General features: G+C 62.8%; 57 protein-coding genes (2 of these 57 cut by a window edge). 35 read left to right on the top strand and 22 right to left on the bottom strand.

Annotated elements, in window-relative coordinates; all coding sequences use genetic code 11:
• The 11 genes from HV823_RS16975 to HV823_RS16925 form a co-directional block, all read left to right on the top strand.
• A protein-coding gene (locus HV823_RS16975; RefSeq protein WP_176950913.1) for an acetyl-CoA acetyltransferase crosses the window boundary here: on the top strand, window positions 1-119 show its end. It extends 1048 nt beyond the left edge of the window; 119 of the gene's 1167 nt are visible here — the last part of the coding sequence; its start codon lies off the left edge, out of view; its stop codon occupies window positions 117-119.
• Window positions 120-902, top strand: a complete 783-nt coding sequence (locus HV823_RS16970; protein WP_176950912.1) for an HpcH/HpaI aldolase family protein — start codon at window positions 120-122, stop codon at window positions 900-902.
• A gap of 192 nt (window positions 903-1094) precedes the next feature.
• Window positions 1095-2138: a LacI family DNA-binding transcriptional regulator gene (locus HV823_RS16965; protein ID WP_176950911.1), complete on the top strand. Its 1044-nt coding sequence runs from the start codon at window positions 1095-1097 to the stop codon at window positions 2136-2138.
• Between the two features lie 166 nt (window positions 2139-2304).
• Window positions 2305-2787: a MaoC family dehydratase gene (locus HV823_RS16960; RefSeq protein ID WP_343051879.1), complete on the top strand. Its 483-nt coding sequence runs from the start codon at window positions 2305-2307 to the stop codon at window positions 2785-2787.
• A 44-nt stretch (window positions 2788-2831) separates the two neighbouring features.
• Complete coding sequence (locus tag HV823_RS16955; protein ID WP_246301507.1) at window positions 2832-3809, top strand: TRAP transporter substrate-binding protein; 978 nt, start codon at window positions 2832-2834, stop codon at window positions 3807-3809.
• A gap of 79 nt (window positions 3810-3888) precedes the next feature.
• The gene (locus tag HV823_RS16950; RefSeq protein ID WP_176950909.1) at window positions 3889-4452 is read left to right on the top strand and encodes a TRAP transporter small permease; all 564 of its coding nucleotides are present in this window, start codon (window positions 3889-3891) and stop codon (window positions 4450-4452) included.
• A 4-nt stretch (window positions 4453-4456) separates the two neighbouring features.
• Window positions 4457-5737, top strand: a complete 1281-nt coding sequence (locus HV823_RS16945) for a TRAP transporter large permease (protein ID WP_343051878.1) — start codon at window positions 4457-4459, stop codon at window positions 5735-5737.
• Between the two features lie 40 nt (window positions 5738-5777).
• Complete coding sequence (locus HV823_RS16940; RefSeq protein ID WP_176950908.1) at window positions 5778-6983, top strand: CaiB/BaiF CoA transferase family protein; 1206 nt, start codon at window positions 5778-5780, stop codon at window positions 6981-6983.
• Between the two features lie 3 nt (window positions 6984-6986).
• The gene (locus HV823_RS16935) at window positions 6987-7757 is read left to right on the top strand and encodes an enoyl-CoA hydratase/isomerase family protein (RefSeq protein ID WP_176950907.1); all 771 of its coding nucleotides are present in this window, start codon (window positions 6987-6989) and stop codon (window positions 7755-7757) included.
• Window positions 7758-7797: 40 nt separating this feature from the next.
• Entirely contained in the window at window positions 7798-8928 is a 1131-nt protein-coding gene (locus HV823_RS16930) for an ABC transporter substrate-binding protein (RefSeq protein WP_176950906.1), read from the top strand.
• 28 nt (window positions 8929-8956) lie between these two features.
• A complete protein-coding gene (locus HV823_RS16925; RefSeq protein WP_176950905.1) occupies window positions 8957-10141 on the top strand; it encodes a fumarylacetoacetate hydrolase family protein in 1185 nt (394 codons plus the stop codon).
• A 59-nt stretch (window positions 10142-10200) separates the two neighbouring features.
• Here HV823_RS16925 and HV823_RS16920 read toward each other — a convergent pair whose 3' ends face one another.
• From HV823_RS16920 to HV823_RS16900, 5 genes are read right to left on the bottom strand one after another with little or no spacing between them, the layout of a single operon-like run.
• Window positions 10201-11034 (bottom strand): sulfite exporter TauE/SafE family protein, encoded by an 834-nt coding sequence (locus HV823_RS16920; protein ID WP_176950904.1) that lies wholly within the window; start codon window positions 11032-11034, stop codon window positions 10201-10203.
• A 27-nt stretch (window positions 11035-11061) separates the two neighbouring features.
• Window positions 11062-11784, bottom strand: coding sequence for a GntR family transcriptional regulator (locus HV823_RS16915; RefSeq protein ID WP_176950903.1), 723 nt, complete (start codon window positions 11782-11784; stop codon window positions 11062-11064).
• Between the two features lie 48 nt (window positions 11785-11832).
• Window positions 11833-12732 carry an ABC transporter permease gene (locus HV823_RS16910; RefSeq protein WP_176950902.1) on the bottom strand — a complete coding sequence of 300 codons (900 nt, stop codon included), beginning with the start codon at window positions 12730-12732 and terminating at the stop codon, window positions 11833-11835.
• A complete protein-coding gene (locus HV823_RS16905) occupies window positions 12729-13550 on the bottom strand; it encodes an ABC transporter ATP-binding protein (protein ID WP_246301506.1) in 822 nt (273 codons plus the stop codon). Before HV823_RS16905 ends, HV823_RS16910 begins: the two co-directional genes overlap by 4 nt.
• 1 nt (window position 13551) lies before the next feature.
• The gene (locus HV823_RS16900; protein WP_176950901.1) at window positions 13552-14559 is read right to left on the bottom strand and encodes an ABC transporter substrate-binding protein; all 1008 of its coding nucleotides are present in this window, start codon (window positions 14557-14559) and stop codon (window positions 13552-13554) included.
• Between the two features lie 272 nt (window positions 14560-14831).
• On the opposite strand from HV823_RS16900, the gene HV823_RS16895 reads away from it, so the two are divergent.
• From HV823_RS16895 to HV823_RS16885, 3 genes are all read left to right on the top strand, one after another.
• On the top strand, window positions 14832-15518 hold the full coding sequence (locus tag HV823_RS16895) for a fumarylacetoacetate hydrolase family protein (RefSeq protein ID WP_176950900.1): 687 nt from the start codon (window positions 14832-14834) through the stop codon (window positions 15516-15518).
• A 25-nt stretch (window positions 15519-15543) separates the two neighbouring features.
• Window positions 15544-16170, top strand: coding sequence for a 4-carboxy-4-hydroxy-2-oxoadipate aldolase/oxaloacetate decarboxylase (locus HV823_RS16890; protein WP_210270832.1), 627 nt, complete (start codon window positions 15544-15546; stop codon window positions 16168-16170).
• A gap of 314 nt (window positions 16171-16484) precedes the next feature.
• Entirely contained in the window at window positions 16485-16910 is a 426-nt protein-coding gene (locus HV823_RS16885; protein ID WP_176950898.1) for a DUF1622 domain-containing protein, read from the top strand.
• A 96-nt stretch (window positions 16911-17006) separates the two neighbouring features.
• Here the strand turns inward: HV823_RS16885 and HV823_RS16880 are convergent, their stop codons facing one another.
• From HV823_RS16880 to lsrA, 6 genes are all read right to left on the bottom strand, one after another.
• Entirely contained in the window at window positions 17007-18455 is a 1449-nt protein-coding gene (locus HV823_RS16880; protein WP_176950897.1) for an aldehyde dehydrogenase family protein, read from the bottom strand.
• A 160-nt stretch (window positions 18456-18615) separates the two neighbouring features.
• Window positions 18616-19869 carry a class II aldolase gene (locus HV823_RS16875; protein ID WP_176950896.1) on the bottom strand — a complete coding sequence of 418 codons (1254 nt, stop codon included), beginning with the start codon at window positions 19867-19869 and terminating at the stop codon, window positions 18616-18618.
• A 65-nt stretch (window positions 19870-19934) separates the two neighbouring features.
• The gene (gene lsrB, locus HV823_RS16870; RefSeq protein ID WP_176950895.1) at window positions 19935-20966 is read right to left on the bottom strand and encodes an autoinducer 2 ABC transporter substrate-binding protein LsrB; all 1032 of its coding nucleotides are present in this window, start codon (window positions 20964-20966) and stop codon (window positions 19935-19937) included.
• A 2-nt stretch (window positions 20967-20968) separates the two neighbouring features.
• Complete coding sequence (locus tag HV823_RS16865) at window positions 20969-21982, bottom strand: ABC transporter permease subunit (RefSeq protein WP_176950894.1); 1014 nt, start codon at window positions 21980-21982, stop codon at window positions 20969-20971.
• Entirely contained in the window at window positions 21979-23010 is a 1032-nt protein-coding gene (locus HV823_RS16860; RefSeq protein WP_176950893.1) for an ABC transporter permease subunit, read from the bottom strand. The genes HV823_RS16865 and HV823_RS16860 overlap by 4 nt, the downstream gene beginning before the upstream one ends.
• Complete coding sequence (lsrA, locus tag HV823_RS16855) at window positions 23003-24505, bottom strand: autoinducer 2 ABC transporter ATP-binding protein LsrA (RefSeq protein WP_176950892.1); 1503 nt, start codon at window positions 24503-24505, stop codon at window positions 23003-23005. The genes HV823_RS16860 and lsrA overlap by 8 nt, the downstream gene beginning before the upstream one ends.
• 240 nt (window positions 24506-24745) lie before the next feature.
• Between lsrA and HV823_RS16850 the strand changes: the two genes are divergently transcribed.
• The 3 genes from HV823_RS16850 to HV823_RS16840 are packed head-to-tail and all read left to right on the top strand — an operon-like array spanning window position 24746 to window position 27616.
• Window positions 24746-25693 (top strand): sugar-binding transcriptional regulator, encoded by a 948-nt coding sequence (locus tag HV823_RS16850; RefSeq protein ID WP_176950891.1) that lies wholly within the window; start codon window positions 24746-24748, stop codon window positions 25691-25693.
• Window positions 25694-25696: 3 nt separating this feature from the next.
• Entirely contained in the window at window positions 25697-27259 is a 1563-nt protein-coding gene (gene lsrK, locus HV823_RS16845; protein WP_176950890.1) for an autoinducer-2 kinase, read from the top strand.
• A gap of 51 nt (window positions 27260-27310) precedes the next feature.
• A complete protein-coding gene (locus HV823_RS16840) occupies window positions 27311-27616 on the top strand; it encodes an antibiotic biosynthesis monooxygenase (RefSeq protein WP_176950889.1) in 306 nt (101 codons plus the stop codon).
• Between the two features lie 58 nt (window positions 27617-27674).
• Here HV823_RS16840 and HV823_RS16835 read toward each other — a convergent pair whose 3' ends face one another.
• Genes HV823_RS16835 through HV823_RS16825 form a run of 3 tightly spaced genes read right to left on the bottom strand, consistent with a single transcriptional unit; the run spans window position 27675 to window position 30234 of the window.
• Window positions 27675-28436 carry an ABC transporter permease gene (locus HV823_RS16835; protein ID WP_176950888.1) on the bottom strand — a complete coding sequence of 254 codons (762 nt, stop codon included), beginning with the start codon at window positions 28434-28436 and terminating at the stop codon, window positions 27675-27677.
• Complete coding sequence (locus HV823_RS16830) at window positions 28418-29167, bottom strand: ABC transporter permease (RefSeq protein ID WP_176950887.1); 750 nt, start codon at window positions 29165-29167, stop codon at window positions 28418-28420. Before HV823_RS16830 ends, HV823_RS16835 begins: the two co-directional genes overlap by 19 nt.
• Before the next feature lie 59 nt (window positions 29168-29226).
• Complete coding sequence (locus HV823_RS16825; protein WP_176950886.1) at window positions 29227-30234, bottom strand: ABC transporter substrate-binding protein; 1008 nt, start codon at window positions 30232-30234, stop codon at window positions 29227-29229.
• 228 nt (window positions 30235-30462) lie between these two features.
• Here HV823_RS16825 and HV823_RS16820 point away from each other — a divergent pair, with 228 nt between their 5' ends.
• Window positions 30463-31866 (top strand): amidase, encoded by a 1404-nt coding sequence (locus HV823_RS16820; RefSeq protein WP_176950885.1) that lies wholly within the window; start codon window positions 30463-30465, stop codon window positions 31864-31866.
• Between the two features lie 12 nt (window positions 31867-31878).
• Here HV823_RS16820 and HV823_RS16815 read toward each other — a convergent pair whose 3' ends face one another.
• From HV823_RS16815 to HV823_RS16785, 7 genes are all read right to left on the bottom strand, one after another.
• Window positions 31879-32832, bottom strand: coding sequence for an NAD(P)-dependent oxidoreductase (locus HV823_RS16815; RefSeq protein ID WP_176950884.1), 954 nt, complete (start codon window positions 32830-32832; stop codon window positions 31879-31881).
• A gap of 60 nt (window positions 32833-32892) precedes the next feature.
• A complete protein-coding gene (locus HV823_RS16810; RefSeq protein WP_343051875.1) occupies window positions 32893-33615 on the bottom strand; it encodes a GntR family transcriptional regulator in 723 nt (240 codons plus the stop codon).
• Window positions 33616-33697: 82 nt separating this feature from the next.
• Entirely contained in the window at window positions 33698-34522 is an 825-nt protein-coding gene (locus tag HV823_RS16805) for an alpha/beta fold hydrolase (protein ID WP_176950882.1), read from the bottom strand.
• A gap of 3 nt (window positions 34523-34525) precedes the next feature.
• The gene (locus HV823_RS16800; RefSeq protein ID WP_176950881.1) at window positions 34526-35371 is read right to left on the bottom strand and encodes a carbohydrate ABC transporter permease; all 846 of its coding nucleotides are present in this window, start codon (window positions 35369-35371) and stop codon (window positions 34526-34528) included.
• Window position 35372: 1 nt separating this feature from the next.
• Window positions 35373-36317, bottom strand: coding sequence for a carbohydrate ABC transporter permease (locus HV823_RS16795; RefSeq protein WP_176950880.1), 945 nt, complete (start codon window positions 36315-36317; stop codon window positions 35373-35375).
• 15 nt (window positions 36318-36332) lie between these two features.
• The gene (locus HV823_RS16790; protein ID WP_176950879.1) at window positions 36333-37640 is read right to left on the bottom strand and encodes an extracellular solute-binding protein; all 1308 of its coding nucleotides are present in this window, start codon (window positions 37638-37640) and stop codon (window positions 36333-36335) included.
• A 56-nt stretch (window positions 37641-37696) separates the two neighbouring features.
• Window positions 37697-38779 carry an ABC transporter ATP-binding protein gene (locus tag HV823_RS16785; RefSeq protein ID WP_176950878.1) on the bottom strand — a complete coding sequence of 361 codons (1083 nt, stop codon included), beginning with the start codon at window positions 38777-38779 and terminating at the stop codon, window positions 37697-37699.
• Window positions 38780-39085: 306 nt separating this feature from the next.
• On the opposite strand from HV823_RS16785, the gene HV823_RS16780 reads away from it, so the two are divergent.
• The 13 genes from HV823_RS16780 (at window position 39086) to HV823_RS16720 (ending at window position 51540) form a co-directional block, all read left to right on the top strand.
• Window positions 39086-39862 (top strand): short-chain dehydrogenase/reductase, encoded by a 777-nt coding sequence (locus tag HV823_RS16780; RefSeq protein WP_176950877.1) that lies wholly within the window; start codon window positions 39086-39088, stop codon window positions 39860-39862.
• Between the two features lie 5 nt (window positions 39863-39867).
• Window positions 39868-40998 carry a pyridoxal phosphate-dependent aminotransferase gene (locus HV823_RS16775; protein WP_176950876.1) on the top strand — a complete coding sequence of 377 codons (1131 nt, stop codon included), beginning with the start codon at window positions 39868-39870 and terminating at the stop codon, window positions 40996-40998.
• A 42-nt stretch (window positions 40999-41040) separates the two neighbouring features.
• The gene (locus HV823_RS16770) at window positions 41041-41919 is read left to right on the top strand and encodes an alpha/beta fold hydrolase (protein WP_176950875.1); all 879 of its coding nucleotides are present in this window, start codon (window positions 41041-41043) and stop codon (window positions 41917-41919) included.
• A 4-nt stretch (window positions 41920-41923) separates the two neighbouring features.
• Window positions 41924-43180 carry a Zn-dependent hydrolase gene (locus tag HV823_RS16765; protein WP_176950874.1) on the top strand — a complete coding sequence of 419 codons (1257 nt, stop codon included), beginning with the start codon at window positions 41924-41926 and terminating at the stop codon, window positions 43178-43180.
• On the top strand, window positions 43177-44106 hold the full coding sequence (locus HV823_RS16760) for a cupin domain-containing protein (protein WP_176950873.1): 930 nt from the start codon (window positions 43177-43179) through the stop codon (window positions 44104-44106). The genes HV823_RS16765 and HV823_RS16760 overlap by 4 nt, the downstream gene beginning before the upstream one ends.
• Window positions 44106-45044, top strand: coding sequence for a nucleoside hydrolase (locus tag HV823_RS16755; RefSeq protein WP_176950872.1), 939 nt, complete (start codon window positions 44106-44108; stop codon window positions 45042-45044). Before HV823_RS16760 ends, HV823_RS16755 begins: the two co-directional genes overlap by 1 nt.
• A 372-nt stretch (window positions 45045-45416) precedes the next feature.
• The gene (locus HV823_RS16750; RefSeq protein WP_176950871.1) at window positions 45417-46289 is read left to right on the top strand and encodes an ABC transporter ATP-binding protein; all 873 of its coding nucleotides are present in this window, start codon (window positions 45417-45419) and stop codon (window positions 46287-46289) included.
• Between the two features lie 18 nt (window positions 46290-46307).
• Window positions 46308-47087: a class II aldolase/adducin family protein gene (locus HV823_RS16745; RefSeq protein ID WP_176950870.1), complete on the top strand. Its 780-nt coding sequence runs from the start codon at window positions 46308-46310 to the stop codon at window positions 47085-47087.
• Between the two features lie 48 nt (window positions 47088-47135).
• Window positions 47136-48149 carry an ABC transporter substrate-binding protein gene (locus tag HV823_RS16740; RefSeq protein ID WP_176950869.1) on the top strand — a complete coding sequence of 338 codons (1014 nt, stop codon included), beginning with the start codon at window positions 47136-47138 and terminating at the stop codon, window positions 48147-48149.
• Window positions 48146-48943 (top strand): ABC transporter permease, encoded by a 798-nt coding sequence (locus HV823_RS16735; protein WP_176950868.1) that lies wholly within the window; start codon window positions 48146-48148, stop codon window positions 48941-48943. The genes HV823_RS16740 and HV823_RS16735 overlap by 4 nt, the downstream gene beginning before the upstream one ends.
• Window positions 48940-49701, top strand: a complete 762-nt coding sequence (locus HV823_RS16730) for an ABC transporter permease (RefSeq protein WP_176950867.1) — start codon at window positions 48940-48942, stop codon at window positions 49699-49701. Before HV823_RS16735 ends, HV823_RS16730 begins: the two co-directional genes overlap by 4 nt.
• Before the next feature lie 6 nt (window positions 49702-49707).
• Window positions 49708-51003 (top strand): LLM class flavin-dependent oxidoreductase, encoded by a 1296-nt coding sequence (locus HV823_RS16725; protein ID WP_176950866.1) that lies wholly within the window; start codon window positions 49708-49710, stop codon window positions 51001-51003.
• A gap of 18 nt (window positions 51004-51021) precedes the next feature.
• Entirely contained in the window at window positions 51022-51540 is a 519-nt protein-coding gene (locus tag HV823_RS16720) for a flavin reductase (protein ID WP_176951021.1), read from the top strand.
• Between the two features lie 158 nt (window positions 51541-51698).
• On the opposite strand, the gene HV823_RS16715 is transcribed toward HV823_RS16720, so the two are convergent.
• Window positions 51699-52589 (bottom strand): LysR family transcriptional regulator, encoded by an 891-nt coding sequence (locus HV823_RS16715; RefSeq protein WP_176950865.1) that lies wholly within the window; start codon window positions 52587-52589, stop codon window positions 51699-51701.
• Between the two features lie 182 nt (window positions 52590-52771).
• Here HV823_RS16715 and HV823_RS16710 point away from each other — a divergent pair, with 182 nt between their 5' ends.
• The 4 genes in view from HV823_RS16710 to HV823_RS16695 are tightly spaced (at most 41 nt apart) and all read left to right on the top strand, a layout consistent with a single transcriptional unit that may run on beyond the window.
• Window positions 52772-53776 (top strand): ABC transporter substrate-binding protein, encoded by a 1005-nt coding sequence (locus tag HV823_RS16710; RefSeq protein WP_176950864.1) that lies wholly within the window; start codon window positions 52772-52774, stop codon window positions 53774-53776.
• Window positions 53777-53815: 39 nt separating this feature from the next.
• Entirely contained in the window at window positions 53816-54640 is an 825-nt protein-coding gene (locus HV823_RS16705) for an ABC transporter ATP-binding protein (RefSeq protein WP_246301529.1), read from the top strand.
• Entirely contained in the window at window positions 54633-55517 is an 885-nt protein-coding gene (locus HV823_RS16700; protein WP_176950863.1) for an ABC transporter permease, read from the top strand. The genes HV823_RS16705 and HV823_RS16700 overlap by 8 nt, the downstream gene beginning before the upstream one ends.
• Before the next feature lie 41 nt (window positions 55518-55558).
• On the top strand, window positions 55559-56234 hold the 5' portion of the coding sequence (locus HV823_RS16695) for a hypothetical protein (protein WP_176950862.1). Its footprint extends 209 nt past the window's final position; 676 of the gene's 885 nt are visible here — the first part of the coding sequence; the start codon lies at window positions 55559-55561; its stop codon lies off the right edge, out of view.

Below are 56234 nucleotides of genomic sequence, written 5' to 3'. Positions count from 1 at the left end.
CAATGCAGCTCGTCGGAGAGGCGGGCGCGCTGCAGCTTCCGCGCGCCGGTCTTGCCGGCGTCTTCAACATGGGCGGCAGCGGCGTCGCCAACTACGTCTCCATTCTTGAGGCGGTATAGATGATGGACAGCGCTTTCGATCGCTATGCGCTGTTCCGGCAGCGCTGCCATGCCGGGGAGAAGGTCGCCGGAACTTTCCAGAAGACGCCATCCCGCCATGTCGGCGAAATACTGGCCCACAGCGGGCTCGACTTCGCCGTCCTCGATGCCGAGCATGCACCGTTCGGCATCGAAGCGATCGACGAGGTACTGGCGGCGACCCATCCACGCGGCTTTCCGGTGCTCGTCCGGGTGCCGGAGCTGCGGACCTCCCTTATCGGAGCCTGCCTTGATGCCGGTGCGAGCGGAATCGTCATCCCGCACGTAATGTCTGCGGAGAATGCGGCAGATGCTGTGGCAGCAGCACGGTTTTCCGCCGGGGGGCGTGGTCTGTCGCCCTCGGGCCGCGCCGGGGACTACGGCGCCCGGACGCTTGCCGACTTCATGGCGGCCAGCGACGAGGCGGTCAACGTCTGGTGCCAGATCGAGGATGTCGAAGGTGTGGCCAACATTGATTCCATCTGCCGCGTTCCAGGCGTGGACGCGCTGTTCGTCGGCCGTGCGGATCTGATGCGCTCGCTCGGCGCGTCGACGATCGACGATGCGGCCGTGGAGGATGCGGTCTCCGGGATCGCCGCGGCAGGAACGGCCGCAGGCATGCGGCTGGCGATCCATATCGGTAGGGTTGCCGAAGCCGAGCGCTTCGCCAAGCTCGGCTTCACCATTTTCATATGCGGATCCGATCAGAGCCTGCTCGGCAAGGGAGCCAGCGACATCCGACAGGGGATCGACCCGCTCAAATAGATGTCCTGCCGGCAGGCCGGTTGAAGGGTGACCGGCAAGGTGGAGGACTGTTGCAGACGGGTGGCCAAATGCCGATAGCCCCCCCCGGACGCGGGTCTTCGTCCATTCGTCGTCGCAGACGCCACCAAAGAACGTTTGCAGGGCAGTGATTTTGCGTTACTTCTCCCGCAGAATTCGGGTGAGGGGAGGCCTATGTCGGAGGCAACAGAAAAGCGCGTGCGCAGCCGCCGCTTGTCCGGCGGCGGGGTAAAGATGGTGGACGTCGCGCGACTGGCCGGCACCTCCACGCAGACGGTCTCGCGCGTCCTCAGCCGACCGGAACTCGTCGCGGACGATACCCGCAAGCTGGTTGAGCAGGCCATCCGCGAACTGAACTACATTCCGAACAGCGCGGCACGGCTGTTGGCTTCGAGTGTCAGCCATATCGTAGCCGTCATCATTCCGAGCCTTTCGGCTACAGTCTACGCGCAAGAAGTTCACCACATCGTCCGGGTGCTGGAAGAGCATTCCTTTTCGGTCGTGATCGGCCATAGCGACTACTCCGAGTTGCGCGAAGAACGCCTTGTCCAGTCCTTCCTCGAACGCCGGCCCGATGGCTTCATCCTGACAGGCACACAGCATACGGATCTCACCCGGCAGCTTCTCAGGAACAGTGGCGTGCCGGTCGTCGAAACATTTGACGGCGACAACGCTGCCATGGACATGTCCGTCGGATTCAGCAACCTGGAGGCGGGTCGGAAGGTTGCCGAGCTCTTTCTCAGCCGCGGCCTGACTCGCATAGCCTATGTCGGCGGCCGGAGCGACCAGGACTTTCGCTCCAATGCGCGCTTCGAAGGGCTGCAATCCCGCCTGGCCGAGGCAGGGCTCGCACCTGTCGCCCGTATCGAGCTTACACTGCCCATGCCCGCAGGCGACGGCGTTCGCGGCCTCGACCAGGTTCTTGCCATCGATCCGCTGACACAGGCGATCTTCTTCAGCGCCGACACCCTTGCGATTTCCGCCCTGCTCGAGTGCAATCGCCGCGGGATGCGTGTGCCTGAACAGCTAGCGATCTGCGGTTTCGGCAACTACGACTTCGCCGACGCAATCGTGCCGGCGCTGACTACGGTCGCCGTTCCTTTCGAGCAAATAGGCGTTCTTGCCGCCAATGCCATTCTCGCCAGATTGGACGGAAGCGTTCAGGGACCTTCCCAGACAGTCGTGCCGCTTCAGCTTCTCAGACGCGGAAGCGCCTAGGCCGACAAAGTGTCCGGACGGCAATTGACAACTCCTTTTGATAGCGCTAACACAAAAATAGGGAATTTTGGGGAGGAGACCTAGATTCCTGCCATTCGAAGCGACCGGCACATGGTCGCGCAGCGCGTGAGCCGAAGACTGGCCACCGTCGATTTCGAATGCTGTCATGGAGGGGAAGGAAATCATGCCGGTCGCAGTTTATTTCGAGCAGTTCACCATCGGCGCAACCCGCTCATCTTCGACGCGAACGATCACCGAAACAGATATCGTCGTTCATGCCGGACACACGGGCGACTTCTTTCCCCATCACGTTGATGCTGATTTTGCGGCAAAAACTCCATTTGGTAAGCGTATCGCGCACGGGACGATGGTGTTTTCCATCGGAATCGGGCTGGCAGCTGCCGAGGTCAATCCGGCCTCGTTCAGCTATGGCCATGACAGGCTTCGCTTCATCCGCCCCGTCTTCATCGGAGATACGATCCACACCCGCATCACGGTCGTCGAAAAGGCGGACGATCCGCGCAAGCCCCAATATGGGCGAGTGACCGAGCGGTGCGAGGTGGTTAATCAGCGCGGAGAAACGGTACTTGTTAGCGATCACATACGCATGGTCGAAAAGGCCCCGGAAGGCATTCGGCAGGTTGGGTAGGAACAGGGCGACGTGAGGGTCGTCCAGCTCAAAGGGAGGAGAGCATGAAAATTTTGGGAAGAGGCCTGGTCAGCGCGATTGCGCTGCTGGCAATGGTGGGCACGGCTTCAGCCGAGGTCGCCGCCGTATTCGGCGGGGCCGACCCGCTGGAGGGGGTATATGATCGCCAGAACCAGCATTTTGTCGACCTGGTCAACGAACGCGGCGCAGGCCAGATCAAGCTGGACTTCATTCGTGGCGAACAGCTTGGCAACGACGTGCAGGTCATCGAGCAGGTGATGAGCGGCGCCGTGCAGTTCTACGGCGACGACTTCAGTTTTTACTCCAACTGGGTGCCCGAACTGAACATCGTCAGCTGGGGGTTCCTGTTCCGCGACAATGCCCATGTCCAGGCCTTCATCGAAAGCAATACCTACAAGAACGCCATCGAGAAACTTCGCACGGAACAGGGGATCAGAGTCCTGGCGGCCGCGCCCGGACAGATCCGGGTGATGGTGTCGACCCGCCCGATCAAGGGTGTCGAAGACCTCGCCGGTCTGAAGATGCGTGTTCCCGAAATCCGCACCTACTTGGCGCTCTGGGAAACGTTGGGCACGGCGCCGGCGCGCGTCGCCTGGGGCGAGACGTTCCTGGGACTGTCGACGGGCGTCGTTGAAGGCGCCGAGGGCGGAATCTCGTCGATCTACGGCGCAAAGTTCCATGAGGCGGCGAAGAACGTCACGCGCACGGACCATGTGCGCATCATTGCGAACATCGCCGTCAACGACGCGTGGTTCCAGTCGCAGTCGCCCGAAATCCAGGAGCTGCTCACCGAGGCCGCGCAGGATGCGGTGAACTGGCAGATGGAAACGGTCACTGCAGAGCAGGCCGCGACGCTCGACAAGATGGCCGCCGACGGAGCGGTCGTGACGGAAATAGACGTCGCACCGCTTCGCGAGCGTTCGGAAGTTGCCGTTGAAAAGCTCGAAGCCGACGGCTTCTGGCCGAAGGGCCTTTGGGCCGAAATTCAGGCGCTGGACTGATTGGAGACGGGCGGCCGGCTTCGAGCCGGCCGCCTTCCTCAATCGTCGGACGCTCGAATATCGCCGAAAGGTAGAACCAATGCTTTCTAGAAGAATCGACGGGGTTTTCGCGGGGATCATCCGCAGCATCGCCCGCATAGAGATTTCCGCGCTGGTCGTCGCGATGGTTTTCATCATTGCCTCCATCGCGCTCCAGACGTTTACGCGCTACGCCTTCGGACGCCCCATCACCTGGGTGGAGGAGGGAGCCGTCTACGCCTTCATCTGGATCACGTTCGTCGGGGCCAGCTACGGCGCCAAGCAGGGCAAGCTGATCAAGGTCGAGCTCTTCAGCGCCAATTTTGGCGAGGATGGGCTTCGCAAGATTGCGATCCTGAGCCACATTTTCATCCTTCTCGGCTGTGCCTATCTCGCGTGGATCACGCCGAGCGTCATTGCGATCGAGAGCCGGAGCATGACGATGGCGCTGCCGATCGATGTGCCGCGCTCGTGGTTCTATTCCGTGCCCCTGTTCTACTTCGCCTTCGTGACGGCCTTTTCGAGCCTCGCACGCCTGTTCCGACTGATTGTGCTCAAGGACCGGACGCCGCTCATCGAGCCGTTCCCCGTCGAAGAGCAAGACATTCCCCTAACCGCGAGCTGATCCCGTGCCGATATTCATTCTATTTGCAGGCTTCCTGGTCCTCCTCGCGGCCGAGGTCCCCGTCGCCATCGCGCTCTTCCTGTCGTCTCTGGCCTATATCGACGTCTTCACGCCGATGCCGATCCAGATCGTCGTGCAACGCATGGCATCCGGTCTCGACAGTTTTCCGCTGATCGCGATCCCGCTGTTCGTGCTTGCCGGTAATATCCTGAACGGCGCCGGCATCGCAGCACGCATCTACGCCTTTGCCGTTGCACTCGTCGGTCACATCAAGGGGGGACTAGCGCAAGTCAACATCTTCGGCAGCATGGTGTTTGCCGGCATGTCCGGCGTGGCGCAGGCGGATGCGGCCGGTCTCGGCACCATCGAGATCAAGCACATGAAGGAGCACGGCTATAGCGCGCCGTTCGCGGCCGCCTGCACCGCCGCCTCTGCCATCATCGGCCCCATCATTCCGCCAAGCGTCATCATGGTCGTCTACGCGGTGACGGCGCAGGTGTCGCTGACAAAGCTTTTCCTTGCCGGCATCATTCCTGGCCTGACGATGGGCCTGGCCTTGATGATCCTGGTCTGGGTTTTGGCGGCGACCGGCCGGGTCAAGGCGCCGACAGAGCCGCGCGCCAGCATTCCACTGATCGCTGTCACCTTCTGGAAGGCTCTGCCGGCACTTGTCGCCCCCATCTTCCTGACGGCCGGCATGCTGCTCGGCTTCGCGACGCCGACGGAACTCGGAGCGCTTACGGTAATCTACGCCGTCGTCCTCGGCTTCATCACCAAGGACCTGACTTTCTCGTCTCTGCTGATGCACATCCGCCAGAGCGCCGTCACCTCCGGCATCCTGACCCTCATCATCGCCGCCGCCGTGCCGTTCGGCTGGATCATTTCCGTCGGCAACTATGCGTCCGGCCTGCTCGGCTTTTTCGAGTCCATCGGGGCGAACTGGATCATATTCCTCCTGATCGTTAACGTAGCACTACTGGCAATGGGTCTGTTCATCGAGACGACGGCCGTGCTGCTGATCGCGACGCCGGCGCTCCTGCCGCTTGCCGCCGCCTACGGGATCGATCCGATCCATCTCGGCGTCATCATGATCGTGAACCTTCTGATCGGTGCCATCACGCCACCGATGGGCGTCATCCTCTTCATCTGCCAGCACATCGCCGGAATCCGCTTCTCACAGATGATCAGGGCGATCCTGCCCTTCTACATCCCGCTCGCCCTCATGCTTCTCATCATCACCTACTGGTCGCCGATCGTGATGTGGCTGCCGAACTTCTTCCATTGAGCATAACCGACTGCAAAGTCAGTACCAAGGATCTACCGATATGACCAAAAGCTCCGGTATTCTTTCCGGTTACCGCGTCCTCGACTGCTCCATCGCCATGGCGGGCCCCTTCGCCGCGCAGCGGCTTGGCGATCTTGGCGCCGACGTCGTCAAGATCGAGCCGGTGACCGGCGAGTGGCAGCGCCATGTCTCGGCCGGTGGCGCGAAGGGTAACCGCATCAACGTGTCCTTCCTTTCGCTGAACCGCAACAAGCGTTCGCTGGCGATCGACCTGAAGTCGCCCGAGGGCAAGGCGGTGCTGCTCGATCTGGTCAAGGACGCCGACGTCTTCCTGCAGAACTACCGGCCGGGCGTCGCCGCACGGCTCGGCGTGGACTACGAGACGCTGTCGAAGCTCAATCCGCGTCTGGTCTATGTCTCGATGTCGGGCTACGGCGAGAGCGGCCCCTATCTTGACCGTCCCGGCCAGGACCTGATCCTGCAGGGCATGTCGGGTGCCATGCTGTCGGCAGGCAGGGAGGGCGAAGCACCGACAGCCGCCGGCCAGTATCTGGTCGACGCCGTCGCAGCCTATACCGCATTCGAAGGCGCGCTGGCGGCGTTGCTTCACCGAGAACGCACCGGCGAGGGACAGCTTGTCCAGGTGAACATGCTCGACGCCATCACCAACATCCAGATGCAGGAACTGTCGGTCTTCACCGTGGCCGGCAAGCCGCAGGCGCGCTCCGCCGAGCCGCACGCCCATGTCTACATCCGCGCGCCCTATGGTGCTTTCGCCACCAGCGACGGCTACATTATCGTGGCTTTCCCACCACTCAAGAAATTCGGCGAGATCATCGGTGAGCCGTCTTTCCTGACGATGGACGACGAGACGGACAGCTGGGCGCAGCGCGACCACATCTTCGCCCGCACGCGTGAACGGCTTCTGGCCAAAACATCCGCCGAATGGCTGTCGCTGTTGCGCGCTGCCGACATCTGGTGCGGTCCGGTGTACGGATATGAGGATCTTCTGCAAGACGAGCAGATCCGGCATAACGGCACCTTCGTCGAGTACGACCACCCGACGGAGGGTCGTATCAAGACTCCCGGCTTCCCGATCAACTTCTCCAAGACGCCCTCGCGTGTCGATCGCGGCGCGCCGGTGACCGGGCAGCATTCGCGCGAAGTGCTGAAGGAGGCGGGCTTCGCGCCCGAGCGGATAGAGACGCTTCTGGCAGCTGGTGTCGTCGCTCAGGGAGAACTCTGAGCGATGACGGACGATATTCTCTTTGTCGTCGACGGCCACGTGGCGACCATCACGCTGAACCGGCCACACAAGCTCAACGCCGTCACGCCCGAAATGTCGGACGCGATCGTCACGGCGGTGGAATCGGTCAATGCCAGCGATTCGATCCGCTGCGTCATCGTCACCGGCGCCGGCGAACGGGCCTTCTGCGCCGGCTCCGACATCAAGGAATTGGATACCTACGAAACGCCGTGGCAGTTTCGCAATCGTCCCGACTATTGCGATGCCATGCGGCGGCTACTGAAGCCGACGATTGCCGCCATCAACGGTTATGCCTTCGGCGGCGGGCTGGAAACGGCGATGAGCTGCGACATCCGCATCGCCTCCGAAAATGCCCAGTTCGCGGCACCGGAGATCAAGCTCGGCTGGATCGGCGGCGGCGGTATGGCCACCTTCCTTGCGCATTCGATCGGTGCGTCCAACGCGGCCCTGATGCTGATGACCGGCGACCCGGTATCGGCCGAGAAAGCGCTGAGCTGGGGACTCGTCAGCGAAGTTGTACCGCAGGCCGAATTGATGGCACGAGCTCGCGCGATTGCCGGGACGATTGCTTCGCGCGCCCCGATCGCGGCCGAGACCGCCAAGCTCAACCTGCGCGCCGCCCATACCATGCCGCAGGAAAAGGCCATCGAATACGAGCGCGATCTGCAGACGATCTGCTTTGCCACGGCGGACGCCCTTGAAGGCCGGGCTGCCTTCAAGGAAAAGCGCACTCCGGTGTTCCACCGGCGTTGACGACAATTCCGATCCGAATTTCAGCGAGAGCGTTGCGAACATGACCGTGACTTTGAAAGGCATGACCTGGAGCCATCCGCGCGGATACGATCCGATGGTGCACTGCTCCGAGGTTTACAAGGAGAAGACGGGCGTCGAGATATTCTGGGAGAAGCGTTCTCTTCAGGATTTCGAGAGCTACCCCGTCGACGAACTGGCCCGCGCCTACGACCTCATCGTCATCGATCATCCTCACGTGGGGCAGGTGACGCAGGAAGACTGCCTGCTTCCGCTCGACGTCGATGGCCGGGGCACGGAACGCGAAGCGCTCAGCGAGGCCACCGTCGGCCCGTCCTATCGCAGCTATTTCTGGCAAGGTCGCCAGTGGGCATTCCCCATCGATGCAGCGACGCAGGTCCAGGCCTTCCGACCGGATCTCGCGGCTCGTGCGCCGGCGCGTTGGGAGGAGGTCATGGAACTCGCCCATAAAGGACGTGTCCTCCTCCCGCTTCGCGCCCCCCATGCCCTCATGACGTTCTACACGCTGGCAGCCAATCTCGGCCGGCCGTGTTCGACCGTGCCGGGCGATCTCATCGATTCCGCTACCGGTGCCCGTGTCTACGATCTCCTGAAGGACCTTGTCGCACACCTCGATCCGGCCTGCTTCGACATGGATCCGATCCAGGCGTCGGAAGCGATGTCTGCGGCGGATAGCAGGATCGCCTGCATTCCCTACACCTACGGCTATGTCAGCTATGCCTGGGATGGCTTCCGCGAGAGGCGGGTGGACTTCGCCGATATTCCGACAGCAGGGACGAACGGCCCAGTAGGGGGGACACTTGGAGGAACCGGTATCGCGGTCTCCGCCTACACCAGACATCCCGAAGCCGCGGTGGATTTCGCCTACTGGATCTCCGGCGCGGATGCGCAGCGCGGTCCCTATGCGTCGGCAGGCGGACAGCCTGGCCATTCAGCAGCCTGGGAAGATGATGGCGTCAACGCGCCTGCCTGGGACTTCTACCGCAAGACGCGTGCGACGCTCGAAGGCTCATATCTCCGCCCGCGTCACGATGGCTACATGCCGTTCCAGGCAGCGGCATCCGAGCGCATCAGCGCCGGTCTGAAGGGCAGCGAGGCAGCGGGAACCGTGGTTGCCGATCTCAACGATCTCTTCCGCAAAAGCTTCGCTTGAGCGGCATGGACAACACAAGGGCAAAGACATGATCGACGCGATTACCAAGACCCTTCTGGACAACACCCAGGCCAATCTCGTCGGGCGTGTGTTTCGCCCCGACGTTGCCGGGCCATCGGTCGTCCGCATTCAGGCCGGGCGGGTCATCGACATCTCCGCCGCATATCCGACGGTTCGCGATCTGTGCGAGACCGCGCAACCCGTCGATGCGTTGCGGGCGGCCGACGGCGAGGTCATCGGCTCGGCGATCGACATTCTGTCCAATACTCCGGTGGAGGGCCGCGATCCATCACGCCCGCATTTTCTGGCCCCGGTCGATCTTCAGGCCTTGAAGGCGGCCGGCGTCACCTTCGTCGTCTCCATGCTGGAGCGCGTCATCGAGGAAAAGATCCGCGGCGACGCGGCGGCAGCGGGCGGCATGCGCGCCCGGATCGCTTCGTTGGTCGGCGACGACATCCGAAATCTCAAGCCCGGATCGCCTGAAGCTGCAAAGCTGAAGGAAGCGCTGATCGAGGCCGGTGCCTGGAGTCAGTATCTCGAGGTAGGGATTGGCCCGGATGCCGAGATCTTCACGAAGGGCCAGCCATTTTCGGCGGTCGGCACGGGGGTCGATATCGGCGTGCATCCCGCCTCTACCTGGAACAATCCCGAACCTGAAGTGGTGCTCGTCGTCTCCTCCCTCGGCCGTATCGTCGGCGCCACGCTCGGCAACGACGTGAACCTGCGCGACGTGGAGGGCCGTTCGGCGCTCTTGCTTGGCAAGGCGAAGGACAATAACGGCGCCTGCGCCATCGGCCCCTTCATCCGCCTCTTCGATGCGGATTTCAATATCGATGACGTCCGCCAGCTGGAGCTGTCACTGCGCGTTGACGGTCCCGAGGGTTTCGAGATGAAAGGTCGCTCCTCGATGAGCGAGATCAGCAGGGACCCCGAGGACCTGGTAGCCCAGGCGATCAACGCTCACCACCGTTATCCCGATGGCCTCGTTCTTTTCCTCGGTACGATGTTCGCACCTGTTCAGGATCGTGACGAACCGGGCCGCGGCTTCACCCACAGGACGGGCGATATCGTGACGATCAGCGCGCCGGAGCTCGGCGCGCTGGTGAACCACGTGCGGGCAACCGATCGTGCGGCGCCGTGGGTCTTTGGCGTTTCAGACCTTATGCGCAACCTCGCAGCTCGGAAGCTTCTCCCGACCACTCTTAAGCCATAGCGATAAAGGGCCGCGCCACCTGTCTGTCAAACGGGCGGGAATGCGGCGTGCAGCGTTCGTCAGGACGCTCCACCGATGAACATGTCGTAGATGAAACGCAGGCAGACCGTCATGAGGAAGAGGCCGAAGAGCACCTCAAGTTGGCGCTTCTTGAGCGCGTGGGCCGCCTGCACCCCGAAGCGGGTGGTGAGAAACGACGTCGGCAGGAGCAGCAGGAAGCCGAGAATCGAGACATAACCGAGCGCGTCCGGCGGCAATCCCGCCTTGCCCCAGCCGGCATAGATGTAACCGATGGCGCCGGGTATCGAGATGAGAACGCCCACCCCTGCAGAGGTGGCGACCGCGCGATGAATGGGTGTGCCGAACAGCGACAGGATCAGGTTGGAAATCGCCCCGCCGCCGATACCCATCAGCGAGGAAAGGAAACCGATGACCATACCGAATAAGCGCATCAGCCCCTTCCCGGGGAGGGTGTCTGCGGCGTTCCAGCCGGAGCCGCGCAGCATCCGCACCGAGACCAGCCCCGCGACCCCGATAAACACCAGTTTGAACACCCAGGGATCGGCATAGCGCGCCACGACGGAACCGATGCTGACGCCGATCAGAATCGGCACAGCCCATTGCCGAAGGACACGCAGATCCATCGCGCCGCGCAGATAGTGGCTGCGCGCCGATTGCAGGGAGGTCGGGACGATCAATGCAAGCGAGGTGCCAACAGCGAGCGGCATCCGAACCCCATCATCGATGCCCATGAAGCCAAAAGCCTCGTAGAGAACGGGAACGGAAACCGCCCCTCCGCCGACGCCGAAAAGACCAGCGAGAAAGCCGACGGCGGCACCCGCCACCAAAAGCAGGCCGCCGAGGGCCAGTAGTGTCTCAATATCGAAATTCATAGAAAAATCCGGACTGAAAGGGCAGACTCACTCGCCTGACATCGTTTCTTCATAGATCTTCAGCGTCAGTTGATACTGACCCTGAAGCGCTTCGACAGCTCTTTTCGTGTCGCCGGCCAGCGCGGCGTCAACGATCGCCTGATGTTCATCGACGCTGCGGCGACGGGGATAGCTGTTGGCCATCGAGATGAAGCGATATCGCTCCCCCAGCAGCATGAGTTCGTCTGCGAAACGCAAAAGGTGCCGAGAACCGCAATTGGCAATAAGGGCGCGATGAAAGGTGCGATGCCGCTCTTCCCACGGGCTGTTGTCCGGTGGCGGCATGCCGGGCTCGGTGTGTTCGTAATAATGGATCGGCGTATTCTGCAGACGGTGGTTGGCGAGGATGATGGCATCCTCCCAGGCTTCGGTTCGATTGCGGATCGATTCCTCGAGCGCCTTGCCCTCGACCCAGCAGCGTGTGCGCACGATGTCGCGGAAGTCGTCGAGCGAGATCGGCGGTACGAAGAAGCCGCGAAGATCCTCACGGTCCACCAACCGTTCGGAGGAGAGCCGGTTGAGGGCTTCCCGAACCGGGTTCGTGCCGGCGGAATAGCGCTCTGCGATCTGGTCGATCAGGAGCTTGTGCCCGGGTTCGAGCACGCCGTGGACGATGTCGCGCTTTAGGGCATGGTAGACCGTTGTCGCCGCGGTCTCTTTCTCGACCCGTCGCGGCGTTGCGCGACGGGGTGCAATCGTGCGGGTCGTCATCGGCTTTGACTTCCTCTCATTCATACCGCGAAACAGGACGCCACGGGGCTAGCGACGGTCATCGATACCTGCAACCGAGCTGCGATGCCAGAAGACCAGTCTCCGTTCGATCAGGATCACGGTCCAGAATAGCAGGAAACCGAGCACGCTGAGATAGAGGATCAGCGAGAACACGCGAGGGGTTTGCAACTGGCTCGCAGCCACCCGGATCAGTTCCCCGAACCCCTTGCCGCCACCGAGGAACTCGGCGGTGATGGCGCCGGCCATGACTCCGACCGCGCCGATCTTGAGGCCGGTGAAAATCTGCGGCAGCCCCGTGGGTATCTTCATGCGGACCAGGGTCTGCCAGCGGCTGGCGCCGAGCGTGCGAAAGAGCATGCGAGCGTTCTCGTCGGCGGCATGCAATCCCGCTGCCGTTCCGACCACGATGGGGAACGTGGCGATGAACGCCGCCAGCGCCACCTTTGACGCGATGCCGAAACCCAGCCAGGCGAGAAAGAGCGGGGCAAAGGCCACTTTGGGCATGGTGTCGATCGCGACCAGGTAAGGCAGGACCGCGCGTTCGCCGAAGGAGGTTTCGCCCACCAGGACGCCGAGCGAAAAGCCGATGGCGATCGCGAAGGCGAAGCCCCAGAGCACTTCCTTCGTGGTCATCCAGAGTGCGGCGAGCATATAGCCGCTGGAGAGGATGTTCTTGCCGACGACGACGATGTCCCTGGCGACTTCTGCCGGAGAAGGCAGGATGATGCGCGAGACAACCTCAAAATAATGAACCGCCCACCACAGAAAGAGGACGCTGAACAAAAGCGCCGCCATCGCCACGACGCGCGGAACGCGATCGATCCAGGCGACCTGTTCGTTCCAGATCGTTTCTGGGAACGTGCCCGGCTCAACGGTGATCGGTCGCCCCAGAGCTGGGGAGGTGGTCTTGGTGTCGATGGAATTCATGCGGTCACGGCCCCTTCGTCCAGGCGGCTGCGGATATAACGGACATACTCGCCGAATTCCGGCGCAGTCATCATTTCAAGCGTACGCGGACGCGGCAGTTCGATGGGCACCGCTTCGAGGAATTTTCCTGGCCGCGGTGACATGATGTAGACCACGTCGGAAAGCAGGACGGCCTCGGGGATCGAATGTGTGATCAGGAAGGCGGTGGCGTTGCGCGACAGGCAGATGCGCTGCAACTCGATGTTCATGAAGTCGCGCGCAAGTTCGTCGAGAGCCGAGAAGGGCTCGTCCAGCAGCAAGACCTGCGGTTCGGTGATCAGCATGCGGCAGATGGAGGTTCGCTGCGCCATGCCGCCGGAGAGCTGGCGTGGATAGACCTTGTCGAAGCCCTTCAGGCCGACCAGTTCGAGCAGCGCCTGCGCCTCCTTGCGTCGGGCGTTTGCCGCCGCCTTGCCGTCGCGGATGCTGATCGGCAGCAGCACGTTGTCGAGTGCGGTCAGCCATGGAAACAGCGTCGCCTGCTGATACATCATGCCGATCTCTCGCCGCGCACCGAGAACGGGCTTTCCGTCCAGGATGACGCTGCCCGTGGTGGGCGGCGTCACGCCGGCCATGATCTTCAGGAGCGTGGACTTGCCGCAGCCCGAAGGACCGATGACGGACGAAAAAGAGCCCTGCCGAAGATCGAGGTCTACGGGATCAAGCGCGCGGATTTTGCCGAAACCGTAGGATTTGGAGACATTGCGGAGTTGGTAGACCGGTCGGGCGAGGGATCGTCCGACCGGCTGCTCCGCCACGGGAATGGCGCTCTGCATCATCCTACTTTGCCGCGTTCCAGGTTTCGACGAACTGGTTCGTGTAGGCTTCCTCGATATTGTCCAGCGGCTTTTCGAGACCGCCGCTCGCCACGAGGCTCTCCTGCCACTTCACCCAAGCCGCCGGCGGCATGTAGCCGAAAGGATCCTTGGAATCGACCGGCAGCGTTCTGCCCTGGATAGCGGTCAGCAATGCCGCCGCGAAGACCGGATCCTCGCTTTCCTGCGGGTTTCCGGCGGCAACATGCTTCAGCGTCGCATCGCGATTTGCCGGGTCGAGGCCGAACTTCGTCCCCCTGACGAGCGCACGACCGAACCCTTCGACGGTCTCCTTGTTCTCGTCCAGGAACTTTCGCGTCACTGCCCAACCATTGCCGAAGTAATCGAGATAGGGCTCGGGCGTAATCTCCCGCAACGGAATGCCGCGCGACGAAATGATGGCCGAATCCGCCACGGCCGCGGCATACGCACCGACTTCCTTGTTGAGGAAGGCTGCTACCGCCGTACCCCCGTCGCCGATGGCGAGGAACTCATAGTCGGCGCCATCCTTCAGACCCAGATCGTTCATGATGCCGCGGGTGAAGCCCACTTCAGCGCCGTCGGCCGTGCCGACGCCGATCGTTACACCCTTGAGATCGGCGGGAGTCTTGGCGGGCGAATCCTCCGGTACCACGAGGCCGAAGACGGAGCGGCTGAAATGATTGTAGATAAAGACGACGTCCTCACCGCGTGCACGCGCTGCCAGGAGCGGTGCTGGACCCGGTTGGCCGATATCGCCCTGGCCGGAGGCAAGCAGTTGCAACACCGAGGCGGAGCCATTCACGGCTTCGACCTTAACGCTGAGGCCTTCTTCCGCAAAATAGCCCTCTCCCACGGCGACATGCAGCGGATACACGTTGATGGCCGAGGGATTGGGTACCACGATGGTCAGTTCCTTGACCTCCGCCGAGGCGGGCGAGAGCATGCTCATCGCAAACAGAAGTGCTGCGCCCATGCGCTTCATTCCAGTCATTATCTTCCTCCCTGAAGGCTTCGCGCCTGTAACGATCTCCGGACCCGGCGAAGCTTCACCAGCCCCACGCCCGGTGTCAGGCCGGCTCCTCTTCCGGCTGACGAAACCGAACCTGCGGCATATCTTATTTTGTGTCAATGCGTAAATAATGTATGATATTGTTTGATTGCAAAATCATACATGCTAAATAGTGAGAGCTGCTCGGGACCTCATTCACCGTGTGCTGATCGAGGCCGGGCATTGATTATTCATCGAGGAGGAGAAGATACCGCATGAGCAGTCACGTGATCGACGCGCCGCAGACCGCCACGATACCGGTTGTGGGCAGCGACAAGACCTTCCCTGTCCGCCGCATCTACTGCATCGGCCGCAACTACGTCGCCCATGTGGAGGAGATGGGGGGAGACGCGGACCGCGACCCGCCCCTGTTCTTTCAGAAGCCTACGGACGCTGTCGTCAACAGCGGTGCGACTATCCCCTATCCCAGCAAGACCTCGAACTATCACCATGAGGTCGAATTGGTGCTGGCGATCGGCAAGGGCGGGAGAAACATTCCCGAGGCCGAGGCGGAATCACACATCTGGGGCTATGCCGTCGGTCTCGACATGACCCGCCGCGACATCCAGGGCGGCGGGCTGCCGTGGGAAATCGCGAAATCCTTCGACAACTCCTTCCCTGTCGGTGCCATTGCGCCGATCGCGCAGACCGGCAGGATCGACAAGGGGAGGATCGAGCTGAAGGTCAACGGAAAAGTCGTGCAGCACTCCGACGTCTCGCTGCTCATCTGGCGCATTCCGGAGATCATCTCCCGCCTGTCGGAGTTCTTCGAACTGCAGCCCGGCGACGTCATCCTGACCGGCACGCCGCACGGCGTCGGGCCCGTGACGCCGGGAGACAGGCTGGTCGCCACGTTCGAAGGGCTGGCACCGCTCGAAATTGCGATCGGCGCGGCGGCCTGACGCCATGGGCGGGACCGCGGAACGCGTGCGGATTCCCCCCGAGCTTCTGGAGGAGGTGGCCGGCTTCGGCACGGCCACGCTCCACGAAGCGGCAGGCCGGATCGGCGCCCTGCCAGGAGGCATCGCCCCTCTCAGCCGGGAAATGAGGCTATGGGGAACGGCGCTGCCGGTCTCCGCTCCTGCTGGCGACAATCTGGCGCTGCACCGCGCCATTGCGCTTGCGCGACCGGGCGATGTGCTGGTGGTCGATCACGGCGGCACGCTGTCATACGGGCCGTTCGGGGATGTGCTGGCGCTGGCTGCGCAGGTGCGCGGCATTGCCGGGCTCGTCATCAACGGCGCTGTACGCGACAGCGACAGCCTGATCGCGATGGGCTTCCCGGTGTTCGCCCGCGGATGCTCGATAAAGGGCACGGTCAAGCGTGATCCGGGCAGCGTGGGCGAGCCGGTGACGATCGACGACATCACGATCCACGCCGGCGACGCCGTGATCGGGGACGCCGACGGTGTCGTCGTCCTCCCGGCAGCGCAACTTGCCGCCATCCGCGACGCAGCAGCAGCACGCATCGCCTCCGAGGCAGAGATGCGAGCGCGGATTGCAGGCGGCGAACTGACGCTCGACTTGCTGGGGTTGCGTCACCTCGTCCCGTGAAGCAACCAGCCTTGCGCCGACAACGGCGACGACAGGGTGCCGGCCCAGCGTATTCCGATCGCCGGCGTTTTCAGTCCGAGGAGATGCTTGCCGATGATCGCCTTGGACGGAGCATTGATGACAATCGGTGGTCACGACGCCATACTGAAGCATACGCATCCGATGCGCTTCCGCGTGAAACGGCATGACGATGGTCCAAGGCGTCGGCAATTTATTGCGGAAATCGCAATAAATTCATAAATATTGATGCCATTGCCGCTTGTCATTTTCTCGACCAGTATCGCTCCATCAAGCAGATACAAGGAGCCGCTACCATGGACGTCGGCAGTGATCCCACAGAACTGATCAGTCTGATTGCGCCCGTGCTGCGGCCGGTCGCGACTGGGCTTGAGTTTTTCGGTGTAAGCGTCATTCTCGTCGGCGTTGTCGTCGCCACAATCGGTTACATTCGCGATCTGCTGTCCAGCCGCAGGGGCGCAGCCTATGAAAACTACCGTGCCAATCTGGGGCGCGGCATTCTGCTGGGGCTCGAAATACTGATCGGCGCCGACATCATCGCAACGATCATTTCGCCCTTGACCTGGGAGAGCGTCGGATTGCTCGGGTTGATTGTCCTGATCCGCACCTTCCTCAGCTTTTCGCTGGAGGCGGAAATCGACGGCCATTGGCCATGGGCGCGTAACGCGAACCCGGGAAATCGGCAAGCGAGAGGACAGGGCTTTGAGCGCGAAGCCTCTTGATGACATCCTGAGGGTGCGGAGGGAACGTATTCGTCAAGGTGCGCGCGGTAGGAATGCCGTGCCGGGCACAAATGCCCGGCACGGTGAATCTGAAAATCAGCCGCTGACCAGCTTTACCTCGAGAAAATCCTCAAGGCCCCATTTGCCGCCTTCACGGCCGATACCGGACTGCTTGTAGCCGCCGAAGGGGGTGCCGGGAGCACGGGAGGTGCCGTTGATCTGCACCATGCCGGCGCGCAGGCGCCGGGCCACACGCTGGGCACGATCCGGCGACCCCGTCTGGATATAGGCCGAAAGGCCGTAGACCGTATCGTTGGCAATCCGCACGGCATCCTCCTCGTCCTCGAACGGGATCATCGCCAGAACCGGGCCGAAGACCTCTTCGCGGGCGATTGTCATGTCGTTGTTGACATCGGCGAAGATGGTGGGACGGACAAAGTAGCCGCGATCAAAACCTTCCGGCCGGCCGGCACCGCCGAGCACGACCCTGGCCCCTTCCGCAGCGCCTTTCTCGACCATCGACTGGACCTTCTCGAACTGCGTGGCCGAGGAAAGCGGCCCGATGTGGTCGCCCTCCTTTGCGGGGTCGTCGACGGCGACCTCCGCCCCCACCGCGGCTGCGATCCTCACCGCCTCGTCATAGACCGAGCGTTCGACAAGCATGCGCGTCGGCGCGTTGCAGGACTGCCCGGTGTTCTCGAAGCAGTGCAGCACGCCACGCCTGATGGCGGCGGGCAGGTCGGCGTCGGCAAAGACGATGTTCGGCGACTTTCCGCCGAGTTCGAGCGAGACGCGCTTGACCGTCGCGGCGGCGGCGCGCGAGACCGCGGTGCCGGCGCGGGTCGATCCGGTGAACGACATCATGTCGACGTCCGGATGGCTGGAGAGGGCTTCGCCGACGACTACGCCTTCCCCGTTGACGAGATTGAACACGCCCGCCGGCAGGCCTGCCTCGTGAACGAATTCGGCAAACAGCATGGCCGAGAGCGGCGCGATCTCGGACGGCTTCAAGACGACGGTACAGCCCACGGCGATCGCCGGAATGACCTTCAGGGCGATCTGGTTCATCGGCCAGTTCCAGGGCGTGATGAGACCGCATACACCGATCGGCTCGTGCACGATACGCTGCTCCGGACGCTCCGGATCGGGGACATGCTCGAACTCGTAACTCCGGAAGGCGCGGATGAACGCTTTCAGATGTGACAGGCCGACGAATGCCTGCGATTCGCGCGAAAGTTTGATGGGGGCGCCCATTTCCAGGCTGATGGCCTGCGCCATCTCGTCCATGCGGCGGCCGTAGATCGTGGCGATCTTCTCCAGATAGCCGATGCGCTCCTCCCGGGACGTCCTGCTCCAGCCATCGAAGGCGCGTCGCGCGGCGGCGACGGCGCGGTCAATGTCGGCCGCGCTGCCGGCGGTAATCACGGCGATGGCTTTTTCCGTGGCGGGATTGATGACCGCGATCGTGTTGCCACCTTCGGGCTGCACCCATTGGCCGTCGATATAGAAACTGCGTTTGTCGATCATGGCATTCGTCTGGAGCAAGGTGCCCTCCCGTGTTGCTGTACGGTCTTTGGATCCGCCCTCTCAGATGGAGTGATTAAGCCGCAAGAGCAAGACCCGGTCCGCAAGGAGATCGAGCTGAGAGACGCCGGCAATCTGCCGGCGACCGAACCAACCACTTCCACCGCGGCAGCCCGTTGGACTATGCAGTGGCCACGCTCAGCTTGGCCTGTTCGAGGGACCAGTATTCCATATCGAACAGATCGGATTCTCCGATGGGGGTAAATCGGCCATAGGCCTCGGCGGCGTTGATCGCACGTGTGGCCTGCTCACAGAGATCCCCGCCGATTTTGGCCGCCTTTGCGTTGGCACCCAGGGCGTAGATGCCTTGTCCCCGCACAAGAACCAGCCGCGGATAGACATCCAGAATATGCTTCGGTTCGTTCGAGCGAGCCGCGTTACGTGCGAAATATGCCCTGTAGCGATCGGCATAATCCGCCAGCGCACCATTGATTGCTCCCTCGTCCGCGTTCGCCTCGATGACGAGAGGCCAGGGCTTGATGCGGATTACGTGATCCGGTGTGACAGTGCCGCGAAGGCCGATCGCTTCGACGTCTTCCTTGGCGGCGTGCTCGCGGATCGCAACGGTGGAGCGATAGTCGAGGAAAACACCCTTGGCGAAGGGCGAGTCGTCCCCGGCCAGCGCCTTTTTCAGTCGCGCGGTCAGTGCGGAATCCTCTTCGCCATCGCTTGGCTGCGGACCGCCAAGCCTCACCCCGGCGCGCGCAAGCTCCTCTTCCGCCATGGTGACGAACTCGATCATCAGTTCGTACGAAGCGCGGGCATCCTTGGCGAAGGTGAAGAGGCCGTGGTTTTCCAACCATAGTCCCTGACAGTCAGGATGCTCCCGGTAGATGCGGTCGGCGACGATGGAAAGGTCGAAGCCGGGCATCACGTAAGGAACATAGGCAAGGCGGTTGCCGTAGATGCGCTTGATCGTGTCGCGCATATCCGGCTGGTCGGCGAGAGCCAGGATCGCGGTCGCGTGCGTGTGATCGACGTAGGCGAAGGGCAGGAAGGCGTGCAGCAATGCCTCGACGGACGGGTTCGGAGCATCCGCCTCGATCAGGCTGGCGCGCAGCAGCGAAACCATGTCGGGATCGGAGAGCTTCGGACCGTTGCGCGTTTCCAGAAGCGGAGCAAGGCGCACGGCCGGCAGACCCGGCGCTTCGATCGTATCGAGATCCCAGCCGCTGCCCTTGATGTGCATCAGGTCTTCGCCCTCGGCGGACTTCACCTTGACGGAGGTGTTGCCACCGCCATGCAGTACGAGGTCCGGATCGCCGCCGACAATGCGGGAGGTATAGATGCGAAGGCCGAGCGCCTCGCTATGCCCGGCGGCGCGCGCAACCTCCACGTAGCGGGCTGCGTCCTCGTCTTTCCAGCGGCTGTCCATGCGAATTTTCCTGTCCTTGAAGAAAGTTGGGCGGGCAGCCGGAGCCGCCCGCCGTCTAGGCGTGATCAGAAGTCGAACTTTCCGATGTTGTCCTTGGTGAAGACGGTGCGCTCCGGCAGCAGGATGATGCCGTTGCCATCGGCTTCGTACTCGTAGCCCTGCACCTTGTTGGCCGAGACCTCGACGGTACCGATGCCGGGGATCTCCAGCTTGTCGCCGACCTTCATCGGGCCGTTTTTCAGGACGTGATCGGCAACGAAGACCGAGATCTTGCCCTGCTGCGTGACGTCCCACAGGCCGAAGCGCTGGATCGTGCCGCGCTCGATATAGGGGCGCATGACGTTCGGCGTGGAGAAGCCGACGATGGTGACGCCCTCGGCGCGTTTCAGGTTTTCCGCAGCCTGCGCGGCGGCCGGCAGGGCATTGGCGTCGGGCGCGATGATTGCGTCGAGGTCCGGATAGGTCTGCAGGATGCTTTCGGCCGTCTGCAGTGACTTCTGCGCATCGTTGTAGCCGTACTGGGTGGTGACGATCTCCCAGCCCGGATGCTCCTTGGCGATCTTCGCCTTGGCGGCCTCCGCCCAGGCGTTCTGGTCGGTCACGGTCGGGCTGGAATAGAAGAAGGCGACCTTGGCCTTTTCCTTCGTCACGCCTTCGGCCGCCATGTCGACCAGGAGGCCGCCGAGCTGCTCGGGCGTGCCCTGGTTGATGTAGTAGCTGCGGCAATCCGGGTTGACGTCGCTGTCCCAGGTCATGACGAGTACGCCGCGATCCATGGCGCGCTTCAGTGCCGGGCACAGGCCGTCGGGCGAGACGGAGGAGACGATGAGGGCGTTGTAGCCCTGGTTGACGTAGTTGTTGATGAACTGCACCTGCCCCGAAACGCTGGGCTCCGTCGGGCCATCATAGGTGACTTTCGCACCGACTTCCTCGCCAGCCTTCACCGCACCGGCGCCGCCGGACGTGAAGAAGCCGACACCCACCAGTTTGGGGATGAAGGCGATCTGGTTTTCGGCGCGGGCGGCACCCGCAGCGAGCATTGTGCCGGCAAGAAGCGCCGCGGCAACGGCGCCGGATCTCAGAACAGTCTTGATCATTCTCATTCTCCTCCTGAAGTGACCGCCACCCGGTTCTTTTTCTGTTGCCGGGCGACGGCGATGAAATCGGCCAGCAAAACGCTTCCGTGGCGCAATGCGACCGCGACAACCAGCAACCCTCCCGAAAGTGCGCTGGAAATCTGGCTGGGCACGCCGGCCGCCTGCAGGCCCTGCTGCAGGTAGCCGATGACGAAGGTGGCGATCAGGGTGCCGAGGATGGACCCCTGGCCGCCATAGATGGAGGCGCCGCCAAGCACGGCGGCCGTGACGGCCGGCAGCAGCGTCGCAGAACCGAGGTCGACGCGGGCGGAGCCGAAGTAGGCCGACATGACGAGACCTGCGACTGCAGCCGAAAGACCGGTGATGACATAGGTGATCGTCTGCACGCGGCCGACCGGGATGCCGGCGAAGCGCGCAGCACTCTCCGACTGGCCGGAAAGGAAGACGGCGCGGCCGAAGCGCGTGAAATGCAGCAGGACGATCAGCACGAGCGAAAGCACGAGGAAGAGGGCGAGCGGCGCCGGCAGGCCGAGAAATTCGGCATAGCCGAAGGCGTTGAAAGCTTCAGGGAAATCGCCGATGCCCTCATAGCCGCCCGCGCCGACAAGGCCGGATGCCACAGTCGCCGTGCCCTGGAAAAGATAGAGGCTGCCGAGCGTCACGACGAGCGGCTGGATCTTTGAAAGATGGATGACCGTCGCGTTGAAGAGCCCACATAGGGCACCGGAAGCGAGTGCAAGCGCGATGGAAACCGGCAGCGGTACGCCATAGAACGTGGCTACCCCGAAGACGATGGCGGCAAGGCCGATCACCGAGGCGAACGAGACATCGATGCCACCGGCAATGATGACGAGCGTCAGCGGCAGGGCGACGATGCCGATCTGCACGAAGTCGGACGTGCCATAGATCAGGTTCGCGACGTTGAGAAAGCGCGGATTGAGCAGGCCGAAGATGAGGAGTTCGGCGACAAGCATGGCAAGGAGCGCGGTCTCCCAGCGGAAGATCAGCTTTTTCATCGACCTGCCTCCAGGGTGCGCGCCATTGTCGCCTCTGCGGATTGGGTGGGGCCGCGATCGTGTACGGCATAGCGGCGGGCGCGGATGCGGCGATCGATGATCTGGCGGATGCGGCCGTCGAGCAGCAGCACGGAAAGCAGGATCGCGCCGGCGATGAAGTCGTTCCAGTAGGCGGGGATCTTAAGGAAGACGAGGGCGCTGTCGATCGAGGTGATAAAGATGACGGCGGCGAAGACCCCCGCGACGGAGCCGGTGCCGCCGAGGAGGCTGACCCCGCCGAGCACATTGACGGCGATGGCTTTCAACTCGATGCCGCTGCCGGCCTGGTTGGGGATGAAGCCGATCTGGGCGGAGAAAACGACGCCGGCAAGCGCGGCGCAGACGCCGGTCGCGACGAAGGCCGTGAACTGCACGCGTTTGACCGGCACGCCGAGATGGTGGGCGGCGGCGCGGTTGTCGCCGACCGCGTAGAAATAGCGGCCGAAGCGCGTCTTGCGCAGCACGATCCAGGCAAGAATGACGAGCGCCAGCACCACGATGGTGAGGGCCGAGAAGCCAAAGCCGAGATTGGCGGCCAGCGCCTTCAAGCCTTGCGGCAGGTCCTCTATCCACCGTCCGCCGGTAAGAACCAGCATGATACCGCGGTAGAGGCCGAGCGTGCCGAGTGTCGCGACGATGGAGGGAATGCCGAGATAGGCGACCATCAGCCCATTAAAGGCCCCGGCGAGCCCTCCGGTCGCAAGGCAGAAGACGATGGCGAGCGGCAGGCTGACGCCGGCATTGAGCGAGAGGCCGAGCACAGCGGCGCTAAGACCGAGCACCGATCCGCTCGACACGTCGATGTTGCGCGTCAGGATGACGATCATCGTGCCGAGCGAGATGAGCATCAGAACGAGGCTGCTTGAGACGACCACAGAGGCGGTGGTGCCGGAGAGATAGCCCGGCGCGGCTGCACCGATGGCGGCATAGGCGACGGCGAGAACAACGATGAGCGTTGCGACGCGGTTGCGTGCGAAAAGGTCAAGCATGGCGGGCCTCCGAGGCGCCGAAGGCGAGGCGGGCGATGGCATCCACCGAGATATTCTCCGTGATTTCGCCACCGGACTGGCCGAAGGCCATGACTTCGACCCGGTCGGCGAGCTGTTCGATCTCGTCGAAATCCGAGGAGATGAGGATGATGGCAACGCCGTCGGCCGCAAGCTTGCGGATAAGTTCGTAGATGTCGTTGCGGGCCGCGACGTCGACGCCGCGTGTCGGCTCGTCGAGGATCAGTACCTTCGGTCGCGCCGACAGGCACTTCGCCAGCAGTACCTTCTGCTGGTTGCCGCCGGAAAGCCCGCGTGCCTCCTGGCCGGGGCCAGTGCACTTGATGCCCATGCTCGCGCGGAATTCGTCGAAAACCTTTCGCTCCGAGCCGGGGCGTAAAAAGAAGGGCAGGCGATGCACGAGATAGGACGAGACGTTCCAAAACAGGGGCGCCTCGAGGAACAGGCCGTGCTGCTGACGATCCTCGGGCAGGTAGACAAGGCCGCGATCGATGCAGAGACGTGGCGAGCGCTTCGTCAGTTCCGCGCCATCGAAGATCACGCTGCCCGCCGTCTGGGGGCGCAGACCGAAAAGTGTTTCCGCAAATTCCGTGCGCCCGGCACCGACGACGCCGGCAAGACCGAGGATTTCGCCGGCCCGCACATCGAGGCTGATGTTGCGGAAGCCTTCACCGCTGAGACCGCGAACACTGAGGCGCGGCTTACCAATTTGCGAGACTTTGCGACCGCCACGTTCCTTGCCCGAACCTTCGGCTATCTGCACGCGGCTCATCGCGTCGATGATCTCGGCATCACTATAGTTGTCGAGTGAGCCGGAAAGCACAATCACCCCGTCGCGCAACACGCTGATCGTGCCGCAGATCTCGCGGATCTCGCGCAGCTTGTGCGAGATGAAGAAGATGCCGACGCCCTGCGCCTGCAACATGCGCACACGCTGGAAGAGGGCATTCGTCTCGAATGGGGTGAGCGCGGATGTGGGCTCGTCCAGGATCAGCACGCGGGCATCGCGTACGAGGCCACGCAGGATCTCGACGATCTGCCGTTCGGCGATTTCGAGGGCGGCGGCCTGCGCGTCAAGATCGAGCGAGACCGAGAGCTCGGCGACCAGCTGCTCGACGCGCGAACGCAGCACCCGGGGCGATGCGGCAAGACCGAGGCAGATGTTTTCCAGAACGCTCTGATTGGGCAGGATATGCGCCTCCTGCGGCACCAGATAGAGACCGAGGTCCTGGGCATGGGCCGGCGATGCGTGGGCGAGCGCCCGACCGTTGATTTCGATCGCGCCGGAATTGGCCTGGATGACGCCTGACATGATCTTCATGAGGCTCGACTTACCGGCGCCATTGCCGCCGAGAAGTGCATGCACCTCTCCAGCCTGCAAGGCGAGCGAAACACCCTTCAGCACCGGAACGGCACCGTAGGACTTCCAGATGTCCGTCAGCTTCGCGACCCTCCCGGCCGCCGGGCTCCCAGTCATTCCGCACCTGTTCATATGTAATCAATGTCAATCATGTGATCATAGTGGCCGACGACCGTCAATATGCTCATATCGCCATATTCGACCACAGCCTCTCCATATTGCGCTGCAAAATATGATTTTTTGTCGAAAATCAACGCGTTGCGGCTGAAAAGAATTTTCTCCCCTCACGTCCGTTGACGGAACAAAAGTTTTCTTGATATTCAAATGATCATAAATCGACCGAAGGAGCCCGGATGCATGGCGTCGGATAACGGGGAATGGAGCTACGCCGATACGGACGAGGAGATCCTCACCCGCATCGCCTGGTACTACTACAACGACGGACTGACGCAGAACGACATCGGCGAAAAGCTGAACATGTCGCGCATCAAGGTATCGCGCCTGCTCGAAAGCGGCCGCCGCTCGGGCATCATCCAGGTCCGCATCAATTCGCGTTATCAGGGATGCCTCACGCTGGAGCGGCAGATCAAGGAACGCTACGGGCTGCTCGAGGCCTATGTGGTGCCGCAGCTTCCCGACCAGGATCCGAGCGACCGCCTCGGCCAGGCGGCCGCGCAATTCCTCATGCAGCGGCTGCAGACCGACGATCTTTTGGCAGTCGGCTGGGGCGCCACCGTTTCGAACACGATCCAGCGGCTTGGCCATCTCGCCAATGAGCGCAATATCGGCCTCGTCAGTCTGACTGGTGGCGTCGGCACCTATGTCGACGGCATGCGTACGGCCAATTGGGGCAGCGGCGTTCATCTCGTACCTGCGCCGCTCGTCGTGCGCGATCCGGATGTGGCGCGCAATCTTTCCTCCGAGCCCGCCGTTGCCAACCTGCTCGACATGGCGCTCAACGCCACCTACCAGCTCGTCGGTATCGGTGAGCTTTCGGCCGCCTCGACGGTGGTCCGCTCCGGCTATGTCGGACCTGACGAGGTAGAGCCGCTACGCCGCAAGGGAGCGGTCGGCGACATTCTCTGCCAGTTCTACAACGAGCGCGGCGAGCCGCTCGACCTGCCACTGCACGATCGGGTGATCGGCGTGAAGCTTGCCGCACTTTCGCGGGCGGAAAAGGTCGTGGCGGCTGCGGGCGGCATCCACAAGGTACAGGCTATCCACGCAGCGCTTCGCGGCAAGTTTGTCGGCATTCTCATCACCGACGAGACGACGGCCGCCGGGCTTATCGAGATCAAGGACTGAACCATGACGACTTCCTATCTGCTGGCAGTCGACGCCGGCACCGGCAGCGGCCGCGCAGTGATCTTCGACGAGAACGGCCACCAGATCGCCAGCGCGCAGTACGAATGGCGGCACAAGGCCGATCCGCGCTTTCCCGGCTCGATGGACTTCGACGTGGAGGGAAACTGGTCGCTGTTGTCGCGTGCCATCCGGCAGGCGATTGTCGCGGCAGGCATCGCGGCCGCGGATATTCGCGCCGTCAGCGCCACCAGCATGCGCGAGGCAATCGTCGTCTATGACCGCAACGGCCGGGAAATTTGGGCCTGCGCCAACGTCGACAGTCGCGCCGTCAGCGAGGTGCGTGACCTGAAACGTGATTTCGCCGACCTGGAACGCCAACTCTACGACGAGACGGGGCAGACATTTGCGCTTGGCGCACTGCCGCGCCTCCTGTGGCTGAAGCGCAACCTGCCGGACGTCTATGCGCGCATCGACAAGATCAGCATGCTGTCCGATTGGATTCTGGCGCGTCTTTCCGGCGTCATCGCCAGCGAGCCCTCCAATGCCGGCACGACGGGGCTCTACAGCCTGACGAAACGCGACTGGCTGCCGGAGGCGATGGCAAAGGCCGGCATGCGCGACGACATTTTTCCGGAAAGCGTCGAATCCGGCACTGTCATCGGCCGCGTTACCGCGAAGGCAGCCGAGGAAACCGGCCTTGCCGCCGGAACACCCGTCGTCATGGGTGGCGGCGACTGCCAGAGCGGGGCGGCGGCCATCGGCGTCGTCAACGAAGGAGACTGCGCCGTTCTGGGAGGCACCTTCTGGCAGCAGGTGGTCAATGTCAGCCCGTCGGTCTCGGACCCCTCGATGGACCTGCGCATCAATCCGCACGTCGTCGCCGGCCTCAACCAGGCCGAGGCGATCAGCTTCTTTGTCGGCATGGTCATGCGCTGGTTCCGCGACAGCTTTGGCGCAGAGGAGGTCGCGGCCGCGGGCCCCGGGGGCGATGCATACAGGCTGCTGGAAGAGAAGGCGGCAGGCGTACCCGTCGGTGCCTACGGCATCATCCCGGTCTTCTCCGATGTCATGCGCTACGGCAACTGGTATCATGCCGCGCCGTCGCTGCTGAACCTTTCCATCGACCCGGAGAAATCCGGCAAGGCGGCGATTTTCCGCGCGCTGCAGGAGAACGCGGCAATTGTCGCAGCCCGCAACCTCTCGGCCATCTTCAAGCTTTCCGGCAAGACGCCGGACAAGATCGTCTTTGCTGCCGGCGCGTCCAAATCCGCTCACTGGTCCCAGATCCTGTCCAGCGCGACAGGGCTCCCGGTCGTAACTCCCGTTGTCAAGGAGGCAACCGCGCTCGGTTGCGCGGCGGCGGCGGCGATCGGCCTCGGCCTGCGCCGCGACTTCGTCGAGGCCGCTGAAGGCTGGGTGCGTTACGACAAGCGTTTCGAACCGAACCTCCAACACAAGGCCATCTACGACGAGATGGGGGAACGCTGGGCGCGGGCCTATGCGCTGCAGCGCCAGCTCGTCGACGAGGGCGTCACCACGGCCATGTGGAAGGCGCCGGGCCTCTAGTTCTTCATCCTCAGCGCATCAGCGCACCGTCAACACAGTAGGGAATACGACATGCTCATCCAGATGGTCAGCATCAACGTCAAACCGGGCAACGCCGCCGAGTTCCTTGAGGCGTTTCGCATCAACTACGAGGGAACCCGTCGGGAACCGGGCAATTTGCGCTTTGACGTACTGCGCAATCCAGACGACGAGCACAGCTTCCTGATCTACGAGGTCTTCAAGTCGCCGGAGGCGTTGGATGAGCATCGCAAGACGGCGCACTACCAGGAGTGCGTGCGTCGCATCGACCCGATCCTCGCCGGCCCGCGGACGAAGACGTTCTACAAGGTAGAAATGGCCGACTTCACCGACACCTGAGCTCGTCTTGTTCGTTTGTGGCTGCCTTCCGGAGCGGCGGAATACATGCGCGCCGCCCTTACTGCCACCAGACCAATCTTCGATCGATCAGTACCAGTAGACCGTAGAGCGCCAGGCTGGTTGCCGATGATACGAGGATGGCTGACCAGACGGTGAGGGAGTCCATCTCGGCAGTCGCACGGTAGACGATCTGGCCGATGCCTTTATAAGCACCCAGCATTTCGGCCACGATCACGGCGATCGTGCTTCTGGCAAGGCCGATCCGCAAACCGGTAATGATGGAGGGCATGGCAGCCGGCAGGCGCAGGCGCCAGAGGATCGCAAGCCGGTTCGCGCCGAAGCTGCGCAGCAGGTTTACCTGTCCGTCCTCGGTTCGTGAAAATCCCTCCAGCGCAGCCAGCAGGACGGCGAAGCTGACAGCCAGCGCCGCGATGGCGATTTTCGAGGCGGGCCCCATGCCGAACCACAATAGCGCCAGCGGCACGAAGGCGATGGAGGGAACATTGTTTAGCGCCACGACCAGCGGGAGCAGAAGTGCTCTCGTCGGCGGCACCAGCAGAAAAAGACATGCGAGCGCCAGGCCGATCACCGACCCGACAGCGAACCCTGCCAGGGCCTCGAATGTGGTGATCCAGAGGCCGTCCGCGATCTGCGGAAAACGTTGAACCGCGGCCGCAATGATGCCGCTCGGGCTCGGCAGCACATATTGCGGCACCTCGCCGAAGGCAACGGCGACCTCCCAGACGAAACCCATGACGAAGATGGCAAAGACAACGGGCAGGCATGCGTTGAGCAGCGCATTCAGGCGGGACGCCACCATACATATTTCCTTTCGATGAAGGCGAGCAGCCCATAGAGCAAGGTACCAAGCAGGCCGCAGACGACGATCAGCACCCAGATGCGCTCGACCTGCTCAAAATAGAGCGCCTGCAGCAGCATCACGCCGAGACCGACTGTATCGCCGAACCATTCGCCGACGATCGCACCTATAAGGCTAAGCGACACGGCGAGTTTCAGGCCGGTGAAGATCGAGGGCAGGGCGGTCGGCAGCGCGAGCCGCCAGAAGACTTGCATGCGATTGGCGCCGAAGCTGAGGAAGAGCGCGACGCGCTTCTCATCGATCGCCTGCAGACCGCGAAGTGTCGAGACCGCAACGGGAAAGAAGGAGAGGTACAGTGCGATCATCACCTTGGACAAGAGGCTGTTGCCGAACCAGATGACGACGACTGCGCCGAAGGCGATGACCGGGACGCTCTGCAGCGCGATGAAGAGCGGCAAGACCGAGCGCTCCAGCACGCGGCTGCGGGCGAAAGCCACGCCAAAGGCGATGCCGAGTGCTGCGCCAGCGAGAAAGCCGAGCACGGCTTCGGAAAGCGTACGCAGGAAGCTGTTCAGGAGTTCCGGCCAGACTGAAATTGCGTCCGCAACGACGCGTCCGAGTGAGGGAAGATAGCGCGGTGGAACACCAAGCAGCGGGACGAGGACGAGCCAGGCGCACGTCGCCATAACCAGGGCGGTGGCGGGATGCGCCAGCGGGAGATGTCGTTTCATGCAAACTCCGTGGTAAAATATGCCCGGCGATATCGGACCGCCGGGCATATGCGCATGCCTCACATGGACTTTGCGTCTGCCGGAACCTTGGCCCAGAAGCTCTGGTCGAAGGCGGATTCCAGATCGATTTCGGTATTCAAGGCCTTGTACTCTATCAGGCTGTCGTGCACGGCCTTGATCGAGGCCATGTCGATGGCGCCGAGGCCCTCGCTGCCGCCGAGCTTGGCACGCATCAGCTTCTCGATCTCTTCAAGCATCAATTCCTGGTGCTTGCGCTCGAGCCCCGAGCCGGCGGCCATGACGATATCAACCGCCTCGCTCTTGTTCTCGAAGGCGTACTTCCAGCCCTTCAGCGTGGCGTTGAGGAAAGCCTGCACGACTTCCGGCTTTTCCGCGATCATCTTTTCGGAAGTGACGATCGAATCCTGCTGGGTCGTGACACCGGAATCGTCGGGGAGGAAGATCTTGATGTTGTTGATGCCCTGTTCCTTCAGCGTGTTCAGCTCGTTGTAGAGCGTGACCGTCGCGACATCGTACTGCTTGTCGATGAAGGGCTGCATGGAGAAAGGCTGGGAGACGATGTTGGCATCGCTCTGCGCCAGACCTTCATGCGCCAGAACCGAATAGAGCGTGAACTGCGGGCCGGTCATCCAGGTCGCGACCGTCTTGCCCTTGAAGTCCTTCACCGAGTTGATGCCGGAATCGTCATAGGCGACATAGGCAAAGGGGGTCATCTGCTGCGACATGCCAATGCAGGTCAGCGGCAACCCCTTTTCGCGAGCATAGAGCACACCTTCCGTGCCGCTGGCGATGCCGAACGTGTCGGCACCCGAGGCGACGAGCGTCTCGACATTGATGTTGGGTCCGCCGGGATTGATGGTCGCATCGAGGCCGGCTTCCTCGTAGAAGCCCTTGGCCTTGGCAACGTAAACTCCCGCGAACTGGGCTTGCGCGACCCATTTCAGCCGGACGGAAACGGCTTCCGCCGCCTTTGCGGGCAGTGAGCCGCCGACCAAGGCGGCGGCGAATGCGATGGCAGCGATGCTGCACTTGAGCGGGAGGTTCATTCTGTTCCCCTTAGTTGGTGTATGCATAAAATCATCTGCAATATACGTGCCAACCATGTTTCGCATCCAGATACGCGTTGTCGCTGACTTTCAGCGCTAAATATTCACCAAATCAAAATTGAGGATGCACACTTTGCTTATTATGTATGCAATTTTGACAAATATGATTTTTTAGGCTCAATAGCGGTGAGCTAGCCGGCCATGCGCCGTATCACGAGAGGATAGAGAATGACCGACCAGCCCCTTTGGGCCGCCGAGTTTACCCGGCTTTCCGACGCCATCCGCTCTGGTGCGGTGACCTCTTGCGAACTGACAGAGCTGATGCTCGAACGCATCGCCGCTCATGATGCAAGGCTCAATTCCTACGCGGCAGTGGCGCCGGACGTGGCACGCGCGGCCGCCAGGGCGGCCGATGCCGAGATTGCCGCGGGCAACTGGCGTGGACCGCTGCACGGCATTCCGCTGGCCGTAAAGGATGCATTCGCCACCGTCGACATTCCAACCGGCTTCGGCAGTCCCGTCTTCGCTGGACAGCCGATTACCGAAGAATCGACTGCCACGGCGCGGTTGAGGGCGGCAGGTGCTGTGATGCTCGGCAAGCTTACGTTGACCGAAGGCGTCTATGCGGATCACCACCCGTCGATCACCCCGCCCGTGAACCCGTTCGGACCCGCACACTGGACGGGCACCTCGTCGTCGGGCTCCGGCGTTGCCGTGACATCGGGGCTCGCCTATGCGACGCTCGGCACGGATACAGGCGGTTCGATCCGCCTGCCGTCCTCCTGCTGCGGCGTGGTCGGCATCAAGCCGACCTGGGGCCGCGTCAGCCGCCACGGCGTCTTTCCGCTCGCCGAATCCCTGGATCACGTGGGACCGATGGCACGAAGCACCGCAGACGCTGCCGCCCTGCTTGGCGTGATCGCAGGTACCGATGCCGCCGATCCGACGTCCGCGCCGGCGCCGCTCGACGACTATCTCGAGGCAGCACTGTCGGCCGACGTCGCCGGACTGACCATCGGCATAGATCGCACCTTCATCGCCTCGCGCGCCACAGACGAGGTCCAGGCCTCCATCGAGGCAGCCGTCGAGGTGATGAGTGCCTTGGGTGCGCGCTTCGTCGCCGTCGACTTTCCAGATCCGGATGCGATCCTGCGCGGCTGGGCCGTACAATGCGCCGTCGAATGTGCGCTTGCACACGAAGGTGCCTATCCCTCGCGCAGCGCCGAATACGGCGAACGGCTTTCAGCCCTTATCGAGCGGGGCCGCAGGCACACGGCCCGCGACATGGCTGTGGCACTGCAGGATCGTCGCGATTTCAACGGTCGGATGGCACGGCTTTTTTCCGGCATCGACCTGCTTATGGTCCCGGGCCTGCCGGTCGCCGGCCCATCGATGGATTTCATGGCATCGCTGGGCGAGGATCCGGCAGCCATTCTCGCCATCGGGCCTTTCACGGCGCCGTTCGACGTCTGCGGCTATCCGACGATCACACTGCCCTGCGGCCAGAGCAGCGAGGGGATTCCGATGGGGTTGCAGTTCGTCGGCGGGCCGTTTGCCGAGGCGCTGCTCTGCCGCGCCGGCGGGGCCTATCAGAGCGTCACCGCTTTCCACCGTCGCCGGCCAGATCTCTGAAAGCCCCTAGCCTCAGTAGCCGCGGGAGGGATCGACGACTTCCCGCAGCGGCTCGCCTGAAAGATAGGCGTCGAGATTGGCAAGGAACCGCGTGCGGAAATCCGCATCACCGGTTCCTCCGCACCAGGAAATGTGCGGACTGATGAAGACATTCTGCTGGCGGTAAAGCGCATGCCCGTCCGGTAGCGGTTCCGGCGTGGTGACGTCCAGCGTCGCGTGGCCGATGCGGCCGCTTTCGAGCGCGTCGAGCAGTGCATTCTGGTCGACGAGGCCGCCACGGGAAATATTGATCAGGTGCAGGCCGGGTTTCGCAGCACTCAGCAGTTCGGCGCCGACCATGCCTTGTGTCTCCGGCGTGAACGGCGCGGCGATGACGACATGATCGGAGCCCGCAAAAACCTCCGCCGGGTCCGCACAGGCGGTCAGGCCGTCGCCGCCTGACCATGGGGTGCGGCGGTTGACAAGCACGCGCATGTCGAAGGCGAGCGCGCGCCGCGCGATCGCCTGGCCGATCGAACCGTATCCGACAAGGCCGAGCGTCCTTCCGTGCAGGTGGCCGATCGTGTGCTGGGCGCGCCAGTCCGCCTCGGTGCGTGCCCGCGTTTCCTCGAGTTTCCGCTCGACGCGCAGCATCGCCGCGAACACGAATTCGGCGATTGGCAATGCATTGAGCCCGCGTCCGCAGGTGACGAGCCGCCCCCGCATCAGCGCCGGCGGATACGTCTCGACGCCGGTAGACACGACCTGCACCCATTTCAGCGTGTCGGGAAATGGGTGGTCGAGCGGTGTTCTGCTCCAGTCGGGGAGGGCTTTCGTCACAAGAATTTCCGCGTCCGGGCAGATACGCCACGGTTCGGCGGCTGCGAAATCGTCGATCACCAGCGGCTGCGAGGGATGTGCGGCTGCAAGGCGGCCGAACTCCGCACCGAGATGGTTGACGATCACGGGTCTCTTGCGCGTGGGCATGTCTCTCCTTATCCGACGCGGGCGTCGCGGCTGCTCTGGGGACGGTGCGACCGTCGCGATCTATTGCGCACGACTGAGACTGGCCGGGAGCGAGGATATGAAGTCGGTGAGCTGGTCGCCGAGTAGCTGCACATGCTCGCTCGCCGCCTGGCGGGCGGTTTCCGGGTCGCCAGCGTCGATCGCGTCCATGATACGCACATGCTCGCTGAGCGTGCTCAGCATCCGCCCCGGTTGATAGGTGGCGCGCATGCGGTAGGCGCCGATGCGGCGGCGCAGCTGTATCGCCTGGTCTGCGATGAAATGCGTATGCGCGGCCTCATAGAGCAGGTCATGGAACTTCTGGTTCACCTTGTAGAAGGCGACCGGATCACCCGCTTCGTAGGCCTGGATGAGCTCTTCATGCACCTTGCGCATGGCGGCGCGTTCGGCAGGCGTGGCGCGTCGCGCCGCCAACCGGGCACAGAGGCCTTCGAGCGCGGACATGACATCGAACATTTCGAGGAGGGCGGGAATGGAGAGCAGCGCCACATGGGTGCCCTGCCGGCCGCGCGTCTCGACGAGACCGACCGCCAGCAGCGCTTTGATCGCTTCGCGCACCGGAGTGCGCGACAGGCCGAAGCGGCGGGCGAGTTCCATCTCGTCCAGCCGTTCGCCGGGGGCGAGGCGGCCGTCGAGGATCATCTGTTCGAGCTGCTCGCGCAGTTCGCCCGATCGGGTCGGCGCGCGCGTCGTTCCCTGTGCCGCAGCCGAAGCATTTGGCGAGCGGATTTCATCCTGATCCACGACGGGCACTCCTCTCGCACTGCTTGCGAAGGTTAAACGGGATTTCTGAAGTGCCATTTATACTTTTCTTTCGGGTGTGCATTCAATCTCGCGCATGCCGGTATACCAGTCCGGCGAGGCAGGTTTTCAGCTTTTCCACAATCATCGCTGGCGCCTCGATCATCGGGAAATGGCCGGAGTCGTAAGGGATGACCTCCGTGGCCGCGAAACAGCCCATCGGTTCGGGATGGGCAAGGCGCGCAACCCAGGTGGAATTGAGCATCACGGCCGGGCAGGCGACAAGCGGCCAGCGCTCCTCGGCGTCCCAGGCAAAGAGCGTGTCCTTGACGTCGAGCGCGAACTCCATCGGTGCCGCCGACACCATGTCGTCGGTGATCGACTGCCGTAGCGTTTCGGGCGTGTCCGGATGGACGATGTTGTCGATCATGCCGCGCATCCGCCCCGTATAGTCGGTGGCAAAGTCGGCATGCCGTCTGGTGATTTCAGCATCGGGCACCCGGCCGTAATAGTCGCGGTCCGTCAGCGTATCGAGACCCACAAGGGCGCGGATCCGCGCCGGCGCGCAGATCGCCGCCTCCGTCATGACCGGCCCGCCCATGGAATGGCCAACGAGCACGGCACCGTCGATACCAAGATGGGCGAGCACATGCGAGACGGCGGCACCCATGGCGTTGATCGTCTGCCCTTCCTTCGGAGGCGGCGCCATGCCGCCGAACCCCGGAAGCGTCAGTGCCAGGATGCGATAGTCCCGGGCGAGGGCCGGCACGATCGGATTCCAGATATCGGCATTGCCGCACCAGCCATGGACGAGCACGAGCCAGTCGCCGACTCCCATCGTACGGTAGCCGACGCTGCCGCCCATGGGGGCGTTCAACATTTCGAGTGCGGGGAGGGGTTCAACAGTCATCGCTCACCCCTTGATGCCGCTCGTGGTCATACCCTGCGTGAAGTATTTCTGCAGCAGCAGGAAAAGCAGGATGAGCGGCAAAGTGGCGACAGTCGCGCCGGCGAAGGTTTCGCCCCAGTTCGGCAACTGGGTCGGCGATCCCTGCTGGGCGATCGCCACCTGGATCACCTGGTGAGCGGGATCCTGAACGATGACGAGCGGCCAGAGGAAGCTGTTCCAGGAAAAGAGGAAGGTGATGAGGCCAAGCGTGAGCATCGGCACTTTCACATTCGGCAGGACGATGGAGAAGAAGATGCGCACATGCCCGGCGCCATCGATGCGAGCGGCGTCTTCCAGTTCCACCGGCAGCTCTTCGAACGCCTGCTTCAGCAGAAACAGGCCAAACGGGCTGGCGATCCAGGGAATCATGATGCCGAGCAACGTATTGGAGAGCCCGAGCCCCGAGACGACCTGATAGAGCGGCACCATCAGCGCCTCGATCGGCAGCAGGAAGGTTAGCAGGATCATCACGAAAACGATCTTTGCACCGGGAAAGCGGATGCGCGTCAGCGAGTAGGCGGCCATCGCGCAGAGCAGCAGCGTCAGCGCCACCTGTCCGCCCGCGACGATCGCGGTGTTGAGGAGCGCCCTGAGCACATTGGTGCGCTCAAAGAGCGTGCGGTAGTTCTCCAATGTACCTTCGACGGGAAAAAAGGCCTTCCAGGAAAGCGGCGTCACGTCGTTGAAGAGCGTGAGCTGGTTCTTGAAGGATGACGACACGATCCAGGCGTAGGGCGCGAGGAAGCAGCACAGTATGAGGGCGATGACGAGGGCGACGAAAAGGGCGCGCTGGAGGGGATGCGTCTTCATTTCAGTAGTTCCAGCGCGAGCGCAGCAGCGCCATCTGAAGCGTCGAGATGGCAAGCACGACGAGGAGCAGCACGACGGAGAGCGCCGAGGCATAGCCCGCCTGCTGCATGATGAAGGCGGTGTTGTAGATGTGGTAGACGATGAGGTTGGTGGCTTCCTGCGGGCCGCCCTGCGTCATCAGGAAGGCAGGCGCGAACGCCTGAAGCGAGAAAACCGTCATGATGACGACCACGAAGAGCGTTGTGCGTGACAGAAGCGGGATCGTCACGTTCCACAGGACCTGACGCTTCGTCGCCCCGTCGATGCGGGCGGCTTCCGTCAATTCCGGGGGCAGACCCTGAAGCCCGGCGAGAAACAGGATCGCACCGAAACCCACCTGCTGCCAGAGCGTCATGACGATCAGTGCCGGCAACGCCTGTCCCGTGGAGGTGAGGAATGGCTGATTGCCGACACCGATGAGGTTGAGCACGCCGTTGATCAGGCCGTTCGACGGATCAAGCAGGAACGACCACATGGTCGCCACCACCACCGCGGAGGTAACGACCGGCAGCATGATCATCGTTCGCACGAGGCCGCGCGCAGGCAGCTTCGAGTTGAGGAACAGCGCCAGCAGGAAGGCGATCGGGATCACCGTGACGACGACGCCGAGCGCGAAGAGGAAGGTGACGCCGAAGCTGACGGCGGCATCCTCGTATTCGATCATGTCGGTGAAGTTGCGCAGCCCGACGAACTTCGCCACAGCCGGATTGAGCAGGCTGTAATCCAGCACGCTGTTCTTTGCCATCACGACCAGCGGCACATACTGGAAGACCAGCAGCAGGATCATGAAGGGCGCAAGGAAGCCGGCCGCGAAGACCCAGTCCCGCTTCTGTCGGCGGGTAACCGGCTTGCGAGCCCTGGCTTTCGTTCCGGCCGAAGCCGCAGTTAGGATGTTCGGGACCGACATTCCTGCATCCGTTCGTTAGCGGTCGAGAACCCGCTGGACCTTCTTTTCCGCGTCGCCCATCAGCTCGGCCGGATCGCCGCCAAAGGCGACAGCGCGCAACGCATCCGTGACCAGCTTGTCGTACTGGGCGAATTTCGCTCCCGGCGGACGCGGCTGGCCCCATTCCTGAAGCTGGTCGACGAAGACTTTCATCGGATAGCCGTTGTAGACCTCGAAGCGGGGGAACAGGCTCTTCAGGGTCGGCAGGTTGCCGCGCTGGCTGACGTTCATGTAGGCGTATTCACCCCACGACATGTCGACCACGAATTTCGCGGCGACATCGGGGTTGCGCGAGCGCGCGGCCACACCGATCGTCGTCGATCCCGTATGGACGATGGGTGTCTTGAAATGAGGAATCGGCGTGATCCCCCAGTCGAACTTGGGATCCTTGAGCAGGGCGTTCCCGGCAGCCGGCGTATCGATGTAGAAGCAGGCCTTGCCGTCGAAGAACGCATTGGGAATGCCGACCTTGGGTGCAACGCCCTCGGAGTTGAAGAGCGACCGGTAGAAGGTAAGGGCCCCAACGGCTTCGGGCGTGTTGAGGTAGCCTGTGACCGATTTTCCATCGGGCGATAACGCCCAGAAGGTCTTGTAGGCGCTACTCGATGGGTCGGCGTTCGGATCGCCGGCCGAGCGCTGGTAGATCAGGTCCTGATAGACCAGGCCGGGCTGGCCGTTGCCGAAGCGCGTCGGGCCAAGCCCCCAGACGGTGGGCGAGCTGGCCGGGCCCTGTTGACAGGCCTTGAAGGCTTCCAGCGCCTCGGCCCAGGTCCAGGCCTTCTCCAGGGTCTGCGGCGGCTTTATGCCTGCGGCCTCCAAGAGCGTCTTGTTGTAGTACATTGCGACGGTGGTCTGTTCGATGCCCGGCGAGTAGACCTCGCCCTCGTAGCTGTGTTCGGTCTTCGTCGCCGGCAGGATGTCCTCGTCCCAGCCTTCCGGCAGGTACTTTGTCAGCGGCAAGAGGATCCCGGATGCGGCATAGGATTGCGTGTTCGGCCCATCGTAGACCAGGATATCCGGCGGGTTGGAGCTTGCCGCCTGGACGGAGATCGTGTCGGCGAGCTGGGCAAACGGAACCTCGTTGATCTCGAACTGGACGCACGGGTTCTCCTTCTGCCAGCCCTCCATGGGCGCCGGATAGGGATAGTTTCCGGGTGTGCGAAGGATCCGGAGCGTTACCGTCTCGCCGGTGCAGGCGACCGCGTCCTGAGCGTGGGCCACGCTCGAGCTGCCGAGCGCCGTCGCAGCCAGCAGGCCGGCCAGGAGCAGATTGCGGGTCTTCATCAGCTGTTCTCCTTGTTCTTGTTGATCGTCGCAGGTTTGTCCGGCTGCAGGCTCTTCTAGAGGGCGCGCCCGGTTGCCGGGTCGAAGATCGAGATGCGGTCGAAGGCGATGCGGAGCTTCTGTTGTTCGCCTTCACCGGATGCGTGCTCGGGCGGCAACATGGCCGAACAGGCGACGCCCGCGAACGTGAAATGGACGAGAGTGGTCGGGCCGAGCAGTTCCGCCATATCGACCGTGACCGTAAGCGCGGGCGCCGCGTCGACAACGAAGTGTTCCGGCCGAACGCCGATTTCCACCGGCTGCCCGAGGCGCTTTGCCAGCCCCTCGGCCTTCGCCGCGGGAGCGGGGAGGATCGCTTCGTCGAGTTTCAGCGCCACGCCGTCGTCCGACATGACAACTTCGGCGGGCAGGAAATTCATGGTCGGGCTGCCGATGAAGCCGGCGACGAACCGCGTTGCTGGCCGCTCGTAGAGTTCCTGCGGCGTACCCTGCTGCTCGATCTTGCCGCGATGCAGCACGACGACGCGATCGGCCAGCGTCATCGCCTCGACCTGATCGTGCGTGACATAGATCGTCGTGGCCTTCAGCCGCTTGTGGAGGCGGCGGATTTCCGCCCGCATCTGGCCACGCAGCTTGGCATCAAGGTTCGAGAGTGGCTCATCGAAGAGGAAGACCGCCGGATCGCGCACCATGGCGCGGCCCATCGCCACGCGCTGTCGCTGGCCGCCCGACAGTTGCCTCGGCCGACGGTCGAGCAGGACGCCGATGTCGAGCACTTCGGCCGCCGCTTCGACGCGGCGACGGATTTCCACCTTTTCCATGCCTGCAAGCCGAAGGCCGAAGCTCATGTTCTGCGCCACGGTCATATGCGGGTAGAGCGCATAGTTCTGGAAGACCATGGCGATATCGCGCTCGCGTGGCTCCAGTTCGTCGACACGCCGATCGCCGATCCAGATCTGTCCGTCAGAGAGTTCCTCGAGACCGGCGATCATGCGCAACGTCGTCGACTTGCCGCAACCCGACGGGCCGACGAGCACGACGAACTCGCCACTGCGGATATCAAGGCTGAGGTCCTCTATCGTATTGGCTGAGGCGTTCTCGTAGGTTTTTCCCACATGTTTGAGGGAGACGTCTGCCATGGGAATCTTCCTGAGCGTCCATTCACAAGCCGACCCGAAGGCCTGCGGCGACTTTGCTGGCATTTTCGTATTCATGCAATAGCATCACGTATACAAAAAATGGAAACTTGCGATATTTGCTATGAATGCCAAATTATGAGGCGATATGCCTACGCCTTGTGCCCGCCTGCTGGGCAAAGGCGGAAAATAAGCCGCCTTCCCATGTAAAAAATGAAAAACATTCGCTGTCACAGCGGAAAAGTATGGACACTACGAAAAATTTACGTATGCAGGAATTAGATATATGTATTCAGACAGGAGATGCAGGTGGAACTCAATCTGGCTGGAAAGACGGCGCTGATTACCGGGGCCTCTCAAGGTATCGGTCACGCCATCGCCAAGGTGCTGGCAGCGGAGGGGTGCCATCTTCACCTCGCCGCGCGCAACCGCACCGCCATGGAAGAACTGAAGAAGGAGCTCGCCGTCTATCCGGTCGAGGTCACCGTCCATGAGGCGGACCTCGGCACGACGGAAGCGATGGTCGCACTGGACAAGGCGTGCGGCGACTACGACATCCTCATGAACAATGCCGGCGACATCCCGGCTGGGTCAATCGAGGACGTCACCGACGAATCGATCCGTCGCGGCTTCGATCTCAAGGTCTTCGGCTACATCACGCTCTCCCGCGAGTTCTGGAAGCGGCGGAAGGGCAAGGGCGGCGTCATCATCAACGTCATCGGCAATTCCGGCGAAAACTGGGATGCTGCATACTTCGCGGGCTCGACCGGCAATGCCGCATTGATGAGCTTCACCAAGGCGCTTGGCGGACGCAGCATGGACGAGGGCATTCGTGTCGTCGGCGTGAACCCTGGTCCCGTCGACACGCCGCGCATGTTCAAGATCATGAAGCGCAAGGCGATCGACATGCTGGGCGATGAATCGCGCTGGGAAGAACTCTACGACAAGTATCCGGGCAAGCGTCCGGCGACGGCCGAAGAGGTTGCCGATCTCTGCGTTTTCCTCGCCTCGCCGAAGGCAGGCTACATCAGCGGCACGGTCGTCACGATCGATGGCGGTATCGCCGCCCGCGGCTCGGTGATCTGATCGCCATGGCCGACGCACGCACCCGCAACCGCTATTTCGACGACCTTTTCTCCACGCCGGACCTGGCGTGGATGGGCCAAAACACCAACCACGTCCCCGCGCATCCGGCCATCGTCGAGGCGATGGTCAGGTCGGTGGAAGCCGGTGAGTTCAACGCCTATGCGCCGCCGATGGGCTTCGAGGCGCTGCGAAGCGCCATCGTCGCCGATCTCGGCGTGAACGTCGGCGAGGCGCTCGTCACCGAGGGCGGCGTCAATGCGCTCGCCATGATTTGCAAGGCGCGCGCCAAGCCCGGCACGACACTGGTTACCACCGATCCAACCTGGAAATGGCCGTGCATGTTCGCCGAGCAGGCCGGCGCCGAGGTGATCCAGATCCCGATCTACGATCCAGCGACAAACTACAAGCTGACGCCGGAAGCGCTTCGTGCCGCCATCGACGAGCGTTGCGCGCTTATCTACATCGTCGATCCGAACAATCCGCTCGGCATCCGCTACGAGCGGGAGGAAATCGAAGCCTTCGCCGAGATTGCCCGCTCGGTCGGCGCGCTTATGATCCATGACTGCACCTATCGCGACTTCGCCGACGGCCACACGCCGGTGCTGCAGGTGGCGCCGGAGGGCACCGTTGTCTCGCTCAGCTTCTCGAAGTGGCTGGGTCTGGCCGGCATGCGCATCGGCGCCCTGGTAGCCGAACCGAAGCTGGTGGACGAATTCTCGGCCGCCTCGACCTCGGTCCTTGGTGCCTCCGTGGTCGCCCAACGTGCCGCCATGGCGGGCCTCTCGGTCAAGCCGGAATGGATGCAGGAGGTTCGTCGCCTCGATCGCGCCAACAAGGCGATGATTGTCGATGCCGCGCGGAATGCCGGTCTCTCGGTACCGATTCCGATATCGCACGGCAATTTCCTGGTGCTCGAGACCGCCGCGACCGGGGTGTCTCCGGAAGCGATCGTCGAGGCCGCTCGCCGCGAGGGCGTGATGATCCGGCAGGGCCGCTATCACACCGCCGCCTTCGGCGACCGTTTCATCAAGGTCTCGACCTCGGTGCCGGGCGCCTGGGCCGAGCGCTTCTGCGAAGGCCTGCCGCGCTACATCGAGACGGCGCGTACGCTCAACGACGTGCCGGCCCTGTTCTAGGGCCGGTATTGATACGACAACAGACCGAGAAAGAGGCTCCGCATGTATGCGACCGCGAGCGATGGCACGAAGCTCTACTACGAGACGGCTGGGGAGGGCTGCACGCCCATTCTCTTCGTCCACGAGTTCGGCGGCAACTACGATGCCTGGGAGCCGCAGATGAGCTTCTTCGCGCGCCGCCACCGCTGCATCACCTACGCGGCACGCGGCTATGCGCCGTCCGATATTCCCGATGACGTCGAGAAATATTCCCAGGCGATCGCGGCATCGGATGCGCTTGCCGTGCTCGATGCGCTCGGCATCGAGAAGGCGCATATCGTCGGCCTGTCAATGGGCGGCTTTGCGACGCTGCATTTTGGCCTGCGCTATCCCGAACGTGCTCTGTCGCTGACGATTGCGGGTGCGGGCTACGGCACGGAACGGGAAACAGCCGACTATTTCCGAAATACCTCGCTGAAGGTGGCGGAGAATTTCGAAAAAGACCCGGCCGGCTTCTCGAAGATCTATGCGCTCGGCGCAAGCCGCGTGCAGTTCCAGAACAAGGACCCGCGCGGCTGGGCGGCCTTCGCCGAACGGCTTTCGCGCCATTCGGCGATCGGTGCCGCCAACACCATGCGCGGCGTTCAGTGCCGTCGCCCGTCTTTCTGGGACCTCGAGGAGGAGCTGAAGCGCATGACCGTGCCGACGCTCGTAATGACCGGCGACGAGGATGACCACTGCCTGCAGCCGTCGATCTATCTCAAGAAGATGCTGCCCGCCGCTGGCCTCGCGATCCTGCCGAAGACCGGCCACACGCTGAACCTCGAAGAGCCGGCGCTCTTCAATGCGCTCGTCGCCGATTTCATCGCGCAGGCCGAGCAGGGTGCCTGGAAGGTGCGTGATCCGCGCGCCGATCCCGGCCAGGTCATGCGGACGGAGTAAGGACATGGCGCTGCCGAGGATTTCCGCCGACCGGCTCTGGCAGCGCCTGATGGCGCTCGGCGAAGACGGCGCGCTGCCCGGCGGCGGCGTCAACCGGCAGGCGCTATCGGCGGAAGAAGTCCTCGCCTGGCGCCGCATCATCGGCTGGGGCGCCGAAGCCGGCCTCAAGCCCTCGACCGATCCTGCCGGAAACCTCTTTCTGACGCTGGAAGGTTCTGCTCCCCACCTGACGCCCGTCGTCGCCGGCAGTCATATCGACAGCCAGCCGACGGGCGGTCTTTTTGACGGAGCCTTCGGCACGCTTGCCGCACTTGAAGCGGTCACCGCCATCGCCGAAGCCGGGCTTAGGCCCGAACGTTCGGTCGTCGTCGTTGGCTGGATGAACGAGGAGGGAAGCCGTTTCGCACCGGGCATGATGGGCTCGGAGCTCTTTGCCGGCCTGCGCCCGCTTGACGCGGTCCTGGCGGTCCGCGACGCCGACGGCATAAGCGTCGGCGAAGCGCTGAAAGCGCTTCACGATTCCTTCCCCGATGTCGAGCATCGGCCGCTGGGCTTTCCGGTCCACGCATATATCGAACCGCATATCGAGCAGGCGGACAAGCTGGAAGCCGACGGCGCTGTGATCGGCGTCGTCACCGGCATCCAGGGCAAGAAGACCTTCGAGATCACGCTTTCCGGGCGCGAGGCCCATGCCGGCACGGAGCCGATGGCACAGCGGCGGGATGCGGTGAAAGCCTTCGCGGAGATCGCCTCGCGCATGCACGCCGCCATGGCTGGCGACCTCGTGGTGAAGTTCACCATCGGCCGCGTCGTGGTCGAGCCGAATGCGCCCTCCGTCGTGCCGGCCAGGGTGACGTTCCGCGTCGACCTGCGCCATCCCGACAACGCCACGCTGAATGCCTTCGCCGCGCGGATCGAGGAAATCGCGAAGGCAGGCGCGGGCGCCTGCGCCATCGATATCCGTCGCCTCGTCGATGCGCCATCGAACGGTTTCGATCCCGGCCTTCAAGAGGCGATCCGCACCTCGGCCGACAGGCACGGCCTTGTTCACCTCGGCCTTCTTTCCGCCGCCGGCCATGACGCGCGACAGATGGCGCCGCTCACCCGCACAGCGATGATCTTCATTCCGTGCCGCGGCGGCGTCAGCCATCATCCCGACGAATGGGCCGAGCCCGCCCATGTCGCCGCCGGTGCCACCGTTCTTCTCGACCTCCTCATGCGGGAGGCGGGCGTTTTGTCGAACCAAGGAGATGAAAGATGAGCACTGCCAACGACATGGCGGAAATGCCGGTCCAACTGCCGCGTGATCCCGCAAGCGCGGCACAGGCGCGCAGCCGCTATTTCAACTCCGGCAACGCCTTCAATATCAAGCTGCCGCCGGTGCCGGGGCACATCTTCATCGACGAGCCGGCCAAGGCGATGAAGTCGGATGTAACCGGCTTCATCAATTGCGACCAGTCCGACCGGATGCAGTGCGCCTTCCCGGCGACGACGCCCCTGATGCTGGCACGCTACGCCGTCGTCAAAGCGGGCGAGACGCTCGACACGACGCTGCCGAACACCGCGTCGATCTGGTACGTCATCAAGGGAAGCGCCGATCTTACCGTTGGCGGCGAAGGCGCCGCCCTTGGCAAGGCAGATGTGTTCCTGCTGCCGGGTGGCGTAGCGTCCTCCATCACCGCCAGGGAAGACAGCGTCTTCTGGGCCGTCGGCAACGATCCACAGCTCATGTTCGATGCGTCGGCACCGGCTACAGGGGCAGAAGCCGCGGTGCAGTTCGTCCACTATCCGGCCGACGAGATCGTCCACCAGCTCGATGTCGTCTACAGCCGCAATGCCAATGAGGGCACGTCCGGCCACGCGCTGATCTTCTCCGCCGAGAAGACGGAGGCCGCACGCAACATCACCCCGACGATGACGTTGTCGCTCAACACGTTGAAGCCCAACAGCGAGCAGCCGCCGCACAAGCACAATTCGGCTGCCATCACGCTGGTCGTCGCGGGCGAGCCGGCCTACTCGATGGTTGCCGATCAGAAATGCGACTGGTCGCCCTGGGCGACGCTTGTCACGCCGCCTGCGGCCAAGCACAGCCACCACAACGATGGCAATACCCGCGCCGAGTTTCTGATCGTGCAGGACGGCGGGCTGTACTACCATGCCCGCACGATGGGCTTCGAGTTCTACTGATGCGGCTCATCATCGATACGGATACGGCGGGCGACGACACCTACTCGCTGCTTCTGGCGATGCGGACGCCCGGCTCGACCCTCGAAGCGGTGACGGTCTGCGTCGGCAACGTGCCGTTCGACCAGCAGGTCGAAAACGCGCTGGCGACGATCGAGGCGGCTGGCTTCTCCGGGAGGGTTCCGGTTTATTGCGGCGCGCGGCGCCCCATGGTCAAGCCATGGGAGGCCTCGACCATGCACGGTAACGACGGCATGAGCGGCGCCAACTTTCCCATCGCCCGCCAACGTCCGGAGACCATGCACGCCGTCGACGCGATCATCGAGCGCGTGATGGCGGAGCCGGGTGAAATCGACATCCTTGCGCAGGCGCCGCTTACCAACATCGCACTGGCCGTGATGAAGGAGCCGCGCATCGCCCAGGCGGTGCGCCATCTCTGGATCATGGGCGGCACGGACAATTCCGTCGGCAACATCACCCCTTGCGCGGAATACAACTTCTTCATCGATCCGGAGGCGGCGCGGATCGTCTTCGAGGCGGGCTTCAACATCACGCTGTCGACCTGGACGCTGACGCTGAAATCCAGCGTCTTCGAGACGGAACAGCTCGATGAGATCTTCGCGATGAAGACGCCGCTGTCGGAGTTCTACCGCAAGGTTTCCGCCGTGCCGCGGCAAATGGCGCAGGCCCGTTACGGCCGCCCCATGAGCACGCATCCGGATTCTCTCACCTGCGCCTGCGCGCTCAACCCGGCCCTCATCGAAGCTTCGCGCGAGGCCGTCGTGCGGATCGAGACCGCCGGCGAGATCACGCGCGGCTTTTCCGCAATCCATCCGCCGGCGCTCGGAAACCGCTGGCCGGACTACACGGTCAACGCGCGCGTCATAGAGCGCGCCTCGAACGATGGCTTCTTCCGGATGATGAAGCAGGCGCTCGCGTAAGGCGTCCTGCCGAAAGGTGGAGAGACCGGCGCCACGTCCATCGCCGGCCTTTTCATGACGGTGGCAAGCCGCGGGGAGATGCCGGTCGCCGCCGGCGGTGGGTGCCTCAAAATCGACCATTGAATGCACAATAAATAGAACTTTTTGCACGCAGGAAATTTGATAATGTATGCAAAATTCTATTTTATGGATTCATAATGCCGCAGCGACGTTTGCCGCATCGTCAAAGTCGGTGAGAATGAGCCGAAAATGGGAAAGAAAGGCAAAATTACATCAATCTCGCGGCAGCTATCAGTTTGGCATGCAGCTTGCATGTATCCCTGTAGACAAAAACTGCATACGTAAGGATCTTTGCGATGACGGAGGCAAGCCATGACATTGGTTGACAGGGATTTCCAGGGTGCCGCCGGCGATGCGGGCACAAAGGATCTCGCCTCCGTGCAGGATACCGCCGGAGCAGAACGCCCGCTCATCGAACTGCGGCAGGTCTCGAAGACCTTCGGTACCGTGAAAGCGCTCCAGGACCTGGAGGTCTCCATTCGCCCGGGCGAACTAGTGACCGTTGTTGGCCCGTCAGGCTGCGGCAAGAGCACGCTCTTCAACATTCTCGCAGGCTTGGAGGAGCCCGATCCGGGCAACATCCTGCGGCTCAAGGGCGTCAGCTCCGCGGCCTCCGACCTGCTCGGAAAGGTCTCGTTCATGCCGCAACGCGACCTCCTTCTGCCGTGGCGCAACGTTATCGACAACGCGATCCTCGCGCTGGAGATCGAGGGCATGCCACGTGCCGAGGCGCGTAAGCTGGCAATGGACATGCTGCCCGAATTCGGCCTTGCCGGCTTCGAGGCCCAATATCCCAACCAGCTTTCGGGCGGCATGCGCCAGCGCGTGGCGCTGATGCGTACCTTCCTCTTCAAGCGCGACCTGATGCTGCTCGACGAGCCCTTCGGTGCGCTCGACGCGTTGACGCGCACGATGATGCAGCGTTGGCTGCTCGACGTCTGGCAAAAGCACAAGCGCACGGTCCTCTTCATCACCCATGATGTCGACGAGGCGATTTTCCTCGGCGACCGGGTACTGGTGATGACGGCCCGGCCCGGCCGCATCAAGCTCGAGCAGGTGGTCGAACTGCCGCGCCCACGCAAGGCCAACATCGTGACCTCTCTCGAGTTCATTTCCCTGAAGAAGACCCTGCTCGAGGCGATCGAGGAGGAAAGCATGAAATCCTTCCAGGTCGCCGGACATTGATAGAGACGAGGAGCTGACATGACCGACCATTATTCGGGCCGCCCCGCCCACATTTCCGAAAGCGAATGGAGGGCGCGTGTCGATCTCGCCGCCTGCTATCGCATGGTCGCGCGGCTCGGCATGGACGATTTGATCTACAATCACATTTCCATGCGGATACCCGGCCACGAGGACCAGTTCCTGCTTAACCCCTACGGCTTCCTCTTTGAGGAAATCACCGCATCGAGCCTGGTGCGCATCGATACTCAAGGCAACAAGCTCGACGACACGCCCTATACCGTCAATAAGGCCGCATTCGTCATCCACGGGGCAATCCACAAGTCGAGCCACGACGCAGTCTGCGTGCTGCACACCCATTCCGACGCGAGCGTTGCCATCTCCTGCCAGGAGGACGGCCTGCTACCGCTCAGCCAGTTCGCCATGCGCTTCTACAAGCGCCAGGCGTTTCACGACTACGAAGGCGTGGCGATCGACCTTGACGAACAGGCGCGGATCATCAGCCACCTGGGCGACAACAGGGTGATGCTGATGCGCAATCACGGCATCCTGACCGTCGGCCGCACGCCGGGCGAAGCCTTCATGTTGCTCTACTATTTCGAACGCGCCGCACGCATCCAGCTCGACCTCCAGGCGGCAACCGCCTCCGGTACGAAGCTCGTCGTGCCGCCGCACGAGGTCTGCGAGAAGGCCGCGCGGCAGTTCTGGGAAAGCAAGGGCGACATTCTCATTGCCGGCGAACGGGAGTGGCCGGCCTTCCTGCGACAGCTCGACCGGGAGGGCGCGGACTACCGGCAATGATGCCCGGTGGAGGAAATCGATAACGACGAAAACCAACAGAGAGGTTCCATGTTCAGACGACGTACGTTATTCGCGGCCTTCGCTGCCGCCGCCTTCAGCCTCCAGGGGCTTTCTCCGGCCAGCGCACAGGATCTGGTCAATGCCAGCCTTCGCCTGAAATGGCTGACCCAGGCTCAGTTTGCCGGCTTCTATGTCGCCCTTGAAAAAGGCTACTACAAGGAAGAGGGGATCAACCTCACCATCAACCCCGGCGGCCCGAACCTTCTGACCGAAAATCTGGTAGCGACCGGTGCCGACACATTCGGCCTCTCCGGCGGCACGGACAGCGTGTTCGCCGCGCGCGACAAGGGCCTGCCAATCGTCTGCATCGGCGTTGCGCATCAGGTTACGCCCTTCGTCTTCGTCTCTCACAAGGACGGTGCGGTCCAGTCGGTCGCCGACTTCAAGGGCAAGACGGCCACCACATGGTTCACCGGCGCCAACCACGTGCTGTCGGCGATGCTCTCCAAGGCCGGAACCAGTCCGTCCGACGTCGACATCCAGCCGCAACAGGTCTCCGTTACCCCGTTCGTCGACAAGCAGGTCGATATCGTCACGGCCACCCGCTACAACGAACTCTACGTCATCAACGAGCGCGTCGGTAAGGACAATCTCAACCTCTTCGTGCCGGAAGACAGCGGTGTCTCCTTCCCCCGCGACACGCTGATCGTCTCGGAACAGACGGCGACCGAAAAGCCCGAACTCGTCACGAAGTTCCTGCGCGCCAGCGTCAAGGGATGGAAGGAAGCCTTCGCCAACGAGGCAGAAGCGATCGACATCATCATGAAGATCTCGCCGACGCTCAACCGCGCCCAGCAGGAATTCATGTTGAAGGAAGTCAAGACGCTGATGACGGCCGGCAAGGCATCGACGGACGGGCTCTTCTCCATCGACAAGGATGCGGTCGGCTCGGCCAACAAGCTGCTCGCCGAATATGGCGTGATCTCCAAGCCGGTCGATCTGGATGCCGCATTCAATGCCAGCTTCATCGAGAGCATTCCCGCCGAGGAAAGGCGCCTATGAGCGGCACAGCTACCCTTGCTGCCAACCTGCCCGTCGTATCGACGGGCAGGATCGGTGTCGTTCTCAGGCCGGTTCTCTGGCTTCTGCTTGCGCTCGTCGTCGTCGAGGCGGTGGTCGTCGTGTTCGGAATCCGCACCTACTACCTGCCGCGCCCGAGCGTGATCGCGTCGACCATTATGGCCACGCCCGGCGCCTACCTCGCAGGTCTTTGGCGAACCTTCCTTGAAACGGCGCTCGGCTTCGTCGCCGGCAGCATGTTCGGCGTCGTCATGGCTGTCGTCTTCCACCGCTGGCAGACGCTGCGGGAACTGTTTTTTCCACTCTTCATCGTTTCTCAGACCATACCCGTCATCGCCTTCGGCGCCGTTGTCGTCCTCTGGTTCGGCAATACGCTGTTCGCCAAGGCCGTGATCTCCTTCTACATCAGCTTCCTGCCGGTGACCGTGAACACGATGCTCGGCTTTTCCGCCGTCGATCCGCGCCAGGTGCAACTCATGCGCAGTTTCGGCGCCTCAGATGCGCAGATCCTCCGCCGGCTCTACCTGCCTGCCGCGCTGCCGCAGCTCTTCGTCGCGCTGAAGCTCGCCTCCTCGCTTGCTCTCGTCGGTGCCATCGTCGGCGAATGGTTCGGCGACACCACCGGCCTCGGCGTGCTTCTCCTCCAGGCCATGTACAACGAAAACGTCGCGGGCATCTGGGCCACCATCGTCGTCTCCGCCTGCCTCGGCATGGGCCTCTATGGCGCGGTTTCCTACGCCGAGCGCAGGATCGTCTTCTGGGGAGGCGAGCAATGAGCGCGTCCGTTTCGTCCGACAGCCTTCGGCAGTTTTCCCGCGGAATCGCCGGCGCGCTTCTCGTCGCTGCCGTCTGGGAGCTCTGCGCGCGCGGCCTCGATCTGCCGGCCTATGTTCTTCCCTCCGTCAGCAGCATCCTGGCGGGGTTGGCGAGCGATGCCGGTTCTCTCCTGGCCGCCGCCCGCTTCACCGCCGCAGAATCGTTCACGGGCTATGCGATCGGCTGCCTTGCCGGCATGACTGCGGCGGTGCTCGTCACCATGATCCCGAGTGCGCGCTCCGTCGTGGTGCCGCTGGCAACCGCGATCAACTCGGTGCCGGTCGTCGCCTATTCGCCGCTGGTTCTCCTGTGGTTCGGCATCGGCATGGCCTCGAAGATCGTCATGGTGGCGATCGCCGTTTCCTTCACCATCTTCCTCAGCACGATCGCCGGCCTTGACCGCGTCGATCGCAAGTCGGTCGATCTCATCCGGTCCTTTGGGGCAGACCGGTTCACAGTCCTGTGGCGGCTGCGCCTGCCGACGGCGCTGCCGCTCGTGATCGCGGGGATGCGGGTCTCTACCGTACGCAGCGTCATCGTCGCCATCGTGACGGAGATGCTCGGCGCCTATGGCGGGCTCGGCTGGGTGATCTACCAGGCGGTGCTACAGGTCGATTTCGTGAAGGTCTGGGCCGCCATCATCGTGGCGTCCGCCATCAGCCTCGCCTTCTTCGGCGCCATCAGCTTTGTCGAGCGCCGTTACGTCTTCTGGAGATGAAATAGCATGACACGCAAGATCCATTTCGGCCTCTTCCTGCTCGGAACCGGCAGCCACGTCGCGGGTTGGCGCGTACCCGGCGCGATGGACAGTTTCCAGGACATAGAGATGGTCCGGCAGATCGCGGCAGAGGCCGAGCGCGGCCTGTTCGACCTCATCTTCATGGGAGACAATCTCAACGCCGACCCGGCAGCTCATCCTTCCTACACCGCCCGGCTGGAACCGCTCACGCTGCTTTCGGCCGTCGCCGGTGCGACAAAGCACATCGGGCTCGGGGCCACGGTGTCGACCACCTATTCGGATCCCTTCACCGTCGCACGGCTCTTCGCCTCGCTCGATCACATCAGTGGCGGCCGTGCGGCCTGGAATGCGGTGACGACGGCCAACCCGGCAGCCGCGGCCAACTTCGGCACTCTTCACCCAGACCATTCCAAGCGCTACGAGATCGCCGAAGAGTTCCTGACCGTCGTGCGCGGCCTGTGGGATTGCTGGGCCGACGACGCGATCGTGGCCGACCGGGAGACCGGCATTTACATCGATCCCGCGAAGGTGCGCCCGCTCGACCACGAGGGTAAGCATTTCAAGGTCAAGGGCCCGCTTAACATCGGCCGGTCGCCGCAGGGTCAGCCGGTCGTCCTCCAGGCTGGCGGATCTGGCCCTGGCCAGGAACTGGCGGCGAAATCGGCCGACGTCGTCTTCTCCGTCACCCAGGATCTGGACGAAGCACGCGCCTTTTACCGGTCGGTCAAGGACAGGCTTGCAAAATACGGGCGCAGCGAGGACTCCATGGTCGTGCTGCCCGGCGTGATGCCGATCGTCGGACGGACGGAACGCGAAGCGCACGACAAGCTCGCGGAACTCCAGGGTTTCATCAGCGAAACGAATGCACTGTCGCTGCTCAGTGACCGGTTCGGGGTAGACATGAGCGCCTATGACCTCGACGGCCCGGTCCCCGCTGATCTCGTGCCCTCCGACAACTACCATGCCTTTGCGAAAGTCATGCTCGACAAGGCGAAGCGCGAAAACATGAGACTGCGCGACGTCTACAATCTCATGGCGGCCGCGCGCGGCCACTGGGTGCTGTGTGGCACGCCGGAATACGTGGCAGGCACGCTGGAAACCTGGTTTGCGACGGGTGCCGCCGACGGCTTCAACATCATGCCGTCCCATTTCCCCTCGGGCCTGACGGATTTCGTCGATCTCGTCGTGCCAATCCTGCAGGAGCGCGGCCTCTACCGGACCGAATACGAAGGCAAGACGCTACGCGACCGCATGGGCCTGGAACGCCCGGCACGGGCTTGAGGGGATGCGCAGGTGGGTATGATGATGCATGACTTCCAGACCGTGGAAAGCACGGATTTTCGCAACGGCATGTCCCGCCTCGGGGCCGCGGTAAACATCGTCACGACCCGTGCGGCTGACGGACCCTTCGGCTTCACGGCGTCGGCCGTGTGCAGCGTGAGCGACGCACCCGCGACCTTGCTCGCCTGCATCAACCGGACGAGTTCCTGTTTCCCCGCCTTCGAGCGCGCTCGCTTCTTTTGCGTCAATACGCTTTCGCCCTCCCATGAGAGCCTGTCCAACCTGTTCGGCGGCAAGACTTCCATGGCCGAGCGCTTCTCGGCCGGACGATGGATGGAAGGCAAGACCGATGCGCCGGTGCTCGAGGATGCGCTGGTGAGCTTCGAATGCGAGCTTACGCGCGCCTTCGATGAAGGTACGCATCGCGTTCTGTTCGGCCGCGTCATCAGCGTCCGCAGGAGCGATCAGGAAGCCGCCTTGCTCTATTGCTCCCGCCGGTATGTTGCCTGGAACAATAGCCAGGTCTTGCACCGCTAACCCCGCCCGGGAGCCTTCAATTGCAGGCTGCCAGCGCGGGGCTTAACCGGGTCGGATTGCCGGCGCCTCTCAAGAGGCCAGAGGGCGCCACCAGGAAGGCGGCCGCTCTCGTCGTCGGGCGAGGCGGCTCTCGATGCAACCCGGCACAGGCCCGCCCGTCAGTCAACGTTTGCCGTCGCCTGGATGATGCGGTCGACGAGAACCTGGCTCGCAGTGGGAATGTAGCCGCCCTTGCGCGTGAAGATGCCGAAGTGCCGCTCCCATGTGATGTCGGGATACGCCAGCTCGACCAAGTTTTCCCCACCATTGGTGCGCGTCAGGTTCTGGCGTGAGGTGAAGCTTAGCAGGTCCGTGCGTGCGATCAGCTTCGGCATCAGTGGAAGGGAGTTGATTTCGACCTGCACCTGCGGCGGCGGCAGCGACAGACGTTCGAATGCCCGCTCCAGCCAGACGCGCAGCCCAACGCTCGACTGCGGCAGTATCCATTTGTATTCCTTCAATTCCTCCAGCGAAGCCGGCCGGCCGGCAAGCGGGTGATCGCGGCTCGCGACAATCACCACCTGATCCTTCATGATCGGCAGACAATCGAACTCATCGCTTTCATAAACCGGGCTGATGACGACATCGAGTTCGTCACGCCTGAGATTGTCCAACAGGAAATCGGTCATGCCCACCGTCAGCTTCAAGGTGACGTTCGGATTGGAACGCGTGAGATCGTTGAGGATGTCGGGCATCAGGAATTCGGTGATCGTCGCCACCACGCCGAGGCGCGCGTGTCCGCGCGAACCGTTCACGTAGTCATGAATCTCCCTTTGTGTCTCGTCGATCGACTGGATGATGGTGCGCGCCCTGCGGATGAGGACGTTGCCGACGGACGTCGGAACGATGAGGCGCCCCTTGCGCTGAAAGAGCTTCGTTCCGGTCTCCTCCTCCATGCGCATGATGCACTTCGTCAGCGCCGGCTGGGTGATGTTCAGGCGGGCCGAGGCGAGGCGCAGGTTGCCGCATTCGCTGATGGCGACAAGATATCTGAGGTCGCGTTCATTCAAAGAACCAATTCCTGTTGGTTATCGAATTTGGAAAATTATCCATTGGACGTCATCGATGTGTCCGCGATACTCCTTCCATCATGAGATTGCAAGCAGGGGCGGACGTCCGTGCTGGACCATGCCGAAGAGGAGTTCGGCAGCCACGCAGTCTCCCCCGTTTGATGGCTGGTTGGGAGGACCGCATGAACGCCCTGAAGAAGTTTTTCGCATCGACCGCTCTCGCTGTCTCTCTGTCCGCAGCCATGGCCGGCATGGTCGAGGCGGCCCAGTTGCGCATTGCAGGCGGCGTCGGCGTGCTCTTTGCACCCATTCACGTGATGAAGCAGGCCCAGTTGCTGGAGAAGCACGCAAAGGCGGCGGGGCAGGAGCTGACGCTGGATATGGTCAGCTTTCCGAGCGGCAGCGCGGTCACCGACGCACTCCTTTCCGGCAATGTCGACATTGTCGCAGCCGGAGTATCGAACGCGCTGCTTCTGTGGTCACGTACGAACGGTGACGTGAAGGCGGTTGCTGCAGTCAGCGGCACCAAGAGCGTCCTGATCAGCAAGGATCCGGACGTCAAGGCTCTCCAGGATTTCAAGGATACCAGCCGTATCTCCGTCACCTCGCTCAAGGTGTCCAACCAGGCGATCTACCTGCAGATGGCGCTCGACAAGGAGTTCGGCGATCCGACGAAGTTCGACCCCATGATGGTGCAGCTGGGGTTCGCCGACGGCGTGCAGTCGATGATGAACCCGCAGGGTCCGACCGATGCGATGTTCGCCGGCCCGCCATACTACCAGCAACTCCTGAAACATCCGAACATGCACGCGGTGCTGACGACGCTCGACGTTGCAGGTCCGACGACAAACCTGCTCGCCTTCACCACGACGGCCTATCACGACGCCAATCCGGAAGCGATCAAGGTGTTCCTCGCGGCGCTTGGCGAGGCGCAGGCCCTGATCAATTCCGATCCGGAGAAGGCGGCGGAACTCTATCTGGCATCGACCGGCGAGAAATTCACGCCCGAGGAACTGGCGGCGATATTCAAGGAGGAAGGCAACGTCTTCCAGTCGATGCCGCTTGGCGTCCACCAGACCGCCGCCTTCATGGCAAAGATCGGCCTCATCAAGACGAAGCCGGAAAGCTGGCGCGACTTTTTCTTTGCCGACCTGCAGTCGCTCGACGGCGCCGCGGCAGCAAACTGATGGCTGCGGCCGCCCTATGAGGAGGTTCCCATGAACGTCATGATGTCGTCACCGAAAACGCTTGTCGATGATGTCGCCGCATCCGAGCCCATACTCGATATTCGCGACGTCACGCTTCAGTATACCGCCGGGCACCTGTCCATTCTGGCGACCTACAAGGTCAGCGCCCAGGTTTTCGAGGCCGACCGCTTCGTCTTGCTGGGACCCTCCGGCTGCGGCAAGTCGAGCCTGCTGAAGTCGATCGGCGGATTCCACAAGCCGAGCGAAGGCGAGATCAGGCTCCGCGGCCGCAAGGTGACCGAGCCCGGCCCTGACCGCATGATGGTGTTCCAGGAATTCGATCAACTCCTTCCCTGGAAGACGGTCGTTCAGAACGTGACGTTTCCGCTCATGGAGTCCGGCAAGGTGAGGACGCGGAAGGAAGCCGAGGAACGGGCGCGCCACTATCTCGAAAAGGTCAACCTGACCAAGTTTGCGGACAATTATCCGCACATGCTGTCCGGTGGCATGAAGCAGCGCGTGGCAATCGCCCGCGGCATGGCGATGGAGCCGGACATCCTCTTGATGGACGAGCCCTTCGCCGCTCTCGATGCGCTGACTCGCGTCAAGATGCAGGACGAACTCCTGGAATTGTGGGACGACACGCATTTCACCGTGCTGTTCGTCACCCATTCTATCGCCGAGGCGATCAAGATTGGTAATCGCATCCTCCTCCTTTCGCCGCATCCGGGCCAGGTGAAGGCCGAACTCAACGGGCTCTGCCGGGCGGATGCCGCCGGCCCCAAGGGCAAGGCGCTCGAGCGCGACATCCACGACATGCTTTTTGCCGACAAGGCCAGCGAGGAGATCCGCCACCATGGCTGACGCGACCGCAACGCACCTTCATAATTTTCGCCCCGAGATTCGCCGCGAACCGGCAAGCGCCGAAGCTTTCGGGATCGTCGAGCGCAGGCTGACAGTCTGGGAGCAGCTCTACGGCTCAGGCCCGGTGCGCAAGGCCTTCATCCTTCTGGTGCTGGCCGCAATCTGGGAAGTATACGGCCGCAGCGTGGGAAATCCGTTGCTGTTTCCGACGTTCGGAGAAACGGCGTCCGCACTCGTTTCCGGCCTTGCGAGCGGTGATCTCCTGATGCGGGTGTGGGCTTCGCTGCAAGTGCTGCTCATCGGTTATGCCATCGGCATCGCCGCAGCCGCAGCGCTGACGGTGGTGGCGATCAGCACGAGGCTCGGCGAGGATGTCATGGTGACGCTGACCGCGATGTTCAGCCCGCTGCCGGCGATCGCGCTTCTGCCGCTGGCCCTCATCTGGTTCGGTCTCGGTGCGTCCAGCCTGGTTTTCGTCCTCGTCCATTCCGTGCTCTGGGCCGTGGCGCTGAACACTTTTTCCGGCTTCCAGTCGACGTCGCGCACGCTGCGCATGGTCGGGCGGAACTACGGCCTGAAGGGCTGGCGGTTCGTCAGCCGCATCCTCATCCCGGCAGCACTTCCGAGCATCGTCACCGGTCTCAAGATCGGCTGGGCGTTTGCGTGGCGCACGCTGATCGCCGCCGAAATGGTCTTCGGCGTCAGCTCGGGGCAGGGCGGCCTAGGCTGGTTCATCTTCCAGAGCAAGAACATGCTCGACATTCCGGCGGTATTCGCCGGGCTCCTCAGCGTCATCCTCATCGGCCTGTTCGTCGAGGGCGTGCTCTTCAAGTTGCTCGAAGACCGCACTGTCCGTCGATGGGCCATGCAATCCTAGTCCCTGCCGGCGGCAGGATCCCGTTTCCAGGAGGAATTGAAATGAACACCAACGTCGCACCAAAGGACATCACCGTGGAAGGCGGAGATCTCGTCGAAACGATCGCAGGCTACTTTCGCTCCGAGCATTGGCAGCAGGCGCTCGCCGTCCTCAGCATTGCGGACGAGCCGATCTACCATGCACATGTCTATGTCGAAACGCAGATCCACCCGCTCAGCCTGGAAGAGATCGTGAAGGGCTATTTCGCCAAGATCGGCCGGCCCGTCCACCGCAAGATCGAAATATTCACCTCGGGCCAGGTCGCCGATTCGGGTTCGATCCATGGCATCGAACCCAAGGGCATGCCGCACTTCGACCTGCTCTGGAAATATTCGCGGGACGCGCTTCTCGCACCGGCCCGCCGCGAACACAATGTGGAATACTGGGGCCAGAAATACATGGACCAGTTCTACACGAAGTATCCGTTCAAGAGCGAACTGAACGCGGATGAGAGCGCGGAACTCGACGCCTACTTCGAGAGCGCCGCCTTCCAGAAGTACTGCGAGCTCAACGAGCATCCCGATGTCGTCCATATCCATGCCAACGTCGAGACTTCGGCCCATCCGGACCTGATCAGGGCAGCGGCCCTGAAGGCCATGGCCAAGCGCGGCTGGGATATCGAGGAGGCGGTTCCGGTGGCGTTCCAGATGCGCGGACAGATGCACGGGAAGATCGTAT

This window comes from Mycoplana rhizolycopersici, assembly GCF_013378445.1.
In the GTDB taxonomy this organism is placed as follows: domain Bacteria; phylum Pseudomonadota; class Alphaproteobacteria; order Rhizobiales; family Rhizobiaceae; genus Mycoplana; species Mycoplana rhizolycopersici.
The sequence above is the reverse complement of the archived record's forward strand: the minus strand, read 5'-3'. Positions and strand labels throughout refer to the sequence as shown.

What these genes read in the sequence shown, in the direction of transcription:
- HV823_RS16970 (WP_176950912.1), top strand. Translation starts at nt 120, where the DNA reads ATGATGGACAGCGCTTTCGATCGCTATGCGCTGTTCCGGCAGCGCTGC.
- HV823_RS16965 (WP_176950911.1), top strand. Translation starts at nt 1,095, where the DNA reads ATGTCGGAGGCAACAGAAAAGCGCGTGCGCAGCCGCCGCTTGTCCGGC.
- HV823_RS16960 (WP_343051879.1), top strand. Translation starts at nt 2,305, where the DNA reads ATGGAGGGGAAGGAAATCATGCCGGTCGCAGTTTATTTCGAGCAGTTC.
- HV823_RS16955 (WP_246301507.1), top strand. Translation starts at nt 2,832, where the DNA reads ATGAAAATTTTGGGAAGAGGCCTGGTCAGCGCGATTGCGCTGCTGGCA.
- HV823_RS16950 (WP_176950909.1), top strand. Translation starts at nt 3,889, where the DNA reads ATGCTTTCTAGAAGAATCGACGGGGTTTTCGCGGGGATCATCCGCAGC.
- HV823_RS16940 (WP_176950908.1), top strand. Translation starts at nt 5,778, where the DNA reads ATGACCAAAAGCTCCGGTATTCTTTCCGGTTACCGCGTCCTCGACTGC.
- HV823_RS16935 (WP_176950907.1), top strand. Translation starts at nt 6,987, where the DNA reads ATGACGGACGATATTCTCTTTGTCGTCGACGGCCACGTGGCGACCATC.
- HV823_RS16930 (WP_176950906.1), top strand. Translation starts at nt 7,798, where the DNA reads ATGACCGTGACTTTGAAAGGCATGACCTGGAGCCATCCGCGCGGATAC.
- HV823_RS16925 (WP_176950905.1), top strand. Translation starts at nt 8,957, where the DNA reads ATGATCGACGCGATTACCAAGACCCTTCTGGACAACACCCAGGCCAAT.
- HV823_RS16920 (WP_176950904.1), bottom strand. Translation starts at nt 11,034, where the DNA reads ATGAATTTCGATATTGAGACACTACTGGCCCTCGGCGGCCTGCTTTTG.
- HV823_RS16915 (WP_176950903.1), bottom strand. Translation starts at nt 11,784, where the DNA reads ATGACGACCCGCACGATTGCACCCCGTCGCGCAACGCCGCGACGGGTC.
- HV823_RS16910 (WP_176950902.1), bottom strand. Translation starts at nt 12,732, where the DNA reads ATGAATTCCATCGACACCAAGACCACCTCCCCAGCTCTGGGGCGACCG.
- HV823_RS16905 (WP_246301506.1), bottom strand. Translation starts at nt 13,550, where the DNA reads ATGATGCAGAGCGCCATTCCCGTGGCGGAGCAGCCGGTCGGACGATCC.
- HV823_RS16900 (WP_176950901.1), bottom strand. Translation starts at nt 14,559, where the DNA reads ATGACTGGAATGAAGCGCATGGGCGCAGCACTTCTGTTTGCGATGAGC.
- HV823_RS16895 (WP_176950900.1), top strand. Translation starts at nt 14,832, where the DNA reads ATGAGCAGTCACGTGATCGACGCGCCGCAGACCGCCACGATACCGGTT.
- HV823_RS16885 (WP_176950898.1), top strand. Translation starts at nt 16,485, where the DNA reads ATGGACGTCGGCAGTGATCCCACAGAACTGATCAGTCTGATTGCGCCC.
- HV823_RS16875 (WP_176950896.1), bottom strand. Translation starts at nt 19,869, where the DNA reads ATGGACAGCCGCTGGAAAGACGAGGACGCAGCCCGCTACGTGGAGGTT.
- lsrB (WP_176950895.1), bottom strand. Translation starts at nt 20,966, where the DNA reads ATGATCAAGACTGTTCTGAGATCCGGCGCCGTTGCCGCGGCGCTTCTT.
- HV823_RS16865 (WP_176950894.1), bottom strand. Translation starts at nt 21,982, where the DNA reads ATGAAAAAGCTGATCTTCCGCTGGGAGACCGCGCTCCTTGCCATGCTT.
- HV823_RS16860 (WP_176950893.1), bottom strand. Translation starts at nt 23,010, where the DNA reads ATGCTTGACCTTTTCGCACGCAACCGCGTCGCAACGCTCATCGTTGTT.
- lsrA (WP_176950892.1), bottom strand. Translation starts at nt 24,505, where the DNA reads ATGACTGGGAGCCCGGCGGCCGGGAGGGTCGCGAAGCTGACGGACATC.
- HV823_RS16850 (WP_176950891.1), top strand. Translation starts at nt 24,746, where the DNA reads ATGGCGTCGGATAACGGGGAATGGAGCTACGCCGATACGGACGAGGAG.
- lsrK (WP_176950890.1), top strand. Translation starts at nt 25,697, where the DNA reads ATGACGACTTCCTATCTGCTGGCAGTCGACGCCGGCACCGGCAGCGGC.
- HV823_RS16840 (WP_176950889.1), top strand. Translation starts at nt 27,311, where the DNA reads ATGCTCATCCAGATGGTCAGCATCAACGTCAAACCGGGCAACGCCGCC.
- HV823_RS16835 (WP_176950888.1), bottom strand. Translation starts at nt 28,436, where the DNA reads ATGGTGGCGTCCCGCCTGAATGCGCTGCTCAACGCATGCCTGCCCGTT.
- HV823_RS16830 (WP_176950887.1), bottom strand. Translation starts at nt 29,167, where the DNA reads ATGAAACGACATCTCCCGCTGGCGCATCCCGCCACCGCCCTGGTTATG.
- HV823_RS16825 (WP_176950886.1), bottom strand. Translation starts at nt 30,234, where the DNA reads ATGAACCTCCCGCTCAAGTGCAGCATCGCTGCCATCGCATTCGCCGCC.
- HV823_RS16820 (WP_176950885.1), top strand. Translation starts at nt 30,463, where the DNA reads ATGACCGACCAGCCCCTTTGGGCCGCCGAGTTTACCCGGCTTTCCGAC.
- HV823_RS16815 (WP_176950884.1), bottom strand. Translation starts at nt 32,832, where the DNA reads ATGCCCACGCGCAAGAGACCCGTGATCGTCAACCATCTCGGTGCGGAG.
- HV823_RS16805 (WP_176950882.1), bottom strand. Translation starts at nt 34,522, where the DNA reads ATGACTGTTGAACCCCTCCCCGCACTCGAAATGTTGAACGCCCCCATG.
- HV823_RS16800 (WP_176950881.1), bottom strand. Translation starts at nt 35,371, where the DNA reads ATGAAGACGCATCCCCTCCAGCGCGCCCTTTTCGTCGCCCTCGTCATC.
- HV823_RS16795 (WP_176950880.1), bottom strand. Translation starts at nt 36,317, where the DNA reads ATGTCGGTCCCGAACATCCTAACTGCGGCTTCGGCCGGAACGAAAGCC.
- HV823_RS16790 (WP_176950879.1), bottom strand. Translation starts at nt 37,640, where the DNA reads ATGAAGACCCGCAATCTGCTCCTGGCCGGCCTGCTGGCTGCGACGGCG.
- HV823_RS16785 (WP_176950878.1), bottom strand. Translation starts at nt 38,779, where the DNA reads ATGGCAGACGTCTCCCTCAAACATGTGGGAAAAACCTACGAGAACGCC.
- HV823_RS16775 (WP_176950876.1), top strand. Translation starts at nt 39,868, where the DNA reads ATGGCCGACGCACGCACCCGCAACCGCTATTTCGACGACCTTTTCTCC.
- HV823_RS16770 (WP_176950875.1), top strand. Translation starts at nt 41,041, where the DNA reads ATGTATGCGACCGCGAGCGATGGCACGAAGCTCTACTACGAGACGGCT.
- HV823_RS16765 (WP_176950874.1), top strand. Translation starts at nt 41,924, where the DNA reads ATGGCGCTGCCGAGGATTTCCGCCGACCGGCTCTGGCAGCGCCTGATG.
- HV823_RS16760 (WP_176950873.1), top strand. Translation starts at nt 43,177, where the DNA reads ATGAGCACTGCCAACGACATGGCGGAAATGCCGGTCCAACTGCCGCGT.
- HV823_RS16755 (WP_176950872.1), top strand. Translation starts at nt 44,106, where the DNA reads ATGCGGCTCATCATCGATACGGATACGGCGGGCGACGACACCTACTCG.
- HV823_RS16750 (WP_176950871.1), top strand. Translation starts at nt 45,417, where the DNA reads ATGACATTGGTTGACAGGGATTTCCAGGGTGCCGCCGGCGATGCGGGC.
- HV823_RS16745 (WP_176950870.1), top strand. Translation starts at nt 46,308, where the DNA reads ATGACCGACCATTATTCGGGCCGCCCCGCCCACATTTCCGAAAGCGAA.
- HV823_RS16740 (WP_176950869.1), top strand. Translation starts at nt 47,136, where the DNA reads ATGTTCAGACGACGTACGTTATTCGCGGCCTTCGCTGCCGCCGCCTTC.
- HV823_RS16735 (WP_176950868.1), top strand. Translation starts at nt 48,146, where the DNA reads ATGAGCGGCACAGCTACCCTTGCTGCCAACCTGCCCGTCGTATCGACG.
- HV823_RS16730 (WP_176950867.1), top strand. Translation starts at nt 48,940, where the DNA reads ATGAGCGCGTCCGTTTCGTCCGACAGCCTTCGGCAGTTTTCCCGCGGA.
- HV823_RS16725 (WP_176950866.1), top strand. Translation starts at nt 49,708, where the DNA reads ATGACACGCAAGATCCATTTCGGCCTCTTCCTGCTCGGAACCGGCAGC.
- HV823_RS16720 (WP_176951021.1), top strand. Translation starts at nt 51,022, where the DNA reads ATGATGATGCATGACTTCCAGACCGTGGAAAGCACGGATTTTCGCAAC.
- HV823_RS16710 (WP_176950864.1), top strand. Translation starts at nt 52,772, where the DNA reads ATGAACGCCCTGAAGAAGTTTTTCGCATCGACCGCTCTCGCTGTCTCT.
- HV823_RS16705 (WP_246301529.1), top strand. Translation starts at nt 53,816, where the DNA reads ATGATGTCGTCACCGAAAACGCTTGTCGATGATGTCGCCGCATCCGAG.
- HV823_RS16700 (WP_176950863.1), top strand. Translation starts at nt 54,633, where the DNA reads ATGGCTGACGCGACCGCAACGCACCTTCATAATTTTCGCCCCGAGATT.